Genomic DNA, 40,785 nt, shown 5'->3' on the forward strand with positions numbered 1-40,785 from the left:
TTTGATTATGGTATATTCCTGCTTCTTGAAGTTCAACAAGTGCGTCAAATAAAGAAATGAAATCTAATGAGCTTTGTTTTGCTAGGTTTATTACAGTTTGCTCTGCTTCTTCTGTCATTTTCTCTAAATCATAAGTAAAAACCAAATTAACAGATTTAACAATTTGAGAAATTTGATCATCTAAGCATTCAGGTTCTTGGTATTTGTTATAATTGTTATTTTCTTCTTTTATTGTTTTTTCTTTTATATAGGATTCCGCCAAATTTGCGGAGTCTGATTCCGCAGGTATGGCGGAGTCAAATTTATTGTTGGATAAGCTAACTAGTTCACTGTTACTTAAATTATTTAGTAGAGTTCTGCTTAGTTCAATATTTTTCAGTTTTTGCTCTATGGATTCAATTGCATCGTTTGATTGGTTGTTATCTGAACATTCATTCAGCTCAGTGGACTTGTTATTATCACTAACAATATTAGAAACATCTATTGCTTCTTTGTTATAAGAATTGTCTGAGGTATCATTTATGTTGCCTGAAAAATATTTTCTATACTCTTTTTTAGAATCATCGTATATCTTTTTATCATTATTTAGGAGTTGGTCAATATCTTCCATAATACCCCTGAACTTATCAGTAATATAAATTTTGGTTCTAACCGCGCCATCATAGCACTTGATCTTTACTCGATCTATCCAATTATTTTTATCTAGATCAGCCAAAGCTCTCTCGCATGATCTTTCTTTAAAACCAGTTTCTTCAGATATATAATTTATATTAGGAAGGAGGAAGAATGGTTTCCCATCATCATCGTAATATTTAGTTCCCTGCACTCTGAAGAATAATAAATCTGCTATTTCAGCATGATTGTGATTTCCTATTTCTTGACGTAAAACCTTACGCCCAGCATGAAAAATTGTACACATAAAAACTCCTTACATGTTTCTTGACAAATAAAGAGAGTTCCATTATATTTAGAAGTGCGATCTGTCTAATTTAAATAGGCTCTCTTTTAAAAGTCTTTTTTGATTAGGCTCCCCCCGGGCAAAAGTCCCCCGGGGGACAAATCAAATTTTATCAATGTTGTTTTCAATAAAGTCTTTTAAAGCTTCATACAGATTATCCCTATTTAGCCTATCATTATTAAATAGTGCCATTATATCTTTAGGAAAGTGGATGCTTTGACATTTGTTATTATCTTTTCTTATTGTAAATAAATGCCTCCCATCTGAACCATATATTTTAGTATTAGAGGATTCATCGTGAGTCTTTGAATTATATTTTTTTACATAGCTTAGTATTTTGCTATGACCGTATTCTCCAGTTTCAATTTTGTCTGAAATTGATATTATGGCATCAATGTTATCGTTGCTTTTTGTTACAGCATAAATAGCTTCAGCTGTGGTGGCTGAAATTTTAGACATATCAGATATTTTATTAGTTATAATTTCAGGAAGTTTTGAAAAACACATTAGCTTAGATATTTTTTGTTTAGATATCCCAGTTTTATCAACTATATCTTTTTGTTTAAGTATGTTGTTAGATACAAATTTATTTATCTGAAGGTATAATGAGTAATCAGAGTTATCTTCTCTATTTCTGTTCTCTGATAGTAGTTGTAGCGCAGAAGTAGCTATATCTATGTCTTTAACAACAACTTTTAATTTCAGGTTTCTTAATATTGCAGCTCTATATCTACGTTCACCAAAAATTAACTCATAGGTTTTACCATTTTGTGGATTATGTCTAACAGTACATGGTTGTAGTTGTCCAACGGATAGCATGTTATCAGCTAAATGTTCTAATTTCTCAAAGTCTAACTTATCTCTATCAACTTTATATTGTGAAACATATACATCATTTGTATCTATTTCTATTATTGATTCTTCTTCAGTTGAACCAGCTGGGTCATCAAATATTTTTCTTTTTTTATAAGAATTGCTATCTGTTTCAGAAATAGAGACAGGAACCTTGTTCGATTTTGGCTGATTAAAGAAATTATTTATTAAATCTTTTTTACTCATTATGGTCACCTGCTTGGTTTACTAGTTTCTTCCATATAGAAGTTATTATTCCATAATAATCATCAGCCAGATTTGAAGTAGGGGCATACTCAAAAATTGATTGATGAGCTGCTCTTGCTTCTTGAGCTACGATAGATCTTCGTGTTGGCATTGGAATTATTGAGCTTTTATATAGACTCAAATATTGAGCATAAATATTTTGGCTTATAGTATTATTTTCTAGCATTGATGGAATCATAAGGTAATTATCCCATTGCAGATGCATTGTACTTTGAAAATCTGCAACTTCACCGAGATTAGTTTGAAGAGCTTCATAACATTCTATTTCGCAAGCAGCTGGCATTATTACGTTATTTGCAGCTACTAATGCATTTTCAGTTAAGTCATTCCATCCAGGGGTACAGTCAAATAAAACAATATCGTATTTATTTAGCTTTTTTATGAGTTTTTCTTTAAAAATGTACTCCCTTCTATTTTCTACTCTCATTTTTTTTGCCATAAAGTTTAAATCAGGAGTTTCAGGAATAATGTCTAAAGTAGGTAGGTCTGTTTTTAATACAACCTTATCTATGGGTGCATTTTCAAAGAGAAAATGGTGTAGTCCTAGTAGATGATTTGATTTCCCTATATCATCAAAATTTTCTACCGGCTCAGGAGGTAAAATATAACGAGTTAATGATCTTTGAAAATCTAGACCAATTACAAGAGTTCTTATCCCATTAAAAGCAAGTGCTCTTCCTAAATTAGCAGTTAAAGTTGTTTTTGAAACACCGCCTTTTGGTGTGTATACACTTATTATTAGTTGTTTATCAGGCTTACGTAAAAATCCAAATTTTTCACCAATTTTAGGGAGTTGGCTAGTTTCCCATTGCCTTATTGATATACTGCCTCTCTTTCCAGAGGATGATTTAGGGATTTCTCCTTTTTTTTCCGCATATATTATAGGTGTTTTTGTAGATGTATTTAATCTAAATAACTTTACAAGATCGCTAGTTGTCCAATTCTTTTCCATATGGATAATCCTTTTTAAACCTTTTTATGCAATTAAAATACTAATATCGATTAAAGTCAATAATAATTGACAATATTCTTATCACTATCAACCATATATATAATTTAATCTGCAAACACAGTATAAATTCATTATTCCCAAGCAACCAATGTCAATAAAATATGATCGCTCAATAGACCATGTTCATTTTTAGGGTTAAATTGAACTCTGCTAAACTCATTTAAGGTACTGTATTTATTATGTATTAATATGGGATGCAATGGAGCATCATCATAGTTTGTATTTTTCTTTATGGATACTGGTAATATAACAGCTTTTGAACATTTAGTTTGCTGACAGAAATGAGCGTCATTATGGATTGTTACGGATGTTTTAAATATATGGCACGCTATCATTTTTGGCTTGTATGGAGTAAAGGCTGCTAATATATCCGCATGATACTTATCGAAGCTTTTGTTCCTATGATGACAAAAATCTTTGATGTTGGTTCCACGATATGCTGGATCATTTTCAATAAAATTAATAATGTTTTTATCCTCATAATCAATATACATTACGTTATCTGGTTCATGTATTCCGTGAGGTGTGACTGTTTTATTAAATATCTCAATGAGTTCATTTTGATGTTTCTGTAAAGACATGAATGATCCTTAATAAAAAATGAAATTGTTTATCGGTTTCTGAAAAATCCAGTAGGTGAATGTGGCAATAGCTATTGCTGTCCCATAAGGTATGTATTTATTTTTCTGATCATTTGACAGTAAAAAGTAAATTATGATGCTGCAAAATGATGATAGCAGTAAAATTACAGGAAGCGATGCAAAACCAAACCATGCTCCTATTGCTGCAAATAATTTAAAATCGCCTTTTCCCATTGTTTTCTTTTTGATGATCAGACCAAAAGATACTGCTATAGCAAACAAAAACAAATATCCCAGAAGGGCACCAGCAACAGAATTACCAAAGGATGTTAATCCATTAAATAAATTAAGTGTTAAACCAATTAGGATTAAAGGTATCGTAATAGTATCCGGCAGTAACAGATGTTTGAAATCAATGAATGCCAAAGCAATTAATGAGAGCCATAAAAGACATAGCGCGATAGTGACTATAGTAATTCCGTATACGGCTAGCGTATAAACACAAATAATGGTGCTTATAATTTCAACTGACGGATATCTTATAGAAAGATTTATTTTACAATTTCTACATCGTCCTTTAAGCATTACATAGCTAAGGACTGGGATGTTATCTAAAATATTTAGTTTGTAGTGACAGTGTGTGCATTGAGACGGCTTAAGTAGATTAATCTTTTGTGAGGCTACGGCTGAGCAGCCAGCAATCATAAGCGGTAATCTGTATATCACCATATTCAAAAAACTACCAAAAGACAATGCAATAATTGCTGAAAATCCAATTGTTATGTAGTTTAAAGGTATTAGCGAAGCGTTAATAAAAGACATACCTAACCTTACCCGATGTAATTCTTAATTATGGCCACTCTGGAGTGACCAAGTTCATTTGATATGATTAATCGTGCATCTCTATCAATCTTTTTTTGTGAGGCTGTTAACTCGTTTCTTTTTGGACCACCAGCAATAGGGCAATCCCATCCGTTCCCCTTAGATGCTATATTAACGATTTCTTTATAGCGATTCTGAGCATAAGCGTGGCGTAAGCCATGTAAGTTATATAAATTGTTCTCTCGTGTAACACGGTCATAAATTTTACGCTGTTGAATATAGTTTTTATTCTTTGGAATCATTGAACCATTGCCAGCTATTTCCTGAGATTTTTGGATGATTTCTAACTGTCTTTCATTGCTGATTGGAATAGTGCGCTCTATGCCGCCTTTTGTCCAGCTTCCTTGAAGTCTCAGGTAGTACTGCCCAGATTCATTTTGTTGCAATGCTTCTTTTGGTTTTATTTTCAGACACTCTTCTCGACGCAAACCAAATTCTTTTTGCAGTTGAATTGAACAGTTTAGATTCTTGTCTTTAATTTTATCAATGTTGATAGCATGAATAGCTTTATTTTCAGTTGGTACGTAAGAGCGCTTTTCTATGCCATACTGGCTATTTGATTTGTCGATAACATGATTTCGATTATAATGCTCACAAACCTTACGTAGATCAGACATTCTATTTTTAATGGTACCAGTAGATACACCTTCTTCTTTCCAGTGTGCAACTAACTCATTTACATGATTAGCTTTTAAATTGCGGATATGACGGATGTTATAGCCAATCTGATGTAAATCACCAAAAGATGTTTTTAATCGCTCAGTCATGCTCTGTCTTGTGGCAAATGACATATTTGCTTTATTCTTAGCTGAAAACTGATGGATAGAGTAATTTACTTCTTTAAGCGCTCGCTTACTCATGATAAAAACTCCATTAATTTACGTATATCAGTAAAGCCCATATCTGACATCACCATTTTATAGGCCTTATCTTTATCAACTTTTTTTCTTTCGAGTTCTGCCAGCTTATTGCGTGCATAATAATGACGCATATCAACACGCTCTTTAATGCCACACTGATATAACTCGGCTTTATAAAGACTGATAAGCAAAGGCTCTGGTATAATATCTGTAAAGGTAGGGTGAGTATGCGTTAAGCCCTGACGATCTTTAATTGCCAACTTTTGGGATTTGGACATAATTGAGATATAACGACTTTTTCTATTGTGTGCAATTTTTCTTGATATGAACAGATCATCATTTTGTATTGCAGAACCCAGATCAATTCTCATAGCTTCCAGATGACTAAGTCCAAACTGAAACTGTAAGTCAATGATTGATTTCACAAGGGGATTAAATACCTGGTCAGAAATAGAAGCGTCAATATATGCACGCACCTTGTTCTTAGGACGTTGTAGACTCATAGCTTTTAATGTTGGAAAATCTGGTTGGGTGCCAGTTGAAAGGATAAACCACTTTAAAATTGAAATTTTATTGCGGATAGTAGAGATGGAGTTATTATTTTTTCTCCAGTGATCCACTAATTTTTGCAAATGCTCTGCATTAATTAGCTTTAAACTTTGTTGTGCAATAGACAGATACATCAGGTCATCTACAATGCGTACAAGCACATTCTTTCTTTGAATCCTATAAGTAGGTGTTCCCTGTGTTACTTTATCAGTTACTGCAAATACTTCTTTAAGAAGCTTTAACTTTAAATACTTCATCCGTACATCTCTGGCGTTATATCTCTCTCGCGTTTAGTGTTATGACCGCTAAATCATGTTTTTCAACACAAAGTCCCTTTAGTTAAGGGAAGAGCGGTATTTTGTGACATAATCTTCACAAAGCGTACTTCTCTGTTGGCCACTACGCCAACTTGTCATCTTTTTCGTCTTTTTCATTTTGTTTTTCCTTTTTTGTTGAACAATCTTTTTTTATCAAAAACCGATACTGCCATAGATTCAAAGTCAACCTACCCCCCTAAAGTGGGGTAAAGTGAAAATAATTGAATTTTTTATTTATAGCGTTATCTGTTCTATTTTTAATCTGTTTTGAAATCTTGTTTTCTGGAAACTGTTTTATATTGCCTATAGGCATTTTTTTGTCTTTTAAATCTGTTGTCATATTTCTTATATTTGCACGGTTTTAAAACCGACCTACACCACAATTGTGGTGTTATCTTTAAATTTTTTTCATTTTTTTATGTTTTTGAATCTTAATTTCTTTTCTGAATACTTTTTGATTTTTCATTTTTATGAATGCATGTGTTTATGTGTCTACATATCATTAATAAGTTTCATTTTTTCAATAATATCGTTTTCTACTGAATTTATGTTTTCTTCTGTCATCAACGCGTTAATGATAACGCGGATATCAGGTGAGTAGCCTTGTATGTTGTTTTCAAGTATGTAAGTTTTGATTGTATTCTTTGCTTTTTCTAAACTTTCTTCATGGATTAATTTATTCAAGAACATCCCATAGGATGGCATAAAGTTGTATGTGTCATTTATTTTTTTGATTCGTGATTTAATTTCTTCTTTATTCTTCTTAAAGTCTTCTGCGTTATTATCTAATTTTGTTTCGTCTCGTATTTCATTTGCGATTTTGACTAGTTTTTTATAATTCTCATCGGTATAAATTGATTGTTGTTCTGTTGTCTTTTTTTCTATATGGTCGTTCATATTTTGTCCTTTATCGTGTTCTTTATTTTGTAATATGCTTTTTTTCAGTGTGATTTGTTCTACATACTATTTTTTTGCATACGTATTTCTTATGTCTTAGTTTTTATTTTCATTTGTCGATGCTTTAAAGATTAACAACAACTGTGACACAATCTGCGTACAGAACGTGTAAAGGAACGGATATATAGCTTGTTCATTCGATAGGGCTACATATAAGGAACGGACATATAACAAGTATATGTGGGGGAATCATTCTGTAAGCATAAATTGCTTTAGAATGGTTGATATACGATTAACTCTCTTTGCTGGCTATGCCGACTAGCGACACAAGATTATTCGGTAATAAACTAAAACCCTAGCAATCGTATTCATCAACGGACACCTTGCTATTTAGAAACCAACTTGTTGTGGCAACTAAGTAGTGTGGCATGACTCACCGGTGTACATGCGCGACAAAAGACATTTTTCAATGTTTCTGGCATTCCAGCCTTCATCAGTTCTGCTTTAAGTTATGGCGATAAATCGCTTTAGTTTTATGTTATGGAATTTTTACTGAGTCTGCAAGTGCAAAATGGCTGTATTTTACGCTGCCATTCGCAAATATGAGGAATGCTAAAAGCGGTGACTAAATTATAGCCTATTTGCCAAATTTAGGCCGCAGGCCCTTACTGTCTATTCGGGTTGCTCTTGTTTAACTGCGCTCAATGCTTGTAAAACAAGGGAGCAGCTCATTGCTGCATAGCAACCCTCATTGACAGCAGGGCGGTGGAAATGAATCACTGATCTCATTGATCGTGATGGATGTTTTAAGAAACTTCGGGTCGTGCCTCCCCTGCGTCACTGTCCAAACAGTGACGCAGGGGAGGCTCAAAAGCCAGCCATTATTTAGACCTTTCCGAGTGTCAAGACTCAATAAATGACCAAGAGCAAAGCTCTTATAAAACGCGATAATTCTTAAGGAATTAATCGCTGTTTGCCTAATTGGCAAACGTGAGCTCAATACTCACAAGGTATCTACTAAGCATGATATTTGACTAATCAAATTTCCAAATTTTACTTTGATTCGAGTGATATGCTATGTCACATAACTATGTTTTAAATGATTAAATATTACTTTCAATTGATTTTTAATACACAGTGATACACTTTATAGATTGAATATCAACTCAAATTGATGCTTCCTAGTGGTAAGGAAAAACTTTGAGTTAGTCGAATGGTTTCGCGTATAGATTATAGCCAGAAAAAACAGATACTGGCGATTTCATTAGGGAATGGCTTCGAGGCCTATGATTTTGTGCTGTATGGAATGCTTGCCCAAACTTTTAGTGTTGTTTTTTTCCCAGATAATATGGATGCGGATATCCGGGTAATTCTGTCGTTTATTCTTTTTTTATCAGCATATATTGCCAGACCGTTTGGAGCTTTGCTCTGGGGAGTTATAGGTGATAAGTTTGGTAGAAAAGTGGTACTGACTTATACCATTAGCTTAATGTCTGTATCAGCGATAGGGATGATTTTAATACCAGGATACGCAGTGATTGGTGCAGCAGCGCCTGTCATTGTAATCATTTTAAGGATTATTCAAGGGATTGCTTTTTCCGGAGAATTTCCTACCGTAATGGTTTCATTATATGAGTCAGCGCCAAATAACAGGAGAGGTTTTTTTTGCAGCTTTACCGAAATTACAGGGACATTTGGTCATTTTATTGGAATTATTCTGTGCGTATTTTTAATTTTTTATATGGATAAAAATGTGTTTATGACATATGGCTGGAAAATTCCATTTGGTTTTTCGTTGATTTTTATTTTTGTTGTTTATTACATAAGAACTCATTTCATTGAAACACTGAATCTTTCATCTGAAAATAAGGTGAGAATTCCAATTATAAGCAACTTCAGGGATAATATCTGGTCATCACTTAAGATAACGTTGTTTGTATCTACCAATTCATTTTTGCTTTTTTCATTCCTTTTTTATACCAACAGATTGATATCAAATTATCATGCGCAGCCAGTTGATGATTATATTTTTTCTTGGATAGTGCAGCTTTGTTGTGTTGGGTTACTCGTCACATTTCTTGTGATCATTGGTTCAATCGTTGATCGCATAGGCATTATGAAGGTTTCATTTATTGGGCATATCTTGATACTGATATTCTATTATCCAATTTTCTACTATTTAATTCTAAGCGGCTCGATGGTCATGAATATTATCGGTATATTTATACTTTCAATATTTCTGGCCATGTTGGCAGTTTCATATATACCGATTATTGTCAAAATGTCTAACCCGGCTTGTCGCATATCTGTGGTAAGTATTGGTTGGGCATGCTCAGTGATTTTATTTGGGGCTAGTTCACCTCTGGTTAGCGAAATCATGATAAAAATGACTGGCATGATCTCGATGCCTGCATTGTACTTAGTCTTTTTATCATTTATCTCATTATTAATCATGTACAACATATATAAGGAAGAAAATCATGCATAAAATACCACTAAACGAATTCGTTAAAAATAGCGAAAGAGAGGTTAACAAGATATCAAAGCCATTCAAAGAGGAAACGGGCGTTAATTTTTTTGCATATATCAAGCAATATGATGATGGCTCGTTTTGTGATCTTATTTCAAATCCTGAGTGGTCACAATACTTTTATGATACCTATCTTGATAATATTGAAACGACAACCAAACGATTAACTCCAGGCATTAACTACTGGCGTCGGAACTCCAATCATAGCATCTCTCAGGTACAGGAGGATGCCAGAGATAATTTTGATATTGATGCACGAATAGAGTTTGTTTATCGGGATGATTTGCAGGGATGTTATCATATATATGCTTTTTCTGCTGATCGCAAGACGGCAGATAAGGCTTATAGATACTATGATATGCATCGCGGTAAGCTCTTGAAATTTATAGGACATTTTAACCACAAGGCTTCATCGTTAATTGCAGAGGGGGATAGACCTGAGAATAGAGTACAGATAGCAAAATATGTATCACCTGAACACTCAGATACACGACGAAACTATGCGTCTGAGTTAAAACTTGAGAATGCGAGTTCTGAACTAAAGGATCGCGAATTTGAAGTTATGGTTCTTTATGCAAATGGATGCACTGAAAAGCAGATTGCTGAAATGTTAAATAGGTCGCCAAATACTGTGTCAACCTATTTGCAGATCATACGTGACAAAACTGCATGTCATGATAAAAGAGATCTGCACAGATATGTTGTAAATAATGGTTGGTCTGGTTTGGAGAAGTTTTTTTTTCCTTATATTAACGCTTAAATTTATGGCATTTTCTTAATTTTATATCCTTTTCACAGATTATTTTCCCATCGTTATATATCTATCATGAGGCAAGACAAATAGCACTATGGAGTGTAATGATGTTTGCTTCAATCTCAACAAAGCCAAACAAGATTAAGTACAGTGATGGGAGTAGTTATGTTTTGTTGGGAGATTCGTGCAGGCGGCATGTAGATATGACAGAAATAAATGCGTTTTGTATGCAAAACTTTGGAGATGATGCGCATATTGCCAAACAGAAGTTACTTTCTGGTGAATCAGTTCTTGTACTAGGTAAAGGGTATTTAACTTTACATAAAGTCGAATCAGAGATGTTGCTATTTTGAGGTATTGTGATGAATAACCAGAATCAATTGCTGCAATTACTGTCCCTGCGTTTAAAAGATTATGATGCGATTGTCGTTGGAGAAGATAAGAAAATGTACATCGCTGGCATCATACCACTTATCAATGATGCCAATATTAATTTTATGTTGCCTATCTATATTGCACAGACAACAAGACATATTGCACTCATCAAGACGAAGCTCGAAACGGCTGGAATCAGAGTGATTTACATCTTAGATAACAGATATACGATTGAGGAAAATGAACCTACTGGTGAGGAGCTAATTAAGCTATGGCATATTGAAAATGATAGTGTGTTAATTACATCAAGTCACTGTGATATCAGCCAACAGAATCCAGGTTACCCTGTGTTTGATAAGATTATGCCAATAATTGATCCATGCGAGCTGTGAGCTAATGGTGCTTAAATTTTCGCTGTTTAACCGTGGTCAGATAGTTCTCAGTCATTGGCTGACGGCTATTAATATTAATACCTGTTTCTCTGCATACACTATTTTCATAAGCTCGCAAAATAGCAATTTTGATGGATTCAGGCATATCCGCTCTCTCCAGTAGACTGAGTTCATTTGAGCTATAGTTTTTAAGAGTGTTGTTTTTTCTGTCTTTGGCGTAAGCGGATGCGTCGTTAATCATAGTTAAATCCTTTTCATAGCAAGTAGCTCACAATGTAGGCGCGACCAACAGCAATAACAAGAATTATTTTGTAACAAAATGTAGGATTGACAGGCTTTAGAAGTGCTGCAAATCAAACTGCTCAATGAACAAGTTTACTAGGCATTAGATTATTTTCAATTTGATGAATCTGTCGCACTTTTTCGGAAGCTATTTGCAGATCAATCATTAAAGGACGATAACTTGGATTTGATTGAGCTTTACTGGCGCAGTTTTCATAAATATCAATCTTGCTCGTAATGCTATCCTTTACGAGCTCATGATAAAGCTTGGATTTTTCAAGCAATTCATATGTTGTCAAACAGGTGCCAAAATTGACAGGTATTTTGTTTAAGTTAATGATGAATTCATAGCTTAGAATTTTTTGGTGTTGATCCTGTGCAATGCCGATACCACCGTCAGCATGGAATAATTTTAATGTGCGCTTTAACAGTTTTTTAGCTTTTTCAAAATTTTGTTGATCTTCAGTTGTTTTAAAAACAATATCACTCATATCATTCATGTTTATATTTACGTTAAGTTCTCAAGCTTTGTGCTAATATTGTGTTTGTAATGACGTAATTCAAGCATTAAGTAAGTTGAATAATGGTAACTTCTTCTCTTTTTGATAGTGAGGTGCTATATGAAGCCAATTATAATAATACTAATGTTTTTGCTGACAACGGCTGTGGCTTTTTGTCTTTTTGTCTTGCAGGACAATGTGTATTCAAATCTAAGAGAATTAAAAATTCTTATTTCAATAGTAATGAGTTTTTTCCCTGCGTATTTTATTATCTGTAAAATAAAGCAAATAATAAAATTAAAACAAATCGATCAGGAAGGTATTCAGCATGCTTGTTGTAACAACAAATGAAATTCCGAGCAAAAAGATTATAGAAGTAAAAGGTGTTGCACATGGTATTATTGTGCGTACACCTACGTGGACACAAGGATTTTTCGGTGGATTGAAAAAGATCATTGGCGGTAATAATCAAGCCTATGCAAATATGGCTAATCAAAGCCGTGAAGATGCCTATCAGAATATGATTGAGCACGCTCAATCACTTGGTGCCAATGCGATTGTCGCTTTTCGCTATGATACCTCAAGTATGGATGGCAATGGCGAAGCAATCAGCGAGGTATTTTGTTATGGCACAGCCGTAGTTATTGAATAGGGTGCTTTGCCGTTACTATGTCATTTTACTGTCCTGACACTAAAACACATTGGACAACCTGTATCTGCTTAACTGACCTGATGGCATTTTTTCCATCATGTGAGCAGGTTGATTTTCCAGAATTGCGCGGATGTCCTGTGGCGGTGACTAATGGTGATAAAGGGACAACGATCATATCTTCAAGCTATGAAGCGCGCGAGTACGGTATTAAAACAGGCATGAAAATGTCTGAAGCACTAAAGCTTTGCCCGCAATTGATAAAACGTCCATCAAGACCGGATCGCTATGCTGAGGTCTCTGGTAATATCATGCGAGCATTAATGGAGATTACACCAGACATCAGTGTTTACAGTATTGATGAATGCTACATTGATTTAATGCCTGTTTTAAAGCTCTATGGCTCAGTTAAAATTATTGCTGATAAGATCAGAAAGGCCGTGTTTGAGGCAAGTGGTGGCATTCGTTGTTCTATTGGTATTACCGAAGGTCAGCTAACAGCAAAATATTGTGCCAGGAATAAAGGCGAAACGACCATTGTGCCACCCGATCAAATCAAGTCATATATTGGTAGAGCGCCTATCGGTGATATATGTGGCATTGGGAAGAATATTGAGCGGTACTTAAATCAATATGGGATATTGAAATGTGCTGATATTGAACGGTTTCCGATGTCAATATTATCCAATAGATTTGGTGATATTGGACGCAGGCTGTATTCGGTGTGTCTAGGGCATGATCCATTACCCATAGACACAACAGACAAAGATCATAAATCCATGGGTCACGGCAAAGTGACTGCTGGTGAAAATGATCGTGATGTCATTCGTGGAATTATGCGCCAGTTAGTTGAGCGGTTAACACGCAGGATGCGTCATCATAAAGTGGTCAGTGATTTATTTTTCATTGGGTTTAAAACAGCAAAAGGTTGGGTAGGGCATAAATATAAGGTTCAACCTGCAACAAACAGTACTAGCGTAATATGGTCATATGTACAAACCCATTTCAAAAATTGGCATTATGAAGCGCTTTATCAGGTACAGATTACGGCATTATCGTTGCAGTCTAGTGAAGTCAAACAACTTGATTTATTTGAAGACCTGCTTGCCCCTGATCCAAGCGTTACCAAACATGATAAATTAGATGATGTTAAAGATTTGGTGAACGATAAATTTGGCAAGCATACCCTGCGAAGTGCAGCAGAGCTTTTGGCTGATAAAGCAAATATGGTGCCAGTCATAGCTTTTAATTTTGATGCTACGGGTAAGAAAAACAGTCTTTGATAGCAAAAATCAATTAAGTTTAAAAAAATAGAACAAAATAGAAAATAAATCTTGATTTAAAACTAAAATAGAACATAATAAGCAATATGAAATCAAATTAGTCAAAGGTGCTGATTATGCTTACTGATAAAGAACAGCAGGTGCTTGATGCAATAGACAAGTATCAACGGGAGAATAAATGCTCTCCAACCTTTGAAGATGTTGCTGTTTTACTGGGACTGAAGTCCAAAAGTACAGCGCATTACCATATTAAAAGCTTGAAGGAGAAAGGATATATCCATATCCCAGAAGGTAGACGCAAATATATTGAAATCGTTAAAGGTGTTAATGATTTTAACATTCCGTTAGTGGGTACTATTGCTGCGGGATTACCATTGGATGCATATGAGGTAATAGAGTCCGTAGATTTATCAGCAATGGTGAGTGTTAAAGATCGATACTTACTAAAAATATCTGGTGAGTCGATGAAAGATAGTGGCATTATGGATGGTGACCTGGTGCTTATCCAAAAACAGCAGCTTGCGCGTGATGGTCAGATCGTGGTTGCATTAGTGGATGAGAAAGAAGCGACACTAAAAGAGTTCAGAATGCAAAATAGCACCTCAGTTGCTTTAATCCCACATAATGATGCGATGCAACCAATGGTTTATCCTGCCAGCCGTGTTACGATACAAGGCGTTTATCTTGGGTTGCGACTTGATCGCAATTATCTTTGATGTGTGGTGGCGCTATGTATATCAGGGATGAAGAAATACAAAAGGTTTATTTTCCTAACCCTAAGGCATTGTTACCCGTCCTAAAAAGAGATGATAGCCTTGTTTATCTGCCATGGGGTAGACGTGAAAAACAAGCGGGACACCTTCCATTAGGTGGTTGGGCACAGTATGAAAGTTTAAAAAAAGGTATCTGGGATAAGTATTTTCCAAGACACGTAAAAATTATGGTCAATGAGTTTATGGAGCGTGATAAAGCCACTGGTCAGACAAGTTGGTTTAGCGTTACAAAAGGTAGTTATATCCATGGGATTATTGCTCATTTGCAGGATGAAACACGTTTATATGTGGTAACAATTCCAGCGCATGATAAAGACATTCATGACAGATGGCCGAGGATTATTGTAAACACAAGATAGAAAGTAAAATCATAGAAAATCAAGCAATAAATTTGAGAAAAATTTAAAGGTTTCAAAGCCAGATAGTAGCGTGATATTTTTATCACATCTCCCCTCCCTTCCCTTGTACTGTCTGGCTTTGAATGCACATTTAGTGCTTTGAAAATCACGTGCTAAGATAGTGTGGTGTTAAACGGAAAGTGGAGAAAACAATGATGAACAGTCAGCGTATTTTGACATTTTTAAACGCTAATCCCAGTATATTTTACTGGCACATTAGTGAGTTTGAAGCAATTGAGAATGGAGTTCAGGCTAGTGCCTGTAATAACCACCGATTAAAAATCATCTTTAAAATAGGTGAGGGCTTCCAGATAACACTTACACATAAAGGTAAATTCAGAACAAAGATGGTAAAGTGCATTAAAAAAGTCACGCCATTTGATTTACACGATGTCATTACCAATGTCTCAGCATTAATTCGCCAACCCAATGCTGCATGAGGTAATTGCTATGATGTATACAATAAATATTATGAAACTGCTGATGAGGAGGATTTATGCAGAACACTACTATTATCAACGCCGTCAGAAGCTTCGTGAACGACTATACCAGTGTATTTAAAAGTGGGTTACGCATGGATAAGTTGCATCAAAAAAACCACAGTCAAAGTGACTTTGAACAAGTTCTATCAAAAACAGAAAAGTTGCTAGAAGCGCAAATTATGCTGGAAGCAGGCATTCCTTTATCCGTTATTGCTAAAACATTAGACCTTAAAATCAGTGAGATTCTTGGGCACCAATAGTGTTGGTATCATGAATCACTTGCGATTTTTCACATAGGTATTTAAATCACAAATTTCCATATGTGGTAAGTCTGGATGTGTTTTTTTAAACATTAAGCTCTCGTATAGCGATTGGCTTTCTGGCGTGGCAATAAGACTTAAATGTTTAAATTTACGGAAATCGTTAACTTCAAGCATGATGTTAAGCATCAATCTAGCAATACCATTTCCTCTGTAATCTTGATCAACGTATACATCACAGATATAAGCATACGTACAGTAATCTGTAATCGCTCTGCTAAAGCCAATTTGTTCATTATTCTCGTTAAATGCAGAGACACAGAATGATGACTTTATCATCTTTTCAACTGTTGAAACGGGTATAGCTTTACTCCAAGAGCATTCACAAAGCCAGAACTGAACTTTTTTTACATCAACATCATTGTGATCGCTTGAGAATGTGAAATTGCAATTATCCTTTTTTGCTATACTCATTTGATTCCCCTGCATAATCAATATTGGTTGAGAAAACGGAGAAATTTGTTTTTCGATCATACCTATCCATTTGCTCAAATTGTTTAATTTTCTTAGTGAGTGGAATAGAGAAGCTTAAGCCAATAAGTTCAATGCCGACCTTAACCAACCACATGACAATAAGCAAAGACCATAAGTCTTTGTAACTAAACAAAGTAATAAATGCTATGTGCGAGAAAATAAATGAATCCAAAAAGGCAGCGACAAAGGTTGAGCCAACGAATCTGCCCGCCATAAATTTACCTTTCATGAGAATTTTGAGCTTTGCCATAATAAATGAGTTCATTGGTTCGGCTATCCAATAGCTAATAAAACCCGCAATAATAAATAGCATATTGAGCGAAAACACCTGATCAAACATAGCGTTTTGATCTGCTGCAAAAGCGGGGCTACCAGATTCCTTAACTAAAAAACCATAGGCAAAAAAGAATATGCTAAATAAAAACCCAAACCATATGCTTTTTCTTGCGTATTTATAGCCATAAACCTCAGTAATAATGTCACTCATTAAGAAGGTTAATGGGAAAATTATGGTACCAGCATCAGTGGATATGCCAAAAAACTCGACGATTCTAGGATTAAACCAATTGGCAAGCAATATGACAATGACGTAAATCATCATAAACAGCCATAATAACTTAAAGTTATTTACTCCGGATATCAGGTTAACAAAAAAATTACGCATTAAATTTCTCCCCTCTTATATACATGGATATAGTTTCTTTGATTAATTTTTGTGATTTTAAATCAAAATAAGCTAATAGTTCTTTTGAGTAATCCTGTGTGTGGACAATGCGACAATATTCCTCACGGTAATACAGCTTAAATCCATTTTCTGTCGGTATTATATCTTCAATGATATATCCACTCATTGCTAAAGCTCCATCTAACCAAACACAACATCGACAACCCCGCCTTTTATTGATGATTGAGTGCAAACAATGCGCTCTTTTGTGAAAATATCTATGTAGTTATTGTCAGACTTTGTGACAATATGGAATTTGCCTTTGCTACAGGCAAGATAGTTACCAGAGTCTTTGTAATTTGGATTAACAATAACGATCTCATCTTTACTTAAAACATTATATGGACTGTCTTCGATCCGGTATGCAATAAGGTGATCAATGGAAGAATTTGCTTTAACTCTGCACATCTGGATATGCAGCGTATCCCCATCAATATTTAAGACATTAATTGGTATTACGATATGCTCTTCTTGTTTTTCATCTAATTCAAGAAAATCCGTATAACTTAAAAGGTAGCCTTCCTCTTTAAAGTATTGTATCACTTTTGCCAGCACTGAAATGGTTGGCTCGTGTGACTTCCCATTCAGTAAATCATAAAAGCGTTTTCTTGATATGCCCATATGTGAGCAAGCCTTTGCAATATTAAAGCGCTCGCCATCTTTATTTTCTTTGAATAGCAAGGCATCACTTAAAAGCTGCGATGTTTTAATTGCATCATATTTCATTTTTTACCATGCCCTTGTTGACTTAGTTATTTTACGCCTTTATAGTGTGCGTATATGCACACATTATACCAATGAATAACTTAAGTGTAAAGGCGGGGGCAGGCGGGTGGCTAATCTTACAGTGGGGACTGGGAAATAGGTTAGCTCACCGCCAAATGAAATCATACCATAAATTATATGGATGAAAAGTGTTGGAGTACAACATGCTACATGAAGCAAACAATCTGGCAAATATGTTACGTGAACGATTGACTAATTATGATGCTATCGTGGTTGGTGAAGATAAGCAAATATATATTTCTGGGATTGTGCCGGTTATACATACTGCCAATGTTAAGTATATGCTACCGATTTATATTGCACAGACGACAATTGAACTTGCAAAACTTAAGATCAAATTAGATAAATTAGGTTTGAGAGTGATTTATATTTTAGACAATAAGTATGATATTGAGCAAAACGAACCCACTGGTCAGGAACTCATTAAGCTATGGCACATTGAGAATGACAGTGTGTTAGTGACATCTAGCTATATCGATATTGCTCAACAAAACCCACCGTATCCAGTTTTTGATAAATTTATGCCATTATTTGATATTGTTTAAGATGACCAAGAAGATATATGGTTTTGGCTTTATTTATTATTTACTTTCAGAGCCATAACCATAGCAGACCTAGTCAAATCCCAGTTCATTCACATCAATCGTTACGAAAAAATCCTCATATAAATTATAGTTGATTTTTGATTATACATATAAATGAACGGTAGGCTATTACTTAAGCTTACTGTTGATTTACCTTTATGTCCAAAAATAATAAGCATGAAAATAAGTGATATTCTTGGAAGATAGGTTTAGTGGCGGTTTTGTCTGAAGTGAGTTGGCCACATGGGTGATATACTATTAATAATCTGGCTTCGCTCACGTTCTGGTAGTTTTTCAAATAATTTTAACCCCGTTCTTTCCTGAACTTCTTTGAGTGATACACGATATTTGGCAATATCTTTTTTGTTTACTCTGGCATTAGGCATAATAAATGCAATGACTTTATCACCTTTGATTTTCTCTGGGGCATAGATGACTTTGAAAAAGTAATCAGGGACTGCAACCTTATTGTTACCGATGGTTTTATGAACTTTACCTTTTTTAAATACTGGACCATCAAACACCCAGAGTGATTTATAAAGATTAGCCCATGAACGAACATCTTTTTCAAGCTGTGCCCAGCCAATACGATTAAGTTCTGGTTTTTGCGGACTCATGTTGCTGAGTAGAAATGACTGCGAAGCACTCGTCTCATTAAAGTCCATTGCCGCATAAGGAGCAAGATGCCCTCTATCGTAGCCACTGTTTTTATAATCCGAAAGTTGTGCTTGATACCGGACGGGTACTGCCGGATCTGGTCTGAAATCATCATGCCGCTTAATTGTTTGTTTAACAGATTTCCCAGTTAAATGATATGCAACCCAAACGGGTTGCCTAGTAGTATAACTGTATCCGACAATATAACCGTCACGGCACAGATACTGATCGGTTTTCGCAATATCATATATGTTGGTGGATATAGGGTTTCCATACTTCAGAAAACTTTGACATTTTATTTCAGTGGCCGGTGGGGCGGCTGTCATTGCAGACGCACTGCCTGAAATAAGTGCGCCAAGAAGTGCAAATGCAGTTATGAATTTAGCCATCAAAAGTTTAGCTCTTGTCAGATTGAGGTAACTGCATACTATCATATTAAAGCATGTTTTTATCTGCTAGTTTTATGTCATATACAGGTTTGTTACTTATCAGCTTATGCTGAGAATGATGAGAATATTACGAATTGATTTTAGTATTACACTGTGAAGACTGGTGATTTTTTCTGATCAATGTAATTGCAATCTTAGTATATGCCCATAACAGGGCAAGACTACAGATAACTGCAACAATGTATCCTGTGGCTCGTCCAGCATCATCTGGAAAAACATGCATGGCATTAATTAATGCGCCAACGCCAGCCAGTATTAAAGCAAAAAGTATGACACTAATGATAAATGCAGCAATAATATAAAGCACAAACGTAAAGCCGCATTTTACAGGACAGCAGCGCATCATTTGTTAACAGCATCTTTGAGTTTTTTGCCGGAGCTGAACTTAATGGCATTAGATGCCTTAATTTTCATTTTTTCACCGGTTTTTGGATTACGACCCTCGCGTGCAGCTCTTTGTGATACACTGAATGAGCCATAGCCAACAAAATTTACACTGTCTCCATTTGCAAGTACATGTTCTAGTGACTGTAATACTGCATCAAGCGCTTTTGCTGAATCAGTCTTATTAAGACCTGATTTTTCACTGACAAGTGCTACAAACTCATCTTTTTTATATGATTTGGATTCTGCTTTTTTAGACATAACGATGTTTCTCCATTTTGTTCAACCTTTGTCAAAGTAGTGATAAACCACAGTAAATGCAATGATTGTTACTGCATTTATTGTCTTTATGGCGTGAAATGATTTTTTACAGGCAAAAAAAAGCCCATCATACTTGCGTAGAATGGGCTTAAGAAAGGTTAGTACTCAGTAGGCAGCATCATAACAAATGTTACTTTCTGATCATTTGGATCATCATCTGTTGCCAGATATAAACAAATGTCTTCTTCTGCGGTGAGATCAACCCAGTTATAAGTGGATTGATACAGAATACGATTATTTCCATCATCAATCGTCAAAACAGAGCGACCTGTTTTTTGAGAGAATGTCACTGAGTAAAAATAATCATTTTTCTTTTTACGTGCCTCAGACAGGAAAATTGCTGCATCCTGTACCAACCAGAAACAGTTCAAGCTTTCAGCCAAGTCTTTTACTCCTGGTGTTATTATGGTGTTACCAAATATACGGTAACGTACAATATCACCACGGTGTTGAGAGTGTAGCCTTGCCATAATTTCTTTATTATAGATATTGTCGCTATGGCTATTTGAAGGAGATAAATCATGCTTTTCTTCATGCTGTGAAGATAGGTGTGAAGTAATCTCTTCTTTACCAAGTAGCTTTCTGGCAATGGCTGTTTCCATGTTGTCGGCACTTTGATTAAGCGCTTCTAAGCCACAGTTAGGCATCTCACCAGAGGTTGATTGTGTTACCTTAATTTTCTGTGCCATCAACTCCAGACATGATTGCTGTGCGGTGTCTTTGTAACAGATAAAAAAGATGTCAACTGGTACAGTTTGACCAATACGCCATGATCGACGCATTGCCTGCATAGCCGTATAAACATTATATCCAACCTGCATAAATACAATCGTTGGAAAATCAAGTAAATCGAGCCCCGTTTCAACTAACTTGGGGTTAGTAATCAGGACATCAATTCCTCGATCAACCTTATCGATCACCCAATCTTCACGCTGTTGAGTGCCGACTGATGAGTTGAGGATTTCAGCTTTAATGCCTTCACGCGTTAAAAATTCTTTTAAGCGTTGGCGGGTATCTCGCTTATCGGTTAATGTGCTATAGACAAGAACACGTCTGTTTTGTGATTTCTGCTTTACACATAAATCAATCAGAGCTTGTTCTTTAACAGACGGTTCATCACCTATCAGCGCATCAGCTTCGGCAATGATATTCCCTGTTCTTGGATGGCAGACAGTCATAGGCATAAATGCACTATCACTGTATGACATCAATGCGCTTAACACTGTACCAAGAAGCGTTCGATCTCCTTTAGCTAATGCTTGCTCCATCTCACTTTTGAGTTTTGATGAGAGACGTGCATAAGTGTCATTTAACTCATCTTCCATATCAAGCATGATGGGATCATGTTCAGTATATGGAACCAGTGCATCTGCATCGATATCTTCCAGTCTGACAAAGACAGTGTAAGGCAGAAGATAACGAGCAACACCTTTAACTGAAAAGCCAGGAGCGGGTGTTGCACTAACATTTCTGTTTCTACCACGAGCAGTTTTGAAATTTTCAGCTTCCTTTTCGCTATAGCTAAATTTCAAGATGCCATAGGTTTCAAGAAAGCTTTGAACAGAACTGCTCAGTGACCCATGATCACTGTAGCAGTAACCATCATTATTCATCACAGATGGCATTGATCGATGCAACAGGTAAAATAGATCACTTGCATAGCCACCCATTAATGTGCCCGTCAGTAATAATACTTTCTGGCACTGAGAGGCAACAACACCCATTGCTTGACCCTGTGCACTTCCTCCGTTCTTATATTCATGGGCTTCGTCACACATTAAAAGCCCAAAATAGTTGCGAGGAAAGTAGCGTTTGATAAACTCGCTGACCTGAAAATTGACGTTGCTTAAAGCAAATTCATTTTTCATAATTGCCTTTTCAAGCCGTCTAGCTTCATTGTCATTAAAAACAAATTCACCTTGTTCATCGATCAGGTTAATCATTTGATAAAGATTATCTTCCAGTGAGTTTAACAGCAGGTCTTCGCCAAAAGAATTCAACAGATTAGTTGCTTTAACTTTGCCAATTGTAGGTAATTGGCAGAGTGCTTTACGCAGTTTATCATAATTTGATTCTTCAGCTTTCTTTTCAATGCCGTACTGCCATAGCTTGCTGTTGCAATGATAACAGGTATGCTGTTTTTGTGGTAAATCCCGTATATCATGAAAATAACTGTCACCCTGTTTCACCGGTTCACCACAATCGCCACAACACAGTACATCAGAATCAAGTGATTCATTTGTACTCTTCTCAACCACAGCCAGCTTACGTCTGGCAAATGCATGTTGCCAATTGCCACCCATGCGTAATCGTACACGACCTACGATAAAAAATGCAGGGCGGTGACGACCATAACGCTTAAGGTGTTCACGGATTTTATTTAAAGTACGAATGGAGCCAGAACCATTAAGAATAACTACATCAACATCATTAATGGTATTCTCAATTTCTCTCTTCCACTTGTAGACCAGATGCGGTGGACAAAGGATTAAGGTTCGTTTAAACCCTTGATGATGCATTAAATTTGCAATGCAAATGCCCATCATCGATTTACCTGTACCCATCTCACCATTTAAAATGCCCATCCGTCGATTGCCTTCTACAAAAAGTTTCATGAGTGCTTGAACAGCATTCTCTTGAGCTTCAAAAGGTTTGCGCTTTAATTGTGACATTAACTCATGATAATAAGGGTTATTATCACTGCTATCTTTATATAATGGAGTCACCTGAGCTTTTACTTGTTCAACCAATGAAGATTTGAACTCATTTAAAAAGCTTGCCAGTGATATTTTTTGTAGCCCTTGATCGGTTTCATCGTCAGACAAATCAATGGCATTGTCTATATTATCTACACTTAGATTTTCCATATATTTATTCCTCTGGTTTATTTTTTTATTTTTCTATTTTGAACTTAAACCTAGAGGGAACAATCCCTAAAGGAATTGCTTCCTCTAGGGATTAAAAAGATGAAAAACTACCGTTATGCCGGGATAACTAGCTGCTCTGTTTTTAGCATTTCTACTACAACAGGGTTAAGTGCCAGTATATCCAACGTAATGGTGTAGCTTTTAAGTTTTGTTCTGTTTGAAGATGAAAACACATGATTTTGCATGATCTTTCCTTCTTCAAACAAATGCGTGATCAGTTGCATCTTCCATTCATCAAGTAATGGCGTAACTGTCATAGCCTTTATGCGTTGCCATAACAAGTCATGGGTACTTTCACCCTCACGTACTAAAACATGCGCATTAATTGCACCTTCACTGAAGTGAACATCTCGTTCATACATAAAGCAATGAATGAAATGTTCAAATGTAGGGTTATTGATTTTCATTTTTTTGCAGTGAAGTCGTTTCCTGTCAGGAAAATCAACATGAAACAAAGTGCTGTGACCATAGCAGCGTATGCGTTTAAGATTATTATTTTCAATCGCCGCCAGTATTCGAGCAACAGAGCTTTCACCGCCATAAATGGAAGCAAAGATAAGCTCATGATGCTCGTTAATGACTGCGCAATCCATAAAAACCTGTGCGTATTCTTCGATTTCAAACATAACAGCTCCTTTAACTGATTTGATATAACTGACCAAAGTGCTCACTACCATGGGTAACATCGATGCCAATAATCATCGGTACAAACTTTTCAGTCTGTTGATATTTACTGGTACCTCCATTGACAGTAACAGTTGCTTCAGGCAGTTTTTTCTTAACGGTCCCCTTAACGACCATGCGCCGGTTTTCAGATTCAACCAGACCTGAAATCATGCCTGATATGATTGCCTGAGCCGTATGCCAGTCGGAAAGGGGCATTAAAGGATTAGGATAAGTGTTTTCAATTTCAGTAAAATCGCGCTTAAAACTATCCCACAGTGTGGAGACACCTCTAGCGTTGATTACATCACTGACACTTCCAACAGTTAAGTTTGTACTGTTCAGAATGAACGGTTTATTAATCGAAGGGATGCTATAAAGATCTGGAGGTGATTGATAGTAATGATTATCTTCAATTGCCTTGACCATTTCTCTTGCACGCTCATTGATGTTATTAGCTTGTGACATTTTAATTTTTCGGCCAATAATAATCACCTGTTTGAATGCCTGTTCTGGCGAAAGACCGTAACTAACATCATCACAATGCGAGCAAAGATATTGTGCTAGCTTATAATCTAATGCCTGAACAGGTATGACGAGCACTAATAATCCATCAAGCATTAACGAATGAATATACTTTTTAATAAAAGCATATTCCAAACGCTCACTGATAGACGATTGCCCATACGGTGGATTCAAAAAAAGCACGGATGCATTGGCACGGGAGTATTTCACCTGGTTTAATGCATCTGCATAAATACAATGATCAATAACAGCTTGTGACTTTTGGAATCGCTCGCCATCTAACTCAACGCCAAAGGTCTTACCATAATGGCAAAGTTCGCGTTTGAGCTTTTGTAAAGCAATCCCTTCACCACAGCATGGATCAAAAATCACTGTATTTGGATCATCATTGTGCTCAATAGCGCCTATAATCGTGTTGAGCGTATATCCATCAGTAGGATAGTAGCCCATCTTTTCAAAGTTATGAGAAATAGCCGGATGAATAAGACTCATGCGTTATCTCCCTTATTATTAAGGTGCCATTCTTGGGTTCCAATTTGAAACTGTGCACCTTTTGACTTTAAAAAATCGATGATTTCACGTTGTTTTTCACGATTCAGTGAGGCATCTATTTTGTAAGGGCTACTCAAGTGCTGATAAGGCTTCCCAAAAAGTGTTAATTCTTGAGGAGTCACATCATCAGCAGGATCATCCCTTAACTGCTCATTTGATAAAGATTCTTCAGCAGTATCATAATTACTACTATCATTAGATTGAAGCGTAGTAAGTTGATCTGTTGATTCCTCATTTAAGCTCTGCAATGAAGGCTTCTCAGTCACGGTGATTGACTTAGGTGCATCCCCATTATCATGTGCCTTGTTTGCTGGTTGCTTATCGTTTATCACTGTCTGGTTATCTAATTTACTTTCTTTAGCTGATGATGAGGCTGATTTCTCAGCTCTATCATTAGAGTCAAACTTTTTAAGATAAACAGCGGTGATTTTAGCTTCCATGATTGGAATCTGAATAACTGATTGGTAGCCATCAACACTGACTGGTTTTTCAATTTGTGATGGTTTGATATTCTCAACGTCAAAAACACCAGTAATTTCCTGATCACCTTTGCGTGATACAAAAAATTGTCCGATTTCAGTCGTTAATATATTGCTTTTAAGTGTACCTTTTAATAACATAGTTTTTATCCTTTTGGGTTAGTTATTCAATTAACCTAAATCAGATAAAATACTCCCCTGATCCGGGAGTATTTCATCCCGAATCAGGCTTTGCTATTCATGCGGTTTACATGATTTTTAATGATGACTTCATATAGTTGTGTTTTTCAGGGTTGTTTATTCCTTTTTCAACGGGATTAAACATCATATAGCTCTGAATATCAGTGCTGTAACAGTAGCAAAAAGCTACCCCTTGTGATGCCAGTCCATTTAAGAAAACAAGACCATCACCATTAAACAACTGACTAAATTGATTAAATTTAGTATGAAGCTCATCAGGTGTTAGCGCTACTTTGTAGATGATGTGATAAGTGCGTTGATAATTTGTTAGGGACCTAACATTAATTCTCACGTAAATTAACGGCTCATCTTCAAATTCAACAGAATCTTCAATAAACTCAAGATATTCACGATCACCAACACTATACTCTTCGACAAGCAATGCTCTGCCATTATCTCTGAGATGTTCAATGAAATCTTTTTGATTACTCTCAGGGTGTTGAGTGAGATAATTGGTGAACTCATCATTATAAAAAACCTCACCATTTGGGATATCATACTCAACACGTTCATACTCTTTGTAGGCAACATCGAATTTAACAATCATTTTATTTATTGCTCCTTTTGTTATGTGATATCAAGAGCAATATTCCATCAGGAGCATTGCCCCTGATGGGTGGTTGATTAAAAGTGTTCTAAACTCAATTTATCGTCAATAGCATCCTCAATTAAACACAACTTGTTTAAAAGGTCATGCTTATGTTTAGGATTATTTGACTTGATAAACTCAGCCTCTATTTTCTGATACTCTTCTTCTAAATCATCAATGGAAAAATAATCTTCATAGTGATTTTTCATTCTGTTCTCCTTGAGTTTGAATTGAGTAGATTGGCTTTGTTACGCTTTATTCTTTCATAATGTGCCATAATTTTTTCTTGATCTTTCATATCAAAAGAATGGATCATGCTGGCGCAGTTTAATAAAACGGTAGAGCGTCCATTATCAGAAGCGTATCGACTTATTTTGTTTTTGCTTTTACGCATGAATCGCTTCATGTGTAAACGGCTAAATGCAAACATATACATCGTGGCTTTAAAGTTTCCATAGCGATATCTGTAATAGAGTATGTTTACATAACCACATATTTTAATCGTTTGGTTTATAGATGCTTTCAAGAAGGATAAAATAATCCATAGCAAAAAAACGACTATAAAAACGATAACTAGAAAAATTAAAATCAATCCTGAGATCGAAATAATATTCTGAGCCATACTACTGGTGATTAACATGATACAACTCCTGTTAACTATGCATATCAATGAACACAATATAGCTTGATGCTGGATTGCCATCACATCGAAAATCGGTGATACCAAATTCATCATACTGATATTCAAAGAAGCTTTGCATGCTCTTTATCTCATAAGGTTTATGTTTAAATTTAAAAGCCTCATGCATATGTCGAGCATATTTTTCAAGCTTGTAATAGCCCAATTCAGTCAGCTGAGTGTCATCTGATTTGAATTGTCGTATTGTACTCAAGTGAGGTACGGATTGTATTTCTGAATTAATGGCTGCTTCAATTGATTTAATGGAGTTATATGTTGACTCTACTATATTATTAAAGTGGCTGTCGTCATCAGCAAAAAAGACACTCTGGTCATGAACAGACATAGCTGCAAAGACTGAACGCCAATTATTTTCATTGCCCCAGTCCATAATCTCAGATTCAATTGAACAAATGGCATCTTCATGGCTATCAGCGTTTGTAACGATAAAATGTAAATTATGCATGATATTCCTCTCTCGTTAGTTATTAGCAGAGAGGATACCCAGGGAGTATACTCCCTGCTGGGTTTGTTAATTTAGTTGTAAGTTATGCCATGAATTTGATCCTGACGATTGACAGCATTATTTATCTGCAACTTATCAGCATCAGATCGCCCAGCACTTAAACCAGATTGATCATAACGCGCCTGACTTCTGTGGTTTTTGATTCGAACATTATTTTCTTTGCAGAAAAATGCCCGAGCCTCAGAAATTCTAGATTGATGATCAACGCAGATCATCTGATTATGACTATTGGTATCCGTAAAGAATTGATTACGTGACGCCTGCATACGTTGAAAAAGATTATTGATAAACCCCATGCGATAAGATTTTACTAGCGTGGTTGCATTTCTTATCTTATTTTTTGGAAGTGAACTTTTATATTTTTCAACGCTTTTTTCAAGCTCACGTGATAGAAACACAGTCAGATAGATAGCGTTTTCAACATCGCGCTGCCTACCTGCAATCTGTATTTTTGCCTTAGTGCCAAGCTCAGAACGACCATTGCTAGAAACAACTAGGCAGCCAGAGAGATTACACATAGTAGCATATAGTGAGTTATACCATGCCGGTATTCTCATGTAGTTAGTTTCAATTGTTTTACTAATCATTTTCTGACCATAAACTTCTTCTTTGGTCAAATTATGTTTATTCATGAGTGACATTGCCTGTTTAAGTGCAATGTTAGCTTCATTTTCATTATCAGACATTGATAGCTCAAGTAATTTCTTGATCTTATCTTTATGTTTATCATTGTATTGCATTTTATTTTCCTTAAAGCATTTATAAATAACCAATTTAGCACAACTAACTAAGCAAGCTTATTCAGTATGTCTGGTGCTACTTCATAATCTTCTGCGATGTTTTGAGCATTATAACCAAAAACATCTACTAGAAGCCTGAAATATTCCAGTGTGTTAGGCTCAATGGATATATCATGAACGATGTTGTCCTGATAAAAATAAATGCCCGCAATGCCCATTCCATCCTCAAAGTAATAAAGTTTAAAATTGATTGTAGGATAAGCGTTGATTAAGGTTTTAATAAATGCAACAGGTGGTGTCCATGAAGTATCAAAACCAATAGATACATCATTGTCTGATGCTCGATTGATGTCTAAATCTGCTAAATGGACATTCCATTTAGTTCCCCAGTTTTCTCTCGTCCATTCCTGATTATTTACAATATCATTCGGAAGAGGGCACAAAAAATCAAACAGGCAGTTATGCTTATGTATCTCACACAACAGGCTATCGAGTGATTTTTTATCGGCATTGAGGATGAGTTTATTGTTACACCAGTTTGGCATGACTTGTCTCCTTGAATTTAAAGGGGCAAGCCAACCCAAAGGAGACTTGCCCCTTTGGGTTTGATATAGAAGCCATGGCTGCGGCTTACGCAGTGTCCATGGCTTTTGTTTTGAATAAAATATTAATGGAAAAATTGAAGATAACCGATGATTGCAATACCCACTGTAATAATGGTACCAACAATCCAGCGCTTATGAGACCGCATTTCTTTAATCTCATCATCAAAACGTTTTTCTGAAATTTCCATACGTTTATCAAATTCACGTCTCATTTCAGTAATCGTATCTTTTGCAACACTGTTTAACATTTCTATTATCTCCTGTTCTGTACATAACTGATCATGTTCTGTATTTGAAAGTATCTTCACAAGCGTCTCCGCCTGTTTACGTTCAAAATCACTTTCAATTAATGCATCTACGATTTCCAGTTTAGCATAATTTAACTTTACAGTCATTAGTGCTCCTTTATTTACGTTAATGAAAACAAGGAGCAAACCCATACAGGAATTACTCCCTGTATGGGTGATTAAGTAAAAGGTTATGCAGCTTCAAGTATGGATATTAATTTATTCCACATCGCTTTGCAGCGCTCAGGATAATCATTCCAGTCACCAATTTCTTTTGGTGCCAAAATAACAGCTTCAATACCCATTGCTTTTGCTCTTTCTTTTAGTTGCTTGGCACTGTCAATGCCAACGTTAATTATTTCACCATCTTTAGTTTGCTTATCACCATCATTGTCAGCCCAGATAATGAGTTTCTGAGTATTAGATGGGATATCAAACCTAGCTAGGTTGCCAGCAGTAAGGCAGCAGGCCATATCAACGTAAAGTGGTGCTTGAGATAAAACTGCATGTCCATTCTCAAAACCTTCACTAACATGGATAACACCTGGCATCTGATTAAACTTTGCTTTCATCCAGAGTGCGCTACCGCTATGCCAGCCTTCTTTAGGGGATGGCATCATTTTTTTAGGATTATCACAGTCCGCTTTATTAAAAGCATCATCTAGAAAAACACGCTGAACATTGCGTATTTTATTATCCAGATTACGCATAATGCCAATGATGGCATTATTGGTATGCTTAACATCATTTTCATAGTGCTCAGCATCTTTAATAAATCGGATGTCCTGATAATAGCAGTTGGCCAGTGGCTTTAATCCTCTATTGATGAAGTATTGCCTTGCATCATTAAGGTATTCACTGCTTTTTACTAGGTCAATGATATCGTTAATTGCTTTATGAAAATGTTTGCGTTCAATATAGGCCTGTTTTCTTTTCTGGGCTTGCTGACGCATTTTCACTTTTTCAAGATCTTCTGGTGTGGATTCTAATCCACCCATATATTCAATCAGCATTTTTACCACTTCTGAGCAAGAACGTCCGGTAATAAATACCAGAGTGCTTATTCCATCGTGATTACAACCACAGGTGTTACAGAAAGTTATTCCACGCTCTGCATACTTACCTTTTTTGCCGTAAAATGCCTTTCCTGATTTGCCACCATGCTGTGGACAGTGAGTTGGGTTGCCATCAAATCCAGTTAAAGATTCGATAATGGTATCCCACTGACCATAACAGTACTGTTTAATTTGTTGGATTGGATCGCTCATATCTGACTCCTTTATTAAATGTTGATCAAAAAACAAAAGAGAGAATGAACAATCCTCTCTTTAGGAGGTGATTGGACACTCTCCTTTTAAGAGATTTGTTCAGCTAAATATCAATACATTGCCGTTTTAAATATCTTGTAAACGGAATGATATTAGTGATATTGTCTGCTGACATCATTGATTGCTTAGCAGTATTGGGGTTTTTAAGCGATCTGATTCGATCATCAGAAATCACCCAAAGCGCCTTCAATGCCAGTGCTTTATTCTCAGTTTGATGCTTTAACATGCGATAGCTCCTTTGAATGTTGGGTTAAAGAAAAACTCAATGCTGCGAATCAGATTGCGCACGGCGCAATTATCAAGAGTATCCATTTGATATAGATGCTCTTTGATGCGTTCAGTATTTTCTTTAGCCTTCAAAAGAGGGTATGGCATACATACATGTTGATTTATATTCATTGCTTTTCTCCGGTTGGTTAAACAAAAGGAGATAGCAATGCCCATAAGCGGATTACTATCCCCTTATGGGTTATCACGACTTAGTGATAAATGTGATTTTATATTAATGATTTATATTCCAGAGCACATTTCTCCCGCTAACATCTCAGGGCAGTCCCATGTTCCACATGCGCTACAGATGTCTGGTTGGTTGGCTATGGTCATTCTATGGAAATAATCAGATTTACTGATTATGCCTTTCTCATATAGCTCATGAAGATAGTCATCATCCCACAGGGTTGTGGTTTTCATCTCTAGAAGTTTTTGGCGCAAATCATCCAAATAAAACTTTGGATTCTTTACAGCCAATTGATCAATTAATGATGAATGATGAGACGGGATTCTTTTACTAATTGCTTTATCAATATATCCAACAATGTTAATTGGCTTAAGTGTGCTAATTAACTGCTGTTGCAAATAGATGTGTGCCATTTTTGACTGTGAGTAAGGGGTCATTAGCACTGGTGTATGTACGCCAGCGCGTTGTGCCTTTTCAATTATTTTCCTTGCTTCATACTCTGAAGGAAACAAGCCAAAATAATTATTAAAAACTACTACCCAGTCATCAGTGTCATTCACTAATGCATACTCATCAATACGTCTGTCTTTATAAGCAGGATATATACCGCCGTATTCATTGAATTTAGCTAAATGAAGCTCATAATGCAGTATACGATGACGTGATCTTTCTCTTTCACAAGAAGTATCGCTATAACCTAATCCCTGTTTTAAATCATCAACTTGCTCTTGAATGTAAGAGTGTGTGAATTTTGGATATAACCAATGGATTTTTGCTTTAGTATTTTGATGTTTAATAACGTCACCATGTATCACAAGACACTTATGAACAAGGTTTGTTATTTGTATACAACTTAACTCGTTATAATCATTGTTCTTTATGATTAACTCAGCTTGCTCCATTGCTTCATTAATGGAGCATGTTGTCACTTTAAAATCATTTCTGCTTTCATTATGCTCGTGAGCATTAAAGATGCCAGATATTTTAAATGTAAATTTGTTCATTATTTTCTCCTTGAGAATGATTTATTCGCAGGGAGAAAAACAATACCTTTGATGGGAGGTTGTTAATCTCCCATGTTGGGCTTATTCGATTTCGATTATATCGAATTTTTTAATAATGCATTTGTATCGCACTTCATTAGATTTTCGGACAATTGATACTGGTTTTAACTCCATATCAGTGACTCCGATATTGAAAATCCCAAACTTAAACAGCTCCTGATCTACAAGAGCATAAAGTTGTTCATTACCAATTTGTGCAATGCTAAAAGCATCAATCTCAATATATAAATTTTTAGGCAATTTCATGATCTACTCCAATAACTTTGAACGCAGAAGAAAATAAATTGCCTACACAGGAGGTAAAGTATTTCTCCTGTGTTAAGGATTTATAAGTTAACTATAAAGGCAATCATCTGATTGTTCAGACTCAACATGATTATTGTCAGCCTTATTTTGTTTAGGCTTATTATAATTACTTGAGTTGTTTTTATAGTTACTATTTTTTGATTGTTCTGGTTTATCTTTCATAGAGCCACGTGCTGTAGAAAATATTTCTTCAATTTGTGCTTCTACGAGAGACATTTTTTCAAACATCTCGCTTGCAGATAAAGATTGAGCCTGAATCGTTACCAGTTGATTCTTTAGATCTTTCAATCCTGCTTCAATTTTAAGTTTTTTCACTAATGAGCTAATTTGCTTCAAAGGTGCATATTGCTCGCTTTTTTGAAGTGTTTCGCCTATCGGGTGACTTAAAACGCCATCAAGCTTTTCTAACATCAAGTTTATGCTTTGTTTTTTATTACTCATCTTTATATCTCCTTTAAATGAATTTATGAGAGAAAAAGATGCCATAAAGGGAATCTTTTCCCCTTATGGGTTTGAATGAATGCCATATGATGATTGTGCGTCTGCAATTATCATCTTGAGGCATTTGAATTTTGACTAAAACTGGCTTAGATAAGCATTATCTTCAGATTCAGTTATTGTCGCATTATTATTGTGGTCAACGATGCTACTGGCATGTTGAGTAGTCGTAATATTCATTTCCTCGACAGAGCATTGATTTCCATTATCGCATTTACCTGTTACTTTGGTATATTCGATATGAACATTTTTTGCCTTGAGTGCTTGAGCTATTGCATCATGTGTATTGGCAAAGACGCAATTAACAGAAGCAAGAATTACGATGGTGGTTAATATTTTTTTCATTGTTTTCTCCTTGGTTATTATCTGGGAGAAAACAATATCCCAACTGGGAGAAAGTTTAGCTCCCCGTTGGGTTTTAAAATGTTTAGACAAAATACCATATGGCGACTGCTGCAATTGCAACTGCCCACCATGGAATATTTCGCTTTGGTTTTTGTGTAGATTCGATAGCAGGTGTTGTATCTATTTTCAGAGTATGCGCTAGTGATGCTTTATTATTAGGCAACACATGTACGGCACGTTGAAAATCAGCAACAACAACTTCTGGATGTACAAAAGGGACAATCCAGAGTGCATCGTGTAAAACGTATACGCCATAGCCTTTAGTCTTCATTGTGCTGTTAATGTGTTTCATTACATCAATAGCTCTTTTATTGGACTCAAGCTTGTGATACTCACCGTCACTGTTAATAACCAGCTTTGCAAGCTGTGTATTTTTCAGATTTTCGATGTGACCTAACTCACTTTTAAGTGTTTTAGGTTGACCAGATGACTGTTCGCTTTGTGTTTTTTGGTTTTGCATTGATATTCTCCTTTTGGGTTTATGACACCCAAAAGAAAGAATCAACACAGTCACCCAGTTGGGAAGACAGTATTGTATCTCCCAAGTGGGTTGATTAAATAATATTAATTAGCTGAAGCAATGCTCCAGATAATCATAAATTTCTATTTATTCCTTTTTTAAAAAACAAATATCCGTTAAATAACGAATACCCTCAATATCAATCTATTGAGTACGGACATACTGCTTGTTCATTCGATAGGGCAGTATGTAAAGGAATGGATACATAAATATGTATAAGGGAATCACCTGTAAAGGTGGTAAATCAATGATTGAATCTCTTTGCTGGCTATGCAGACAAGTGCACAAGATTAAACGTTATTAATACGAATAACTAAACAATCATTATGGATTTACGGACACCGGAACTATTAAAAATAGCTGTGGCATGACTCACTGGTGTACATGCGCTTGTAAAAGACTTCTCAAAAAAGAGTTTCTGGCATTTCAGCCTTCATCAGTTTTACTCTTACAAAAAACCGTCTGTTTCGCATTATTAAGTGGGCTTGACGATTATGTCATGACCAGTATTTAATAAAAATCATGATCAGTCAAGAAAAATTCATTAAAAGTTAATTCACCTATTTCGTCTTATGAAAAGTGCTGCGTCGATCTTTGCAGTAAACCTCAAGTACTTTGCTATCATAGTAAAACCAGCCGCCAGAGTCTGGGGCCATCGGAGGGTTAAAGTAAATTCGTGCATGGTCAGTGTCCTCAATAATAGTGCCTTGAAATTGCACTTTGTGCTCATCTATATAGTAAAAACCATCAAACATGGTATCGATTACATAAATATCCAGTCGAACATTACTATGGTCTCCCCAGCTGCCAATCCATTCTCCCGTTAGCGCTTGACAAAGATCAATACGATTCAAGTTTAATTACCCCATAAGCAGGTGTTTCGTAGGGATGTGATGACTTTAAGGCAGTAAGGATCTTCTTAAGCTTGGTTTCACAATCGCATAGAAATTCGAGTTTATATTCTGGTTCATGGTGAATGGAGCCAACGGCTCCAACCACAGGATGGCTACCATCTAGTGGCTTAAATTGACCTGTGCCTTGTGTTTCCCAACAACAATGGGAGTACCCGCCAAACTCACCAATACCAATTTCAAAGAGCGCATCTTTTACAGCCTCTTTGTGTGATTCTGGCACATAAACATAGATCTGGTGCACTACCTACTCCTCAATATGTTTGATGCGTGCTACGCGGATGGTTTCCTCGCGACCGTTAATCCATAAAATTGCTGCGGGATAATAGTAATCGCGGACGATAACATTTTCATAACGTGTTGTCTTATCACTTTCAGAACTCAGTGATATTTCCATAGTCACTGCTTTACCTGATTCCAGTAGATCATGAATTTGATCGATTTTAGATTTTGCCATTATTATCTTCTTAACGATTTGTAGATTTTGGTGATAAGTTTAACGATTCAAGAGTAACGATGCCAATTTTATTTATTAAATGCGTCTAACCTTTTGTAAAACACACATTAAAATATGAGATTTGATGCACATTTTGAGGTAGAAAAATGCGCTATCTGATCTGTATCGTAACCAATCGTTTGTGAGACAAAGTGAAATCATTATTATAATTACGATCTTCAAGTTATAATGTTAGAAGCGATAAAGGTAAGCTTTATTTATTAACCAAGGTTTTTAAAAAGGAATACAAATTACTAGGAGTTTTCGTATTGATTTCCATTAGGCATATTGAAATTAAACATTTTAAATGTATCAAAGAATTATCATGGTTCCCAAATACAGGGGTAAATTGTCTTATTGGTCCAGGAGACAGTGGAAAGTCAACTTTGTTAGAGGCTATTGATTTAGTGCTTGGAGCGAGAAAATCTTATAACTTTACTGATGCGGATTTTTTTCAACTTGACACTAGAACACCTATCCAAATCCTTATCACTATAGGTGATTTACCTGATGAACTAAAGCAATTGCGGTATGGAAATTTTCTGCGTGCTTTTGACCGTCAAAATTGTGAAATAATTGATGAACCTGCTTCAGGTCTTGAAAATGTCCTAACATTAAAGCTAGAAGTTGATGATCAGTTAGAAGGTGGTGTTAAACTATATTCGGAAAGAGCTTCAAAAAATGACATAGAAAAAGGACTATCATGGAAGCAAAGAGAAATAATATCTCCAATAAAGCTAAGTAACTTCTCATCGTATCATTTTTCGTTGGGTGCTAGATCAATATTAAATAATGTATTTAATGAAGACTTGAATATCAAACCAATTCTAAATGATATAATGAGAAAAGCACGGAAGTATTTTGATGATGAGCCAAAGCAAGAATTAGAACCATTTTTGAAAGAATTGGAAACTATCTCCAATGGTGTAGGTGTTAATATAGCAAATATAAAAGCACTTATTGATGTGAAAAATATGTCTATTTCGAATTCCTATATTACGCTTCATAATGGTGATAATACCCCGCTTAGCCAGCTTGGAAATGGTTCATCACGTTTATTGATTGCAGCAATACAAAAACATTTAGATGCGTCTAGTATCATCCTTTCAGATGAGATTGAGTATGGATTAGAACCGTATAGAATAATGCGAATAATGCATGAATTAGGTGCTAAAAATAAAGATGCTAAACAACAGATATTTATGACCACGCATTCACCTTATGTAATAAGAGAGTTGCAGTATGATCAATTGAATGTAGTTAGAAAAATTAAACCAGATGGAAAAAGCTTGAGTCATAAGGTCTATGCTTGTTCAGACTTTAAGGGCGAGCAAATAGATCTAGGACAAGCAACTTTAAGGGTGTGCGCTGAAGCTTTTTTGAGTAAGAAAATTATTGTATGTGAAGGAAAATCTGAGATCGGCTTGATTAGAGGGATGGATCTTCATTACCAAAGTAAAAATAACGAAAGTCTTTACTCTCATGGAGCATATTATGCAGATGGTGGAGGAGATCCACAGATCTTTCATAGGGCTAAAATTTTTAATTCTTTAGGGTATGAAACAGCCATATTTAAAGACTCTGATAAAGAAAACAGTTTAGGAAATGACCATAATATAAGAATATTTGAATGGGGTCATGGATATGCTACCGAAGATGCCATATTCCAGTGCTGTCCTGATTCATTAATCCCAAAACTTATAAACCTTGCTATAGAAATTAAGGGTAAACAACATGTTGAGAGTAAGATCAACTCGGAAAATGATATCTCATATAACCTTGATAATCTTTTGGCTGCTGGTTCATTTTCCGACGAGATTAGAGTGTGTCTGGGCAAATTATCAAAGAAGTGTGGGTGGTATAAAACAATTGATATTTATGAGAAATTATGTGATGAATTAATAGCACCTAATCTGAGTGACTTTAAACCAGTTTTTAAAGACAGTTTAACTAAGCTTATTGAGTGGATGCATATTAATCATAAAGATAGCGTTAAAGAAAAAGTAGGTGTTCTTGATGAGTGTTGAAGCCATTTTAGGTGCCGACAAAGGAACCATAGTTGCACCAGCGGGATGTGGAAAAACACACTTACTCTGTAAGGCATTGGAATATTGTCAAGCTAAGCCATACTTGGTATTAACGCATACCACAGCTGGAGTTTACGCTCTAAAAAAACGTTTGAGTTTTTTAGGAATCCCGAATAAAAATTTTGAGGTAGCAACAATAGATGGGTGGGCAAAGAAAATTGCAGATTTCTTCCCAGTATCATGCAATATAACAGAAAATATAAATAATAAAAAAAAATATTATCCTATGCTACGAGATAATGTATATAAATATATTAATACAGGTAATATATTTGACATAATTTCAGCGTCATATTCTAGACTTTTAGTCGATGAGTACCAAGACTGTAATCTAAGTCAACATAATTTAATATGCTCATTGTCAAATGTACTTCCTACTATTGTTTTTGGAGATCCAATGCAGTGTATCTTTAATTTTAATGGTGACATTGCTAATTGGAGTAAAGATGTTATTGTAAAGTTTCCTCAGATTGTAGTACTTAATAAACCATGGAGATGGATTAATGCGAAAAATGAAGAGCTTGGAGAATGGGTATTAAGTTGTCGTGAGAATCTTATAAACGGTAGTGGTATTAATTTAAAAGAATCGCCAAAATCTGTCCAGTATTATAAATTTAATAGCGCTGATAGTTATAAATATAGAGAAAATTTAGAATTACAGATTAAGGTTCAAAATAACTTGATAAAAACATTCAAAAATGAAAGTTTATTGGTGATCGGGAGTAGTACACAACCCAAGAAAAGGTTTCAATATGCATCCAGCTCGTATGGAATACAGGTGGTGGAAACTGTTGATTTAGATGATATTAAAACAATGATATCAAAACTAGATAATCTATCAGATAATTTTTCTATAGCTATGCAGACTATTAATACTTTAAGTGAAACAATGTGTGGAGTTGAAAAATCAAAACTAGACAAAAGGATTCCATCTTTAACAAAAGGCACTAACCGCACTGAAGCGAATGCAATAGAACAAGCAGTCATGTCAGTTATTAATAATGGAAGTAGAGAGTCTATCAGAGATTTAATTATTACTGTTGAAAAAGACCAAAAAACAAGAGTATATAGAAGTGAAGCTTTATCTATCTTTAAGAAATCTATCGATGAATCGATAATCAAACCAAATACGACAATTAGTAGAGCTTGTGAAGCGGTTATAGAGCAAAGGAAACATCTAGGAGATAATCGCATTCCTCCTAGAGCCATTGGATCCACCTTGTTACTAAAGGGACTTGAGTGTGATCATTCTTTAATTTTAAATACTACCGAAATGTTAAATAACGGTAATTACAAAAGTGGATTAAATAATTTGTATGTTGCACTTTCAAGAGCATCTAAGTCAATTTCTATATTTTCAGATAGTGAAATTCTAGCTTCAACATCCTAGATAAAATTCTCTTAAATTTTTAAACTGAAGTGACTTCTATGAAACGATTGTTTTATGATAGTTAAAATATGAACTTTGAAAATAAAATTTATCACATGATAGTAGCAGTGTTTACGTTATACTTTTTCGTTACACTAAACTAATTATTGTGATTTTGCCATCATGCCTTCTCAATGCTTTTTATGTATTCTAACACTAACTGCAACTGTTCAGGAGGCATAATGCCAAGTTTATCAATAGCTTGTGCGGGCAGTGGGCTAAAGACACCAGTAGCTGACATGATAAGAATGTTCCCTGAGTTATGCACTTCACCTTCAACAATTATTTCTGATTGCGTATGTTTAAGGTATTTTGCCGTGATGGTGTAGCTGTCATCAAACTGTGCTGGATGATGGAATTGGACTTCAATTTTTTTGGTAACGCAGACCATCTTAGCCAGAAGCACAGCTTCCCAACCAAGTATTTCATCCATAATGGTTGTTAAAATGCCACCGTGTAGGATGTTACCCCAGCCAATATGTCTCTCCAGTGGTTGAAACTGGGTGTAAATGGCTTTTCCATCGGTATAAAGCATAAGCTGCTTATTAATGGGGTTGGTCTCGCATTTACCAAAACAACCTCTTTGATGTTTATGAGGTGTGAGTTTCTTCAGTTCAGAAAAATTAATCATCAATTGCCTCACTGTTATGCTCATTTGAAACTTGAAAATCAGAAATCGACTCAATCCACAGTGATACTTCACTATTATGTGATGTTTCGATCTTAACGTGATTGCGGGCAATATTGATTACTTTGCCTGAAAAAATCTTATCACCAATAATCGTAACAGTGACCTTACTATTATTTATTTTTGCCTGCTGAAGCTGCTGAGTAACATCCATTTTATACCTCTTGTCATAACTGTATTAACGCACCACTATATTATTCATAGTTTGACCTGTTAAGCAATGTTATTCTATGTCATCTAAACAGGCTTTGTTATAGTGTTCATGATGGATTAGTAAAGAGCATTCGATCATTTATGTGGAAATTAGAAAAAACAGACGACAAAAAATACCCTTACCTGATTACTATTGAAAAATCAGAAAAAACCAATCTCAAACTGTTGGTGCAGAAAAAATGGCCATCAGATGATGAATCTGTTTTTTGTGTTCGTCATGATGCTAAGCCAGACATTAACGCAATTGAGTTGGTTGAAGAAGATGAAATTAGTTCAGTCAGATGGTTAGAAGACCAAACTAAGGTCTCAATTAAACTCAATCGCACGACTAATCAGCAATGTGAATTTAGATTCGTCACAAAAAAATATAAAAACAAGCCAGGTGACTATGAGCAGATATTCTTCAAATCCAAGCCTGACGATAAAGGTGCTTCTATCTGGCGTGTTGAGGAGACTAGTAGTGATAAATTTCCTTACCGAGTAAGCATCATAGAAAAAGGCAACCCAACGCTGTCACTTTTAACACAGGATAAATGGCCAGGTGCCAGTGGTAATATCTTTTGCATACGCGCCAATGAAAAACCAGAGATTATTTCTGGCAAGGTTATAGAGGAAGTGCCTGTTGTTTTTGTCAAGAGAGTAGGTAAACGTTTGTCTATCATGCTTGATCGATCTGTGAAAAAACGCTGCGAGTTTCTATTTTTGCGTAAGAAATATAAAACCAAAGAGGGATATTATGAGCAGATTTTCTTTAGAACGCAGCAGGGAATTAATCAGCACCGTACTCGTGGTAATTTAAGTTTACAGCCAAAACTGGCAGATCTTGAAGTGGTCATTGACAGTAATGAACGTTATCCTTGGAAATTTGGCGAGCACAACATTACAAGACAAAATCTGTCTGTTGGTGATTATGCACTGATGCTTGATAATGAGATCGAAGCAATTGTAGAGCGTAAAACATTTGATAATATGTTGTCAGATATTGCTAAGATTCAGGTTTTACACCAGCAACTGACAGAATTATCGACCTATCGTCATGCGGCAGTGGTGATTGAGGCGCAGTATGGTGATTTTCTTTCCAGTGATAAAATTGGGAAATATTCATCGCCTGCGCATATGGGAAGGGCGCTTGCTGAACTATCCGTCTTACATCCTAATTTACCGATTATTTATGCAGGTAATAGAAAAGAAGCAAATCACTGGTCCTTAAGGTTCTTTGAAGCAGTACTCAAAAAACATAATGACCCAACCAATGATGCTATTGCAACAGCAGTTGCTA

The 40,785-nt window shown here is 35.6% G+C and carries 55 protein-coding genes (1 of these 55 cut by a window edge); 14 read left to right on the forward strand and 41 right to left on the reverse strand.

From position 1 onward, the window contains the following. From DNJ75_RS05075 to DNJ75_RS05110, 8 genes are all read right to left on the reverse strand, one after another. A protein-coding gene (locus DNJ75_RS05075; RefSeq protein WP_117002109.1) for a hypothetical protein crosses the window boundary here: on the reverse strand, positions 1-919 show its 5' portion. It extends 362 nt beyond the left edge of the window; only the first 919 of its 1,281 coding nucleotides appear in the window; it begins with the start codon at positions 917-919; its stop codon lies off the left edge, out of view. Between the two features lie 141 nt (positions 920-1,060). Beyond that, complete coding sequence (locus DNJ75_RS05080) at positions 1,061-2,017, reverse strand: ParB/RepB/Spo0J family partition protein (protein ID WP_117002110.1); 957 nt, start codon at positions 2,015-2,017, stop codon at positions 1,061-1,063. Next, positions 2,010-3,029 carry a ParA family protein gene (locus tag DNJ75_RS05085; RefSeq protein ID WP_117002111.1) on the reverse strand — a complete coding sequence of 340 codons (1,020 nt, stop codon included), beginning with the start codon at positions 3,027-3,029 and terminating at the stop codon, positions 2,010-2,012. The genes DNJ75_RS05080 and DNJ75_RS05085 overlap by 8 nt, the downstream gene beginning before the upstream one ends. Before the next feature lie 131 nt (positions 3,030-3,160). Beyond that, a complete protein-coding gene (locus DNJ75_RS05090) occupies positions 3,161-3,670 on the reverse strand; it encodes a hypothetical protein (RefSeq protein ID WP_117002112.1) in 510 nt (169 codons plus the stop codon). A gap of 9 nt (positions 3,671-3,679) precedes the next feature. Continuing rightward, positions 3,680-4,492, reverse strand: a complete 813-nt coding sequence (locus tag DNJ75_RS05095; protein ID WP_117002113.1) for a prepilin peptidase — start codon at positions 4,490-4,492, stop codon at positions 3,680-3,682. Between the two features lie 8 nt (positions 4,493-4,500). Continuing rightward, on the reverse strand, positions 4,501-5,412 hold the full coding sequence (locus DNJ75_RS05100; RefSeq protein WP_117002114.1) for a phage integrase N-terminal domain-containing protein: 912 nt from the start codon (positions 5,410-5,412) through the stop codon (positions 4,501-4,503). Next, the gene (locus tag DNJ75_RS05105; protein WP_117002115.1) at positions 5,409-6,218 is read right to left on the reverse strand and encodes a phage integrase N-terminal domain-containing protein; all 810 of its coding nucleotides are present in this window, start codon (positions 6,216-6,218) and stop codon (positions 5,409-5,411) included. Before DNJ75_RS05105 ends, DNJ75_RS05100 begins: the two co-directional genes overlap by 4 nt. Positions 6,219-6,770: 552 nt before the next feature. Then, positions 6,771-7,175, reverse strand: coding sequence for a hypothetical protein (locus DNJ75_RS05110; RefSeq protein ID WP_117002116.1), 405 nt, complete (start codon positions 7,173-7,175; stop codon positions 6,771-6,773). Positions 7,176-8,388: 1,213 nt separating this feature from the next. On the opposite strand from DNJ75_RS05110, the gene DNJ75_RS05115 reads away from it, so the two are divergent. The 4 genes from DNJ75_RS05115 (at position 8,389) to DNJ75_RS05130 (ending at position 11,226) form a co-directional block, all read left to right on the forward strand. Further along, positions 8,389-9,663, forward strand: coding sequence for an MFS transporter (locus DNJ75_RS05115; protein WP_117002117.1), 1,275 nt, complete (start codon positions 8,389-8,391; stop codon positions 9,661-9,663). Then, positions 9,656-10,465, forward strand: coding sequence for a helix-turn-helix transcriptional regulator (locus DNJ75_RS15575; RefSeq protein ID WP_206609092.1), 810 nt, complete (start codon positions 9,656-9,658; stop codon positions 10,463-10,465). The genes DNJ75_RS05115 and DNJ75_RS15575 overlap by 8 nt, the downstream gene beginning before the upstream one ends. Before the next feature lie 98 nt (positions 10,466-10,563). Beyond that, positions 10,564-10,812, forward strand: coding sequence for a hypothetical protein (locus tag DNJ75_RS15500; RefSeq protein ID WP_150468913.1), 249 nt, complete (start codon positions 10,564-10,566; stop codon positions 10,810-10,812). A 9-nt stretch (positions 10,813-10,821) separates the two neighbouring features. Beyond that, positions 10,822-11,226 carry a hypothetical protein gene (locus DNJ75_RS05130; RefSeq protein ID WP_117002119.1) on the forward strand — a complete coding sequence of 135 codons (405 nt, stop codon included), beginning with the start codon at positions 10,822-10,824 and terminating at the stop codon, positions 11,224-11,226. 1 nt (position 11,227) lies between these two features. Here the strand turns inward: DNJ75_RS05130 and DNJ75_RS05135 are convergent, their stop codons facing one another. Both DNJ75_RS05135 and DNJ75_RS05140 read right to left on the reverse strand, forming a co-directional pair. Beyond that, complete coding sequence (locus tag DNJ75_RS05135; protein ID WP_117002120.1) at positions 11,228-11,467, reverse strand: hypothetical protein; 240 nt, start codon at positions 11,465-11,467, stop codon at positions 11,228-11,230. A gap of 121 nt (positions 11,468-11,588) precedes the next feature. Beyond that, positions 11,589-11,999 (reverse strand): hypothetical protein, encoded by a 411-nt coding sequence (locus DNJ75_RS05140; RefSeq protein WP_157968216.1) that lies wholly within the window; start codon positions 11,997-11,999, stop codon positions 11,589-11,591. A 337-nt stretch (positions 12,000-12,336) separates the two neighbouring features. On the opposite strand from DNJ75_RS05140, the gene DNJ75_RS05150 reads away from it, so the two are divergent. The 6 genes from DNJ75_RS05150 to DNJ75_RS05175 all read left to right on the forward strand — a co-directional run bounded on the left by DNJ75_RS05150 (position 12,337) and on the right by DNJ75_RS05175 (position 15,853). After that, the gene (locus tag DNJ75_RS05150; protein ID WP_117002123.1) at positions 12,337-12,660 is read left to right on the forward strand and encodes a YbjQ family protein; all 324 of its coding nucleotides are present in this window, start codon (positions 12,337-12,339) and stop codon (positions 12,658-12,660) included. Positions 12,661-12,677: 17 nt separating this feature from the next. Next, the gene (locus DNJ75_RS05155; RefSeq protein WP_117002124.1) at positions 12,678-13,940 is read left to right on the forward strand and encodes a DNA polymerase Y family protein; all 1,263 of its coding nucleotides are present in this window, start codon (positions 12,678-12,680) and stop codon (positions 13,938-13,940) included. Between the two features lie 116 nt (positions 13,941-14,056). Beyond that, positions 14,057-14,656, forward strand: a complete 600-nt coding sequence (lexA, locus tag DNJ75_RS05160) for a transcriptional repressor LexA (protein ID WP_117002125.1) — start codon at positions 14,057-14,059, stop codon at positions 14,654-14,656. 14 nt (positions 14,657-14,670) lie between these two features. Beyond that, a complete protein-coding gene (locus DNJ75_RS05165) occupies positions 14,671-15,072 on the forward strand; it encodes a hypothetical protein (RefSeq protein ID WP_150468912.1) in 402 nt (133 codons plus the stop codon). A gap of 191 nt (positions 15,073-15,263) precedes the next feature. Further along, positions 15,264-15,551 carry a hypothetical protein gene (locus DNJ75_RS05170; RefSeq protein WP_224742257.1) on the forward strand — a complete coding sequence of 96 codons (288 nt, stop codon included), beginning with the start codon at positions 15,264-15,266 and terminating at the stop codon, positions 15,549-15,551. Between the two features lie 56 nt (positions 15,552-15,607). Beyond that, on the forward strand, positions 15,608-15,853 hold the full coding sequence (locus tag DNJ75_RS05175) for a hypothetical protein (protein ID WP_117002127.1): 246 nt from the start codon (positions 15,608-15,610) through the stop codon (positions 15,851-15,853). Positions 15,854-15,868: 15 nt separating this feature from the next. On the opposite strand, the gene DNJ75_RS05180 is transcribed toward DNJ75_RS05175, so the two are convergent. Genes DNJ75_RS05180 through DNJ75_RS05195 form a run of 4 tightly spaced genes read right to left on the reverse strand, consistent with a single transcriptional unit; the run spans position 15,869 to position 17,837 of the window. Next, entirely contained in the window at positions 15,869-16,327 is a 459-nt protein-coding gene (locus tag DNJ75_RS05180; protein ID WP_157968217.1) for a GNAT family N-acetyltransferase, read from the reverse strand. Beyond that, positions 16,305-17,051, reverse strand: a complete 747-nt coding sequence (locus DNJ75_RS05185; protein WP_117002129.1) for a queuosine precursor transporter — start codon at positions 17,049-17,051, stop codon at positions 16,305-16,307. Before DNJ75_RS05185 ends, DNJ75_RS05180 begins: the two co-directional genes overlap by 23 nt. Beyond that, a complete protein-coding gene (locus DNJ75_RS05190; protein ID WP_117002130.1) occupies positions 17,044-17,238 on the reverse strand; it encodes a hypothetical protein in 195 nt (64 codons plus the stop codon). The genes DNJ75_RS05185 and DNJ75_RS05190 overlap by 8 nt, the downstream gene beginning before the upstream one ends. A 14-nt stretch (positions 17,239-17,252) precedes the next feature. Continuing rightward, on the reverse strand, positions 17,253-17,837 hold the full coding sequence (locus DNJ75_RS05195) for a hypothetical protein (RefSeq protein ID WP_117002131.1): 585 nt from the start codon (positions 17,835-17,837) through the stop codon (positions 17,253-17,255). A gap of 203 nt (positions 17,838-18,040) precedes the next feature. Here DNJ75_RS05195 and DNJ75_RS05200 point away from each other — a divergent pair, with 203 nt between their 5' ends. Then, on the forward strand, positions 18,041-18,442 hold the full coding sequence (locus tag DNJ75_RS05200; RefSeq protein WP_117002132.1) for a hypothetical protein: 402 nt from the start codon (positions 18,041-18,043) through the stop codon (positions 18,440-18,442). A gap of 248 nt (positions 18,443-18,690) precedes the next feature. Here the strand turns inward: DNJ75_RS05200 and DNJ75_RS05205 are convergent, their stop codons facing one another. From DNJ75_RS05205 to DNJ75_RS05315, 25 genes are all read right to left on the reverse strand, one after another. After that, a complete protein-coding gene (locus DNJ75_RS05205) occupies positions 18,691-19,527 on the reverse strand; it encodes a DNA/RNA non-specific endonuclease (protein ID WP_117002133.1) in 837 nt (278 codons plus the stop codon). Between the two features lie 127 nt (positions 19,528-19,654). Beyond that, positions 19,655-19,933 carry a hypothetical protein gene (locus DNJ75_RS05210; RefSeq protein ID WP_117002134.1) on the reverse strand — a complete coding sequence of 93 codons (279 nt, stop codon included), beginning with the start codon at positions 19,931-19,933 and terminating at the stop codon, positions 19,655-19,657. After that, positions 19,930-20,232: an HU family DNA-binding protein gene (locus DNJ75_RS05215; RefSeq protein ID WP_117002135.1), complete on the reverse strand. Its 303-nt coding sequence runs from the start codon at positions 20,230-20,232 to the stop codon at positions 19,930-19,932. Before DNJ75_RS05215 ends, DNJ75_RS05210 begins: the two co-directional genes overlap by 4 nt. Before the next feature lie 158 nt (positions 20,233-20,390). Then, entirely contained in the window at positions 20,391-23,159 is a 2,769-nt protein-coding gene (locus DNJ75_RS05220; RefSeq protein WP_117002136.1) for a DUF6876 family protein, read from the reverse strand. 113 nt (positions 23,160-23,272) lie between these two features. After that, entirely contained in the window at positions 23,273-23,845 is a 573-nt protein-coding gene (locus DNJ75_RS05225; RefSeq protein WP_117002137.1) for a hypothetical protein, read from the reverse strand. A 10-nt stretch (positions 23,846-23,855) separates the two neighbouring features. After that, a complete protein-coding gene (locus tag DNJ75_RS05230) occupies positions 23,856-24,899 on the reverse strand; it encodes a DUF6094 domain-containing protein (RefSeq protein WP_117002138.1) in 1,044 nt (347 codons plus the stop codon). Further along, a complete protein-coding gene (locus DNJ75_RS05235) occupies positions 24,896-25,579 on the reverse strand; it encodes a hypothetical protein (protein ID WP_117002139.1) in 684 nt (227 codons plus the stop codon). Before DNJ75_RS05235 ends, DNJ75_RS05230 begins: the two co-directional genes overlap by 4 nt. Before the next feature lie 106 nt (positions 25,580-25,685). Next, positions 25,686-26,225, reverse strand: coding sequence for a hypothetical protein (locus tag DNJ75_RS05240; protein WP_117002140.1), 540 nt, complete (start codon positions 26,223-26,225; stop codon positions 25,686-25,688). 77 nt (positions 26,226-26,302) lie between these two features. Beyond that, the gene (locus tag DNJ75_RS15320) at positions 26,303-26,476 is read right to left on the reverse strand and encodes a hypothetical protein (protein WP_157968218.1); all 174 of its coding nucleotides are present in this window, start codon (positions 26,474-26,476) and stop codon (positions 26,303-26,305) included. Continuing rightward, complete coding sequence (locus tag DNJ75_RS05245) at positions 26,473-26,907, reverse strand: hypothetical protein (protein ID WP_117002141.1); 435 nt, start codon at positions 26,905-26,907, stop codon at positions 26,473-26,475. Before DNJ75_RS05245 ends, DNJ75_RS15320 begins: the two co-directional genes overlap by 4 nt. 13 nt (positions 26,908-26,920) lie before the next feature. Continuing rightward, positions 26,921-27,412, reverse strand: a complete 492-nt coding sequence (locus DNJ75_RS05250) for a hypothetical protein (protein WP_117002142.1) — start codon at positions 27,410-27,412, stop codon at positions 26,921-26,923. Between the two features lie 71 nt (positions 27,413-27,483). After that, positions 27,484-28,212 (reverse strand): DUF2786 domain-containing protein, encoded by a 729-nt coding sequence (locus tag DNJ75_RS05255; RefSeq protein WP_117002143.1) that lies wholly within the window; start codon positions 28,210-28,212, stop codon positions 27,484-27,486. 47 nt (positions 28,213-28,259) lie between these two features. Next, positions 28,260-28,757: a DUF1281 family ferredoxin-like fold protein gene (locus DNJ75_RS05260; RefSeq protein ID WP_117002144.1), complete on the reverse strand. Its 498-nt coding sequence runs from the start codon at positions 28,755-28,757 to the stop codon at positions 28,260-28,262. A 122-nt stretch (positions 28,758-28,879) separates the two neighbouring features. Continuing rightward, entirely contained in the window at positions 28,880-29,212 is a 333-nt protein-coding gene (locus tag DNJ75_RS05265) for a hypothetical protein (protein WP_117002145.1), read from the reverse strand. Between the two features lie 83 nt (positions 29,213-29,295). Further along, positions 29,296-30,372, reverse strand: coding sequence for a toprim domain-containing protein (locus DNJ75_RS05270; RefSeq protein ID WP_117002146.1), 1,077 nt, complete (start codon positions 30,370-30,372; stop codon positions 29,296-29,298). 103 nt (positions 30,373-30,475) lie between these two features. After that, positions 30,476-30,658: a hypothetical protein gene (locus tag DNJ75_RS05275; RefSeq protein WP_117002147.1), complete on the reverse strand. Its 183-nt coding sequence runs from the start codon at positions 30,656-30,658 to the stop codon at positions 30,476-30,478. Beyond that, positions 30,652-30,831: a hypothetical protein gene (locus DNJ75_RS15325; protein WP_150468911.1), complete on the reverse strand. Its 180-nt coding sequence runs from the start codon at positions 30,829-30,831 to the stop codon at positions 30,652-30,654. Before DNJ75_RS15325 ends, DNJ75_RS05275 begins: the two co-directional genes overlap by 7 nt. 111 nt (positions 30,832-30,942) lie before the next feature. Continuing rightward, positions 30,943-31,893 carry a hypothetical protein gene (locus DNJ75_RS05280; RefSeq protein ID WP_117002148.1) on the reverse strand — a complete coding sequence of 317 codons (951 nt, stop codon included), beginning with the start codon at positions 31,891-31,893 and terminating at the stop codon, positions 30,943-30,945. 81 nt (positions 31,894-31,974) lie between these two features. Continuing rightward, positions 31,975-32,199 carry a hypothetical protein gene (locus DNJ75_RS05285; RefSeq protein WP_117002149.1) on the reverse strand — a complete coding sequence of 75 codons (225 nt, stop codon included), beginning with the start codon at positions 32,197-32,199 and terminating at the stop codon, positions 31,975-31,977. An 87-nt stretch (positions 32,200-32,286) separates the two neighbouring features. Further along, a complete protein-coding gene (locus DNJ75_RS05290; RefSeq protein WP_117002150.1) occupies positions 32,287-32,700 on the reverse strand; it encodes a hypothetical protein in 414 nt (137 codons plus the stop codon). A gap of 135 nt (positions 32,701-32,835) precedes the next feature. After that, complete coding sequence (locus DNJ75_RS05295; protein WP_117002151.1) at positions 32,836-33,102, reverse strand: hypothetical protein; 267 nt, start codon at positions 33,100-33,102, stop codon at positions 32,836-32,838. Positions 33,103-33,184: 82 nt separating this feature from the next. After that, positions 33,185-33,622, reverse strand: coding sequence for a hypothetical protein (locus DNJ75_RS05300; RefSeq protein ID WP_117002152.1), 438 nt, complete (start codon positions 33,620-33,622; stop codon positions 33,185-33,187). A 620-nt stretch (positions 33,623-34,242) separates the two neighbouring features. Beyond that, positions 34,243-34,536, reverse strand: coding sequence for a hypothetical protein (locus tag DNJ75_RS05305; RefSeq protein WP_117002153.1), 294 nt, complete (start codon positions 34,534-34,536; stop codon positions 34,243-34,245). Then, positions 34,523-34,837, reverse strand: a complete 315-nt coding sequence (locus DNJ75_RS05310) for an NGG1p interacting factor NIF3 (RefSeq protein WP_117002154.1) — start codon at positions 34,835-34,837, stop codon at positions 34,523-34,525. The genes DNJ75_RS05305 and DNJ75_RS05310 overlap by 14 nt, the downstream gene beginning before the upstream one ends. A 3-nt stretch (positions 34,838-34,840) precedes the next feature. Then, entirely contained in the window at positions 34,841-35,050 is a 210-nt protein-coding gene (locus DNJ75_RS05315; protein WP_117002155.1) for a hypothetical protein, read from the reverse strand. A 308-nt stretch (positions 35,051-35,358) separates the two neighbouring features. Between DNJ75_RS05315 and DNJ75_RS05320 the strand changes: the two genes are divergently transcribed. Next, a complete protein-coding gene (locus DNJ75_RS05320; RefSeq protein ID WP_117002156.1) occupies positions 35,359-37,116 on the forward strand; it encodes an ATP-dependent nuclease in 1,758 nt (585 codons plus the stop codon). Then, positions 37,106-38,566, forward strand: a complete 1,461-nt coding sequence (locus DNJ75_RS05325; RefSeq protein WP_117002157.1) for a UvrD-helicase domain-containing protein — start codon at positions 37,106-37,108, stop codon at positions 38,564-38,566. The genes DNJ75_RS05320 and DNJ75_RS05325 overlap by 11 nt, the downstream gene beginning before the upstream one ends. Positions 38,567-38,726: 160 nt before the next feature. On the opposite strand, the gene DNJ75_RS05330 is transcribed toward DNJ75_RS05325, so the two are convergent. Both DNJ75_RS05330 and DNJ75_RS05335 read right to left on the reverse strand, forming a co-directional pair. After that, entirely contained in the window at positions 38,727-39,236 is a 510-nt protein-coding gene (locus tag DNJ75_RS05330; protein WP_157968219.1) for a PaaI family thioesterase, read from the reverse strand. Then, on the reverse strand, positions 39,229-39,447 hold the full coding sequence (locus tag DNJ75_RS05335) for a hypothetical protein (protein ID WP_117002159.1): 219 nt from the start codon (positions 39,445-39,447) through the stop codon (positions 39,229-39,231). The genes DNJ75_RS05330 and DNJ75_RS05335 overlap by 8 nt, the downstream gene beginning before the upstream one ends. Before the next feature lie 140 nt (positions 39,448-39,587). On the opposite strand from DNJ75_RS05335, the gene DNJ75_RS05340 reads away from it, so the two are divergent. Then, the coding region (locus DNJ75_RS05340; protein WP_117002160.1) for an ERCC4 domain-containing protein at positions 39,588-40,785 on the forward strand (1,198 nt) is incomplete at its 3' end.

Source organism: Cysteiniphilum litorale (assembly GCF_003428165.1).
Taxonomy (GTDB): Bacteria; Pseudomonadota; Gammaproteobacteria; order Francisellales; family Francisellaceae; genus Caedibacter; species Caedibacter litoralis.

Excerpts from the sequence above, each read along its gene's own strand:
- DNJ75_RS05155 (WP_117002124.1), top strand. The coding sequence starts at position 12,678 with ATGTCATTTTACTGTCCTGACACTAAAACACATTGGACAACCTGTATC.
- DNJ75_RS05080 (WP_117002110.1), bottom strand. The coding sequence starts at position 2,017 with ATGAGTAAAAAAGATTTAATAAATAATTTCTTTAATCAGCCAAAATCG.
- DNJ75_RS15320 (WP_157968218.1), bottom strand. The coding sequence starts at position 26,476 with ATGAAAAATCACTATGAAGATTATTTTTCCATTGATGATTTAGAAGAA.
- DNJ75_RS05220 (WP_117002136.1), bottom strand. The coding sequence starts at position 23,159 with ATGGAAAATCTAAGTGTAGATAATATAGACAATGCCATTGATTTGTCT.
- DNJ75_RS05110 (WP_117002116.1), bottom strand. The coding sequence starts at position 7,175 with ATGAACGACCATATAGAAAAAAAGACAACAGAACAACAATCAATTTAT.
- DNJ75_RS05180 (WP_157968217.1), bottom strand. The coding sequence starts at position 16,327 with ATGAGTATAGCAAAAAAGGATAATTGCAATTTCACATTCTCAAGCGAT.
- DNJ75_RS05235 (WP_117002139.1), bottom strand. The coding sequence starts at position 25,579 with ATGTTATTAAAAGGTACACTTAAAAGCAATATATTAACGACTGAAATC.
- DNJ75_RS05295 (WP_117002151.1), bottom strand. The coding sequence starts at position 33,102 with ATGAAAAAAATATTAACCACCATCGTAATTCTTGCTTCTGTTAATTGC.
- DNJ75_RS05240 (WP_117002140.1), bottom strand. The coding sequence starts at position 26,225 with ATGATTGTTAAATTCGATGTTGCCTACAAAGAGTATGAACGTGTTGAG.
- DNJ75_RS05280 (WP_117002148.1), bottom strand. The coding sequence starts at position 31,893 with ATGAACAAATTTACATTTAAAATATCTGGCATCTTTAATGCTCACGAG.
- DNJ75_RS05245 (WP_117002141.1), bottom strand. The coding sequence starts at position 26,907 with ATGTTAATCACCAGTAGTATGGCTCAGAATATTATTTCGATCTCAGGA.
- DNJ75_RS15575 (WP_206609092.1), top strand. The coding sequence starts at position 9,656 with ATGCATAAAATACCACTAAACGAATTCGTTAAAAATAGCGAAAGAGAG.
- DNJ75_RS05315 (WP_117002155.1), bottom strand. The coding sequence starts at position 35,050 with ATGGCAAAATCTAAAATCGATCAAATTCATGATCTACTGGAATCAGGT.
- DNJ75_RS05255 (WP_117002143.1), bottom strand. The coding sequence starts at position 28,212 with ATGCAATACAATGATAAACATAAAGATAAGATCAAGAAATTACTTGAG.
- DNJ75_RS05085 (WP_117002111.1), bottom strand. The coding sequence starts at position 3,029 with ATGGAAAAGAATTGGACAACTAGCGATCTTGTAAAGTTATTTAGATTA.
- DNJ75_RS05265 (WP_117002145.1), bottom strand. The coding sequence starts at position 29,212 with ATGACTGTAAAGTTAAATTATGCTAAACTGGAAATCGTAGATGCATTA.
- DNJ75_RS05190 (WP_117002130.1), bottom strand. The coding sequence starts at position 17,238 with ATGAGTGGATATATCATTGAAGATATAATACCGACAGAAAATGGATTT.
- DNJ75_RS05290 (WP_117002150.1), bottom strand. The coding sequence starts at position 32,700 with ATGAGTAATAAAAAACAAAGCATAAACTTGATGTTAGAAAAGCTTGAT.
- DNJ75_RS05285 (WP_117002149.1), bottom strand. The coding sequence starts at position 32,199 with ATGAAATTGCCTAAAAATTTATATATTGAGATTGATGCTTTTAGCATT.
- DNJ75_RS05175 (WP_117002127.1), top strand. The coding sequence starts at position 15,608 with ATGCAGAACACTACTATTATCAACGCCGTCAGAAGCTTCGTGAACGAC.
- DNJ75_RS05325 (WP_117002157.1), top strand. The coding sequence starts at position 37,106 with ATGAGTGTTGAAGCCATTTTAGGTGCCGACAAAGGAACCATAGTTGCA.
- DNJ75_RS05165 (WP_150468912.1), top strand. The coding sequence starts at position 14,671 with ATGTATATCAGGGATGAAGAAATACAAAAGGTTTATTTTCCTAACCCT.
- DNJ75_RS05335 (WP_117002159.1), bottom strand. The coding sequence starts at position 39,447 with ATGGATGTTACTCAGCAGCTTCAGCAGGCAAAAATAAATAATAGTAAG.
- DNJ75_RS05140 (WP_157968216.1), bottom strand. The coding sequence starts at position 11,999 with ATGAGTGATATTGTTTTTAAAACAACTGAAGATCAACAAAATTTTGAA.
- DNJ75_RS05090 (WP_117002112.1), bottom strand. The coding sequence starts at position 3,670 with ATGTCTTTACAGAAACATCAAAATGAACTCATTGAGATATTTAATAAA.
- DNJ75_RS05200 (WP_117002132.1), top strand. The coding sequence starts at position 18,041 with ATGCTACATGAAGCAAACAATCTGGCAAATATGTTACGTGAACGATTG.
- DNJ75_RS05260 (WP_117002144.1), bottom strand. The coding sequence starts at position 28,757 with ATGCCAAACTGGTGTAACAATAAACTCATCCTCAATGCCGATAAAAAA.
- DNJ75_RS05205 (WP_117002133.1), bottom strand. The coding sequence starts at position 19,527 with ATGGCTAAATTCATAACTGCATTTGCACTTCTTGGCGCACTTATTTCA.
- DNJ75_RS05210 (WP_117002134.1), bottom strand. The coding sequence starts at position 19,933 with ATGATGCGCTGCTGTCCTGTAAAATGCGGCTTTACGTTTGTGCTTTAT.
- DNJ75_RS05105 (WP_117002115.1), bottom strand. The coding sequence starts at position 6,218 with ATGAAGTATTTAAAGTTAAAGCTTCTTAAAGAAGTATTTGCAGTAACT.
- DNJ75_RS05250 (WP_117002142.1), bottom strand. The coding sequence starts at position 27,412 with ATGCATAATTTACATTTTATCGTTACAAACGCTGATAGCCATGAAGAT.
- lexA (WP_117002125.1), top strand. The coding sequence starts at position 14,057 with ATGCTTACTGATAAAGAACAGCAGGTGCTTGATGCAATAGACAAGTAT.
- DNJ75_RS05275 (WP_117002147.1), bottom strand. The coding sequence starts at position 30,658 with ATGTTAAAGCATCAAACTGAGAATAAAGCACTGGCATTGAAGGCGCTT.
- DNJ75_RS05135 (WP_117002120.1), bottom strand. The coding sequence starts at position 11,467 with ATGATTAACGACGCATCCGCTTACGCCAAAGACAGAAAAAACAACACT.
- DNJ75_RS05115 (WP_117002117.1), top strand. The coding sequence starts at position 8,389 with ATGGTTTCGCGTATAGATTATAGCCAGAAAAAACAGATACTGGCGATT.
- DNJ75_RS05100 (WP_117002114.1), bottom strand. The coding sequence starts at position 5,412 with ATGAGTAAGCGAGCGCTTAAAGAAGTAAATTACTCTATCCATCAGTTT.
- DNJ75_RS05130 (WP_117002119.1), top strand. The coding sequence starts at position 10,822 with ATGAATAACCAGAATCAATTGCTGCAATTACTGTCCCTGCGTTTAAAA.
- DNJ75_RS05150 (WP_117002123.1), top strand. The coding sequence starts at position 12,337 with ATGCTTGTTGTAACAACAAATGAAATTCCGAGCAAAAAGATTATAGAA.
- DNJ75_RS05215 (WP_117002135.1), bottom strand. The coding sequence starts at position 20,232 with ATGTCTAAAAAAGCAGAATCCAAATCATATAAAAAAGATGAGTTTGTA.
- DNJ75_RS15325 (WP_150468911.1), bottom strand. The coding sequence starts at position 30,831 with ATGAATATAAATCAACATGTATGTATGCCATACCCTCTTTTGAAGGCT.
- DNJ75_RS05170 (WP_224742257.1), top strand. The coding sequence starts at position 15,264 with ATGATGAACAGTCAGCGTATTTTGACATTTTTAAACGCTAATCCCAGT.
- DNJ75_RS05270 (WP_117002146.1), bottom strand. The coding sequence starts at position 30,372 with ATGAGCGATCCAATCCAACAAATTAAACAGTACTGTTATGGTCAGTGG.
- DNJ75_RS05185 (WP_117002129.1), bottom strand. The coding sequence starts at position 17,051 with ATGCGTAATTTTTTTGTTAACCTGATATCCGGAGTAAATAACTTTAAG.
- DNJ75_RS05300 (WP_117002152.1), bottom strand. The coding sequence starts at position 33,622 with ATGCAAAACCAAAAAACACAAAGCGAACAGTCATCTGGTCAACCTAAA.
- DNJ75_RS05095 (WP_117002113.1), bottom strand. The coding sequence starts at position 4,492 with ATGTCTTTTATTAACGCTTCGCTAATACCTTTAAACTACATAACAATT.
- DNJ75_RS15500 (WP_150468913.1), top strand. The coding sequence starts at position 10,564 with ATGATGTTTGCTTCAATCTCAACAAAGCCAAACAAGATTAAGTACAGT.
- DNJ75_RS05225 (WP_117002137.1), bottom strand. The coding sequence starts at position 23,845 with ATGTTTGAAATCGAAGAATACGCACAGGTTTTTATGGATTGCGCAGTC.
- DNJ75_RS05195 (WP_117002131.1), bottom strand. The coding sequence starts at position 17,837 with ATGAAATATGATGCAATTAAAACATCGCAGCTTTTAAGTGATGCCTTG.
- DNJ75_RS05230 (WP_117002138.1), bottom strand. The coding sequence starts at position 24,899 with ATGAGTCTTATTCATCCGGCTATTTCTCATAACTTTGAAAAGATGGGC.
- DNJ75_RS05330 (WP_157968219.1), bottom strand. The coding sequence starts at position 39,236 with ATGATTAATTTTTCTGAACTGAAGAAACTCACACCTCATAAACATCAA.